50 protein-coding genes (1 of these 50 running past the window's edge) are annotated in these 57,671 nt (G+C 56.6%); 30 read left to right on the plus strand and 20 right to left on the minus strand.

Annotation, left to right across the window (positions count from 1 at the left end; all coding sequences use genetic code 11):
• On the plus strand, positions 1-963 hold a 963-nt coding region (locus ACXJJY_RS07075; protein ID WP_456386359.1), incomplete at its 5' end, for a nucleotidyltransferase family protein.
• Between the two features lie 17 nt (positions 964-980).
• On the opposite strand, the gene ACXJJY_RS07080 is transcribed toward ACXJJY_RS07075, so the two are convergent.
• Positions 981-2,504, minus strand: a complete 1,524-nt coding sequence (locus tag ACXJJY_RS07080; protein ID WP_456386361.1) for a methylenetetrahydrofolate reductase C-terminal domain-containing protein — start codon at positions 2,502-2,504, stop codon at positions 981-983.
• Positions 2,505-2,622: 118 nt separating this feature from the next.
• On the opposite strand from ACXJJY_RS07080, the gene ACXJJY_RS07085 reads away from it, so the two are divergent.
• The 4 genes from ACXJJY_RS07085 to ACXJJY_RS07100 all read left to right on the plus strand — a co-directional run bounded on the left by ACXJJY_RS07085 (position 2,623) and on the right by ACXJJY_RS07100 (position 7,145).
• Positions 2,623-3,681: an aminoglycoside phosphotransferase family protein gene (locus ACXJJY_RS07085; protein ID WP_456386363.1), complete on the plus strand. Its 1,059-nt coding sequence runs from the start codon at positions 2,623-2,625 to the stop codon at positions 3,679-3,681.
• Positions 3,671-5,017, plus strand: coding sequence for a ribosome biogenesis GTPase Der (gene der, locus ACXJJY_RS07090; RefSeq protein ID WP_456386365.1), 1,347 nt, complete (start codon positions 3,671-3,673; stop codon positions 5,015-5,017). Before ACXJJY_RS07085 ends, der begins: the two co-directional genes overlap by 11 nt.
• Positions 5,014-5,691, plus strand: a complete 678-nt coding sequence (locus ACXJJY_RS07095; protein ID WP_456386367.1) for a class I SAM-dependent methyltransferase — start codon at positions 5,014-5,016, stop codon at positions 5,689-5,691. Before der ends, ACXJJY_RS07095 begins: the two co-directional genes overlap by 4 nt.
• Positions 5,692-6,038: 347 nt before the next feature.
• Positions 6,039-7,145 (plus strand): cytochrome c3 family protein, encoded by a 1,107-nt coding sequence (locus tag ACXJJY_RS07100; RefSeq protein ID WP_456386369.1) that lies wholly within the window; start codon positions 6,039-6,041, stop codon positions 7,143-7,145.
• Positions 7,146-7,221: 76 nt separating this feature from the next.
• Here ACXJJY_RS07100 and ACXJJY_RS07105 read toward each other — a convergent pair whose 3' ends face one another.
• The 4 genes from ACXJJY_RS07105 to ACXJJY_RS07120 all read right to left on the minus strand — a co-directional run bounded on the left by ACXJJY_RS07105 (position 7,222) and on the right by ACXJJY_RS07120 (position 10,538).
• On the minus strand, positions 7,222-7,734 hold the full coding sequence (locus ACXJJY_RS07105) for a hypothetical protein (protein WP_456386371.1): 513 nt from the start codon (positions 7,732-7,734) through the stop codon (positions 7,222-7,224).
• A gap of 22 nt (positions 7,735-7,756) precedes the next feature.
• Positions 7,757-9,214 carry an inorganic phosphate transporter gene (locus tag ACXJJY_RS07110; RefSeq protein WP_456386373.1) on the minus strand — a complete coding sequence of 486 codons (1,458 nt, stop codon included), beginning with the start codon at positions 9,212-9,214 and terminating at the stop codon, positions 7,757-7,759.
• Between the two features lie 8 nt (positions 9,215-9,222).
• A complete protein-coding gene (locus tag ACXJJY_RS07115; protein WP_456386375.1) occupies positions 9,223-9,870 on the minus strand; it encodes a DUF47 domain-containing protein in 648 nt (215 codons plus the stop codon).
• Between the two features lie 191 nt (positions 9,871-10,061).
• Positions 10,062-10,538, minus strand: coding sequence for a CYTH domain-containing protein (locus ACXJJY_RS07120; RefSeq protein WP_456386377.1), 477 nt, complete (start codon positions 10,536-10,538; stop codon positions 10,062-10,064).
• 516 nt (positions 10,539-11,054) lie between these two features.
• Between ACXJJY_RS07120 and ACXJJY_RS07125 the strand changes: the two genes are divergently transcribed.
• The 13 genes from ACXJJY_RS07125 (at position 11,055) to ACXJJY_RS07185 (ending at position 23,784) form a co-directional block, all read left to right on the plus strand.
• Positions 11,055-11,732 carry a TIGR00153 family protein gene (locus ACXJJY_RS07125; protein ID WP_456386379.1) on the plus strand — a complete coding sequence of 226 codons (678 nt, stop codon included), beginning with the start codon at positions 11,055-11,057 and terminating at the stop codon, positions 11,730-11,732.
• Between the two features lie 63 nt (positions 11,733-11,795).
• Complete coding sequence (locus ACXJJY_RS07130; protein WP_456386381.1) at positions 11,796-13,103, plus strand: inorganic phosphate transporter; 1,308 nt, start codon at positions 11,796-11,798, stop codon at positions 13,101-13,103.
• Positions 13,104-13,223: 120 nt separating this feature from the next.
• Positions 13,224-13,823 (plus strand): hypothetical protein, encoded by a 600-nt coding sequence (locus ACXJJY_RS07135; protein ID WP_456386383.1) that lies wholly within the window; start codon positions 13,224-13,226, stop codon positions 13,821-13,823.
• A gap of 235 nt (positions 13,824-14,058) precedes the next feature.
• Positions 14,059-14,244: a hypothetical protein gene (locus tag ACXJJY_RS07140; protein WP_456386384.1), complete on the plus strand. Its 186-nt coding sequence runs from the start codon at positions 14,059-14,061 to the stop codon at positions 14,242-14,244.
• A complete protein-coding gene (gene mpl / locus ACXJJY_RS07145; RefSeq protein WP_456386385.1) occupies positions 14,241-15,689 on the plus strand; it encodes a UDP-N-acetylmuramate:L-alanyl-gamma-D-glutamyl-meso-diaminopimelate ligase in 1,449 nt (482 codons plus the stop codon). The genes ACXJJY_RS07140 and mpl overlap by 4 nt, the downstream gene beginning before the upstream one ends.
• 123 nt (positions 15,690-15,812) lie before the next feature.
• Positions 15,813-16,526, plus strand: a complete 714-nt coding sequence (locus tag ACXJJY_RS07150; RefSeq protein ID WP_456386387.1) for a 4Fe-4S dicluster domain-containing protein — start codon at positions 15,813-15,815, stop codon at positions 16,524-16,526.
• Between the two features lie 6 nt (positions 16,527-16,532).
• Entirely contained in the window at positions 16,533-17,057 is a 525-nt protein-coding gene (locus ACXJJY_RS07155) for a heterodisulfide reductase-related iron-sulfur binding cluster (protein ID WP_456386389.1), read from the plus strand.
• Complete coding sequence (locus tag ACXJJY_RS07160; RefSeq protein WP_456386391.1) at positions 17,054-20,068, plus strand: FAD-dependent oxidoreductase; 3,015 nt, start codon at positions 17,054-17,056, stop codon at positions 20,066-20,068. Before ACXJJY_RS07155 ends, ACXJJY_RS07160 begins: the two co-directional genes overlap by 4 nt.
• Positions 20,028-20,522, plus strand: coding sequence for a hydrogenase iron-sulfur subunit (locus ACXJJY_RS07165; RefSeq protein ID WP_456386477.1), 495 nt, complete (start codon positions 20,028-20,030; stop codon positions 20,520-20,522). Before ACXJJY_RS07160 ends, ACXJJY_RS07165 begins: the two co-directional genes overlap by 41 nt.
• Positions 20,519-21,511, plus strand: coding sequence for a 4Fe-4S dicluster domain-containing protein (locus ACXJJY_RS07170; RefSeq protein WP_456386393.1), 993 nt, complete (start codon positions 20,519-20,521; stop codon positions 21,509-21,511). The genes ACXJJY_RS07165 and ACXJJY_RS07170 overlap by 4 nt, the downstream gene beginning before the upstream one ends.
• Positions 21,512-21,630: 119 nt before the next feature.
• Positions 21,631-21,864 carry a hypothetical protein gene (locus ACXJJY_RS07175; protein WP_456386405.1) on the plus strand — a complete coding sequence of 78 codons (234 nt, stop codon included), beginning with the start codon at positions 21,631-21,633 and terminating at the stop codon, positions 21,862-21,864.
• Between the two features lie 2 nt (positions 21,865-21,866).
• Entirely contained in the window at positions 21,867-22,892 is a 1,026-nt protein-coding gene (locus tag ACXJJY_RS07180) for a 4Fe-4S dicluster domain-containing protein (protein WP_456386407.1), read from the plus strand.
• Positions 22,893-22,896: 4 nt separating this feature from the next.
• Positions 22,897-23,784, plus strand: coding sequence for an FAD/NAD(P)-binding protein (locus tag ACXJJY_RS07185; protein ID WP_456386409.1), 888 nt, complete (start codon positions 22,897-22,899; stop codon positions 23,782-23,784).
• A 44-nt stretch (positions 23,785-23,828) separates the two neighbouring features.
• Here ACXJJY_RS07185 and ACXJJY_RS07190 read toward each other — a convergent pair whose 3' ends face one another.
• Positions 23,829-24,170, minus strand: a complete 342-nt coding sequence (locus ACXJJY_RS07190) for an Hpt domain-containing protein (RefSeq protein ID WP_456386411.1) — start codon at positions 24,168-24,170, stop codon at positions 23,829-23,831.
• Positions 24,171-24,294: 124 nt separating this feature from the next.
• Between ACXJJY_RS07190 and tilS the strand changes: the two genes are divergently transcribed.
• Positions 24,295-25,329, plus strand: coding sequence for a tRNA lysidine(34) synthetase TilS (gene tilS, locus ACXJJY_RS07195; RefSeq protein ID WP_456386413.1), 1,035 nt, complete (start codon positions 24,295-24,297; stop codon positions 25,327-25,329).
• A gap of 42 nt (positions 25,330-25,371) precedes the next feature.
• On the opposite strand, the gene ACXJJY_RS07200 is transcribed toward tilS, so the two are convergent.
• The 7 genes from ACXJJY_RS07200 to ACXJJY_RS07230 form a co-directional block, all read right to left on the minus strand.
• A complete protein-coding gene (locus ACXJJY_RS07200) occupies positions 25,372-26,568 on the minus strand; it encodes a hypothetical protein (RefSeq protein ID WP_456386415.1) in 1,197 nt (398 codons plus the stop codon).
• 48 nt (positions 26,569-26,616) lie between these two features.
• Positions 26,617-29,316, minus strand: coding sequence for a cytochrome c3 family protein (locus tag ACXJJY_RS07205; protein WP_456386417.1), 2,700 nt, complete (start codon positions 29,314-29,316; stop codon positions 26,617-26,619).
• Complete coding sequence (locus ACXJJY_RS07210) at positions 29,313-30,299, minus strand: NHL repeat-containing protein (protein ID WP_456386479.1); 987 nt, start codon at positions 30,297-30,299, stop codon at positions 29,313-29,315. Before ACXJJY_RS07210 ends, ACXJJY_RS07205 begins: the two co-directional genes overlap by 4 nt.
• Positions 30,299-31,870, minus strand: coding sequence for a formate dehydrogenase subunit gamma (locus ACXJJY_RS07215; protein WP_456386418.1), 1,572 nt, complete (start codon positions 31,868-31,870; stop codon positions 30,299-30,301). Before ACXJJY_RS07215 ends, ACXJJY_RS07210 begins: the two co-directional genes overlap by 1 nt.
• A gap of 4 nt (positions 31,871-31,874) precedes the next feature.
• Positions 31,875-33,104, minus strand: a complete 1,230-nt coding sequence (locus tag ACXJJY_RS07220; protein WP_456386420.1) for a multiheme c-type cytochrome — start codon at positions 33,102-33,104, stop codon at positions 31,875-31,877.
• Between the two features lie 407 nt (positions 33,105-33,511).
• Positions 33,512-35,050 carry a putative porin gene (locus ACXJJY_RS07225; protein WP_456386422.1) on the minus strand — a complete coding sequence of 513 codons (1,539 nt, stop codon included), beginning with the start codon at positions 35,048-35,050 and terminating at the stop codon, positions 33,512-33,514.
• A 73-nt stretch (positions 35,051-35,123) separates the two neighbouring features.
• Positions 35,124-35,432, minus strand: a complete 309-nt coding sequence (locus ACXJJY_RS07230; RefSeq protein ID WP_456386424.1) for a c-type cytochrome — start codon at positions 35,430-35,432, stop codon at positions 35,124-35,126.
• A 452-nt stretch (positions 35,433-35,884) separates the two neighbouring features.
• Between ACXJJY_RS07230 and ACXJJY_RS07235 the strand changes: the two genes are divergently transcribed.
• Together ACXJJY_RS07235 and ACXJJY_RS07240 are read left to right on the plus strand one after the other, a co-directional pair.
• Positions 35,885-37,873, plus strand: coding sequence for a HAMP domain-containing methyl-accepting chemotaxis protein (locus tag ACXJJY_RS07235; protein ID WP_456386426.1), 1,989 nt, complete (start codon positions 35,885-35,887; stop codon positions 37,871-37,873).
• A 367-nt stretch (positions 37,874-38,240) separates the two neighbouring features.
• The gene (locus ACXJJY_RS07240; protein WP_456386428.1) at positions 38,241-38,624 is read left to right on the plus strand and encodes an EF-hand domain-containing protein; all 384 of its coding nucleotides are present in this window, start codon (positions 38,241-38,243) and stop codon (positions 38,622-38,624) included.
• Between the two features lie 120 nt (positions 38,625-38,744).
• On the opposite strand, the gene ACXJJY_RS07245 is transcribed toward ACXJJY_RS07240, so the two are convergent.
• From ACXJJY_RS07245 to ACXJJY_RS07260, 4 genes are read right to left on the minus strand one after another with little or no spacing between them, the layout of a single operon-like run.
• Positions 38,745-40,085, minus strand: coding sequence for a sigma-54-dependent transcriptional regulator (locus ACXJJY_RS07245; RefSeq protein WP_456386430.1), 1,341 nt, complete (start codon positions 40,083-40,085; stop codon positions 38,745-38,747).
• Positions 40,082-41,683 carry a sensor histidine kinase gene (locus ACXJJY_RS07250; RefSeq protein WP_456386432.1) on the minus strand — a complete coding sequence of 534 codons (1,602 nt, stop codon included), beginning with the start codon at positions 41,681-41,683 and terminating at the stop codon, positions 40,082-40,084. Before ACXJJY_RS07250 ends, ACXJJY_RS07245 begins: the two co-directional genes overlap by 4 nt.
• A complete protein-coding gene (locus ACXJJY_RS07255) occupies positions 41,680-42,057 on the minus strand; it encodes a hypothetical protein (RefSeq protein WP_456386434.1) in 378 nt (125 codons plus the stop codon). The genes ACXJJY_RS07250 and ACXJJY_RS07255 overlap by 4 nt, the downstream gene beginning before the upstream one ends.
• Position 42,058: 1 nt before the next feature.
• Positions 42,059-42,892 carry a DUF4405 domain-containing protein gene (locus ACXJJY_RS07260; protein ID WP_456386436.1) on the minus strand — a complete coding sequence of 278 codons (834 nt, stop codon included), beginning with the start codon at positions 42,890-42,892 and terminating at the stop codon, positions 42,059-42,061.
• A gap of 182 nt (positions 42,893-43,074) precedes the next feature.
• Here ACXJJY_RS07260 and ACXJJY_RS07265 point away from each other — a divergent pair, with 182 nt between their 5' ends.
• The 4 genes from ACXJJY_RS07265 (at position 43,075) to ACXJJY_RS07280 (ending at position 48,123) form a co-directional block, all read left to right on the plus strand.
• A complete protein-coding gene (locus tag ACXJJY_RS07265) occupies positions 43,075-43,368 on the plus strand; it encodes a rhodanese-like domain-containing protein (RefSeq protein ID WP_456386438.1) in 294 nt (97 codons plus the stop codon).
• An 87-nt stretch (positions 43,369-43,455) separates the two neighbouring features.
• Positions 43,456-43,992 carry a hypothetical protein gene (locus ACXJJY_RS07270; protein WP_456386440.1) on the plus strand — a complete coding sequence of 179 codons (537 nt, stop codon included), beginning with the start codon at positions 43,456-43,458 and terminating at the stop codon, positions 43,990-43,992.
• 87 nt (positions 43,993-44,079) lie between these two features.
• On the plus strand, positions 44,080-45,294 hold the full coding sequence (locus tag ACXJJY_RS07275) for an MFS transporter (protein ID WP_456386442.1): 1,215 nt from the start codon (positions 44,080-44,082) through the stop codon (positions 45,292-45,294).
• A 123-nt stretch (positions 45,295-45,417) separates the two neighbouring features.
• Complete coding sequence (locus tag ACXJJY_RS07280) at positions 45,418-48,123, plus strand: cation-transporting P-type ATPase (protein WP_456386444.1); 2,706 nt, start codon at positions 45,418-45,420, stop codon at positions 48,121-48,123.
• Positions 48,124-48,204: 81 nt separating this feature from the next.
• Here the strand turns inward: ACXJJY_RS07280 and selB are convergent, their stop codons facing one another.
• From selB to ACXJJY_RS07295, 3 genes are all read right to left on the minus strand, one after another.
• Positions 48,205-50,130, minus strand: coding sequence for a selenocysteine-specific translation elongation factor (gene selB, locus ACXJJY_RS07285; protein ID WP_456386446.1), 1,926 nt, complete (start codon positions 50,128-50,130; stop codon positions 48,205-48,207).
• 86 nt (positions 50,131-50,216) lie between these two features.
• Entirely contained in the window at positions 50,217-50,843 is a 627-nt protein-coding gene (locus ACXJJY_RS07290; RefSeq protein ID WP_456386447.1) for an MBL fold metallo-hydrolase, read from the minus strand.
• Between the two features lie 103 nt (positions 50,844-50,946).
• Positions 50,947-51,912, minus strand: a complete 966-nt coding sequence (locus ACXJJY_RS07295) for a P-loop NTPase (RefSeq protein ID WP_456386481.1) — start codon at positions 51,910-51,912, stop codon at positions 50,947-50,949.
• A gap of 306 nt (positions 51,913-52,218) precedes the next feature.
• Between ACXJJY_RS07295 and ACXJJY_RS07300 the strand changes: the two genes are divergently transcribed.
• From ACXJJY_RS07300 to ACXJJY_RS07320, 5 genes are all read left to right on the plus strand, one after another.
• Complete coding sequence (locus tag ACXJJY_RS07300) at positions 52,219-52,659, plus strand: Hsp20/alpha crystallin family protein (RefSeq protein ID WP_456386449.1); 441 nt, start codon at positions 52,219-52,221, stop codon at positions 52,657-52,659.
• Between the two features lie 4 nt (positions 52,660-52,663).
• Positions 52,664-55,039, plus strand: a complete 2,376-nt coding sequence (gene lon, locus ACXJJY_RS07305) for an endopeptidase La (RefSeq protein ID WP_456386451.1) — start codon at positions 52,664-52,666, stop codon at positions 55,037-55,039.
• The gene (gene ftsY, locus ACXJJY_RS07310; protein ID WP_456386453.1) at positions 55,039-56,307 is read left to right on the plus strand and encodes a signal recognition particle-docking protein FtsY; all 1,269 of its coding nucleotides are present in this window, start codon (positions 55,039-55,041) and stop codon (positions 56,305-56,307) included. The genes lon and ftsY overlap by 1 nt, the downstream gene beginning before the upstream one ends.
• 183 nt (positions 56,308-56,490) lie before the next feature.
• Positions 56,491-57,330, plus strand: a complete 840-nt coding sequence (locus ACXJJY_RS07315) for a DnaJ domain-containing protein (RefSeq protein ID WP_456386455.1) — start codon at positions 56,491-56,493, stop codon at positions 57,328-57,330.
• Positions 57,331-57,467: 137 nt separating this feature from the next.
• Positions 57,468-57,671 carry the 5' end (the start) of a pyridoxal phosphate-dependent aminotransferase gene (locus ACXJJY_RS07320; protein ID WP_456386457.1) on the plus strand. Its footprint extends 978 nt past the window's final position, so 204 of the gene's 1,182 nt are visible here — the first part of the coding sequence; its start codon is at positions 57,468-57,470; the stop codon falls past the right edge of the window.

Below are 57,671 nucleotides of genomic sequence, written 5' to 3' on the forward strand. Positions count from 1 at the left end.
TGTAACCCTAAAACCTTACGCCTGAAACTTCAAATCAATTTTGTCACCATGCAGGCCATGCTCCTGGCGGCCGGGTTCGGTACCCGGTTGCGTCCCTACACCCTGATCCGTCCCAAGCCGCTTTTTCCGGTCTGTACCCGGCCGCTTATCCTTATTCTCCTCGACATGATGCGCCGGGCGGGCTGCGACCGCATAGTGGTCAACACCCATCACCTGGGCGATCAGATCGAGACTGCCCTGCAGGACAGGGAGGATGTCATTCTCCAGCCTGAGCCGGAGATCCTCGGCACCGGCGGCAGTCTGCGCCGGGCCCTGGAATTGTTTGATCACCGGCCGGTGCTGGTGATGAACGGTGATATCTTTCATAACATCGATCTGGCAGCCGTGTACCGGTATCACCGCCTGAGCGGTAATCTGGTGACCATGGTCCTCCATGACTATCCCCGCTTCAACCGGGTCCGGGTCCGGGGAGACCGGGTGATGGGTTTTGGCCAACAGTTCCGGGCCCGGGAGGAACGGATGCTGGCCTTTACTGGTATCCATGTTCTTGAGCCTGGATTGATTGAAAGAATTCCTCGTCAGGGATTTTATCATATCATCGACCTCTACCAGGACCTGGCAGGGGGCGATGGCGGGATTGGCTGCCTGGTGGTGGATGATTGCTACTGGCGCGATATCGGTACACCTGATGATTATCTGGATCTCCATTGGGATCTGCTCCGGCGCCAGGTGCTGGCGGGGCTGCCCCGGGAGTTCTGTGCACGGTTTGTGGATGGCTGGTGCCTTGGTCAGGATGTGGAGCTGGAGCCCGGGGTGAGGCTGGAGGGGTGGGGATGTCTGGGAGACCGCGTCCGGATAGGGGCCGGAGCCAGGTTGTCTGGTTGCGTGGTATGGGACGGAGCGAGGGTCGAGCCTGGTTGCGGGTATCGGGGCCTGATCATCACTAAGCAAACTGATCGGTGATGCTCCTGCGTATTCTGTTAACCCTCCTGCCGCACTTTTTCTCTATCCCCGCTTCCAGCAAGCCGGTGGTGGTCGGCACCGGAGAAATAGTTGTACCACGAACTGCTTTGATCCAGGCGCCAGTCCTTGGGAGGCAGGATGGGACCCTTGCCAAGGCTGGCCGGAGTGGTCTTTGGTGGCAGACGTTGGTAGACCCGGATCCAGAAGCACCGTTTTTCAGGATGGACCTCGCAGAAGGTATCTCTGCTGCCTCCGCACGGACCATTGACCAGTTTTTTGGGACAGCCGGACTGGGGACAGAGAAAAGTTGTTTCGGTCAAGGTGCAGTCTCCGCACATTCGACAGTCGAAGAAGAGGGTCTTTATCAGCCATTCCAGCGCCCGGATTATCCTGTATCCCAGTTTGTGGCGGCCGATCCGGCGGCCTGTCCGGATAAATATCCGGCCGGAAAAGGTCTGGAGGGAAAACAGGTAATGGTGAAAGAACTGATGAAGCGCCAAGGATCCGGGCCTGCGGCCTGGTGAGAGCTGGACCGGCTGTTTTTTTTCATCATAGAGGTACCAGGTGGAGGGCACGGGAAAGTGGACTTCCTGCCAAAAGGTCTGCCACTTGTTTTGCATGGCCTCGGCCTGATCCAGGATGTAGCGGACATCTTCGAAATGAAGACCGTTGCCGCCGATATGGACCCCATTGTATCCCAGGCCCTGGAGGACACAGAGCATCTTGGCTGCCCGTACAAGCCGGGCCTTCGGGTCATCCGCCTCCTCTTCCATGCGCTGGATCAGAGCAGGGGGCAGGAGAACCCCGGGCACGCCGCCCCTGGCCATCAGACGGGCCACGCCAAGGGAGGGGATGAAGACATTGGCCAGTACTGGCTGGCGGATGCTGTTTTCCCGGAGAAAGAGAATCAGTTCCTCGAATTTGCGGATATCAAAGCCAAGCTGGGTGACAATGAAGTCGGCCCCGGCCCGAATTTTTCGTAGCAGCTTGCCATACTGCCAGACCTGTTCAGGTGCAGTGGTTTTGAACGGCGAAACCACACAGCCGCGGAAAAAAGAGATCGGCGCAAAGCCGGTGGTTCGCTGGCTGGCGTGGCGGCAGTATTCGCCGCTTTCCATGTCTCGCATCAGCTGCAGGGTCTGCATGGTATCGAGATCAAATACCGGCTTGGCCTGACCGTAGTAGCGGGGCCTGGGAAAGTCTCCCCCCATGACCAGCAGGGCGTGGAACCGCAGGCGGTGGTACAGAAAGAGGTGGCTTTCCACCTGGTTGCGGTTCTTGTCCTTGAGAGAAAAATGAATCAGGGGTTCGATGCCCAGGGCCTGGATTTCGGAGCCGATGGCCACCGGGGCCAGGGCTGGGTGGCCTCCGGCGTTGTCTGTTATGGACAGGGCCTTGATACGGCCGTCTTCAGCAGCCAGGCGGGCAAACTCCAGTATCCGGTCCACATGCTTGCCACTTGAGCCCTGGCCCGGGACCAGCTCAAATGTAATGGTGAACTCATCGGGATTTGTGAGGGAGCTGTGAAAACGATTTTCCATGGGCTGAGAATACCATATTATCAGGGCTGATGGCGAAAAATTCTGGTTTTCCCGGCGTGAAAAAAGCCCGGATCGAGAAGAAACAGGAGCCCGGCATCTGTTTGGGTCAGGAGTCTGAATGGAAAAAAAATATCTTGAGAAAACCTGCCAGCTGCTTCGTGCGGCCGGCTGGTCTTTGTCGTCAGGCGAGGTGGAGGTGGACGGTTTTGCACCGGACGGTTCACAGCGGAGATTCTTTCGTCTTCGCACAGCCGGGGGGCGGACAGCGGTCGCCATTCTGCCTCCACCGGATGACCCGTCTGGTATTCGAGAAACCCGGGCATCATGGCATATCGGTTGCCATCTTTACCGGTCCGGAGCGCCTGTGCCCTGTCTTTACGGCTATGATCCTTCAGGTGGGTTACTTGTATGTGAAGACCTTGGTTCCATGCGGCTGCACGACCTTGTCCGCTCTGAAGGTCTGTCGGCACAGGTCAGGTCGTTCTACCGCGAGAGCGTCGGGCTTCTGGTTCGGATGCAGATCCGGGCGGCCAGGGGATTTGATACCTCCTGGTGCTGGGATACTCCTTACTACGATCGCGATCTCATGCTGGACCGGGAATCCGGCTATTTTCTCACCGCCCTGTGTCGGGATTTTCTCCTGCTGGACTACGATCACGCCCGGGTCTGGGAAGAGTGCAGGCGGCTGGCCGACCGGGCGGCCGCCGTGGACCGGGGCTGGTTCCTGCACCGGGATTTCCAGAGCCGCAACATCATGGTGTGCGACAACAGGGTCCGGTTCATCGATTTTCAGGGTGGGCGCCTGGGACCGCTGGCCTATGATCTGGCCTCGCTCCTGATCGATCCATATGCCGGGTTGCCCGGATCCTTCCAGGAAGAGCTCCTCGATCACTACCTGGCAACCCTGGACGGATACGTACCCTGTGACCCGGCGACGTTTCGGGAGGAATATGTTATGCTGGCCATCCAGCGCAACCTGCAGATTCTCGGCGCCTTTGCCTTTTTAGGGCACCAGCGGGGCAAGGTCTTTTTCCGCCGGTTTATTTCCCCGGCCCTGGCCACGCTCAACACGCTGCTTGCCAAAGGAACAGCAGCCGGGTATCCTTGCCTGCGTCAGCTTGTACGTCAATGTATGGAAAAGGTCGAAGATCGACCAAAGGAAGTGTATGACCACTGAGTCACCGACCCTTGTTGCCCTCATCGGGCGGCCCAATGTGGGTAAATCAACCCTGTTCAACCGCATGACCCGGCGCCGGGACGCCATTGTCGATCCCACACCGGGCGTGACCCGGGACCGTCATTACGCGCGTATCACCTGGGAGGACCATTCTTTTGTCCTGGTGGACACTGGAGGGATCGACGACACGGACGATACCATGACCGGTCACATCCGTGAACAGGCCCGTCGCGCCATCAACGAGGCCGACCTGATTCTTTATCTTATGGACGGCCGCCAGGGTCTCACCCCCAGTGACTCCGAAATCGTCGATATGTTGCGGCGGACTGAAAAGAAGGTCTTTTTCGTGGTCAACAAGATCGATAGCCCGGAACTGGAACTGGAGCTGCTCTCTCCGTTCTGGGAGCTGGGTGTGGATAAGCTCTGGCCTCTGTCCGCTGATCACGGCTACGGATTCCGGAGCCTCATGGATGTGCTGGTCGAGCATTTGGAAAAGACCGAAGTGCCGCTCGATCTGCCGGAAGATACCATCAGACTGGCTTTCCTGGGACGGCCCAACGTGGGCAAGTCCTCGATGATCAACCGGATCATCGGCGAGGAGCGGATGGTGGTTTCGGATATCGCCGGTACCACCCGCGATGCGGTGGATACCCTGCTCACCCGCGACAAGTACAGCTACCTTCTCATCGACACCGCCGGCATCCGTCGAAAGGGTAAAACCCGGGACAAGCTTGAAAAATTTTCCATCTTAAAGGCGCTTGGCTCCCTGGCCCGCTGTGACATCGCCCTGGTGCTGATCGATGCCGAGGAGGGGATTACCGAGCAGGACACCAAGATCATCGGCTATACCCAGGAGCAGGGCCGGGCTATCATTATCCTGATCAACAAGTGGGACCTGATCAGGGACGACCTCAAGCGCCAGAAATGGCTGATGCAGGAGATCGAGCTGGCCACCAACTTCATTCCATTTGCGCCGGTGCTCAAGGTCTCGGCCAAAACCGGGTATGGCGTTAAGCGGCTCTTTCCCGAGATCGGCAGGGTCTACCGCCAGTTCCATGCCCGCTTCCCCACCGCGGCCCTCAACCAGTTGCTGGCCGATGCGGTGGTCCATCATTCGCCGCCCATGTACCGGGGGAGGCGGCTCAAGCTTTACTACACGGCCCAGATCAAGACCGGTCCGCCCACCTTTGCAGTGATTGCCAATGCACCCAGGGGGATTCATTTTTCCTACCAGCGCTACCTGACCAACAGGTTCCGGGAAGGGTTGGGTCTTGATCGGATTCCAGTGCGGGTGGTATTCAAAGAACGAAGCCGCAAGGGACAGAAGAAAAAATGAACCTTCTCGATCATCGTATCCCCGAGCCGGAGCTGATGGAGGATGAGGACCAGGCACGGGCCTATGCCGAGGCGGATTTTTCCGCTCCCAATGAGCAGTTTATTTCTCTGTTTGCCGACAAGTTTCCCGATTTCATCCCTCCGGCCCGGGTCCTTGATCTGGGTTGCGGCCCGGCCGACATCCTGATCCGCTTTGTTCGCCGTTTTCCAGGGGTCAGCTGTGTGGGGGTGGATGGTTCAATGGCCATGCTGCAGCCCGGGATCGAGGCGGTCCGGCGGGCCGGGCTTGCCGACACCATCGAACTGCGCTGCTGTTGCCTTCCCGAGCCGGAGCTGCAAAGGGAAGAGAAGTTCCAGGTCATACTTTCCAATTCGCTTCTCCATCACCTGCCCGATCCGCAGGTTCTCTGGCAGACCATCCGTCAGACCGCCGCGCCCGGCTGCCGGGTTCTGGTCATGGACCTGTTTAGGCCGGAAAGCGCGGCAGAGGCCCGGGATATCGTCGAGACCTACAGCGGTGGAGAACCGGATATTCTCAAACAGGATTTCTTCAATTCCCTGCTCGCCGCCTGGCGGCCGGAGGAGGTTCGTCAGCAGTTATCCCTGGCAGGGTTGGACTTTCACTGCGATTCTGTCAGTGACCGGCACCTGGCGGTTTGGGGCGTGCTCCGGTAAAAAACGCATCCCCCCTTCTCTCCTTTTCTGCGCAAAGCACGGCCGTGTGGTCTTGTTGATCGGTTTCCGCCTTGTACAACCGTCTCTCCCCATCTCCTGGAATCCGGCGGGATAATGGAAACCGGCGATTTTTTCCTTTGATACCTTCGTGACCTTGAGGTGCAACGGTTTTGAATACGGATTTTTTTTACATATGCCGGAGCTGACGCTATACTTGGTCCAAGGAGGAAACCGGGATACCTGTATGGTATCCCGAAGGCAACAATTGGATGCGAGGAAGAAAAATGGTCCAGGCATTACAGGTGAAAAGGGGAAGAGCGGTTTTTTTTTACGGAGTGGCTGTTTGTATGGTCAGCCTCATCTCGTTTCTCTGGAGCCGTCCCGTACAAGGGGCTATTCGTGGTATCTGTTCCGATTGCCATACCATGCATAACAGTCAGGGCAATACGTCCATGAATTTTGACGGCAACACAGAACCGAACGAAAATCTCACCAGGGGAACATGCTATGGCTGCCATGCGCAGGGCGGCAGCAGCCCGGTGGTGGCCCTGGGCACCTCGCGTATTCCCCAGGTTATGCACAGTGGGGCAACGGATCTGGCCGGCGGCAATTTCGGTTATATCACCGGTATGAAGGGTAGCGGTGCCGCGGACAGCAAAGGACATAACATCGGAGATCTCACCGGAATCGATGCAGTGCTCTATGCGCCGCCCGGGGGGATCGTCAATGTGGGTGGTCCCAGTCATGTCACCGGCCGCAACGTGAATACGGAAAATCTTTCCTGTGCCGGCGTCAACGGTTGCCATGGCTACAGACATTTTGGTTCCGGGGGGGCCTACCCCAAGGGAATTTCCGGGGCCCATCACAGGAATGTGGACGGTCAGGTTGATCAGGCTACGGAGCCGGCGAACAGCTATCGTTTTCTCATGGCGGTGAAGGGTTTTGAAAGTTCGGACTGGGAAGAGAATCCCAGTCCGGCCAATCATAATGAATATTTTGCTCTATCCCAGCCGGTTCAGCTTGGATGTTCGGGCAGCGCGGTGAAATGCCACAGTGGCCCTGGAGGCCTGACCCAGCCGCCCGACGGCACCATGAGCCAGTTCTGCGCAACCTGTCATGGGAATTTCCACACCGTCGCCACCAGCGAGTCGGATGGAATAGGCAGCAGTGCCAACTCTCCCTTTATCCGTCATCCCACAGATCTATCTCTGCCGGCAAGTGGAGAATATGCGGCCTACACGGTTTACAATCTGAGTGCCCCTGTGGCCAGGCTCACGGTGCCTGCCTCATCAAGCTCCACGGTGACGCCAGGCAGTGATGCGGTCATGTGCCTTTCCTGCCATGTGGCCCATGCCAGTGATTACCCTGACATGTTGCGCTGGGATTATACATCCATGGTTGCCGGATCCAGCGCCGGTAACGGCTGCTTCGTCTGCCATTCAACCAAGAATTAACACTCCGGCCGTCTTCTCCGGCGGTCACAAAGCTGTATCTCTCCCGGTCTGTCCCTTTCCGGGCCGGGAGAGCCCCTCAGGGCTCTCGGCCAAACTTTCTCAGGACATCCAATCGGTTGACTTCCTGTTTTCCGGCCATTCCCTGGACCTGGACCAGCCAGTAGCGCTCCGGCTGCCGGGCTATCCGTTCCCGCAGCTGCCAAGATACCTGGTGGGAATCCTCTATCAGGTTGTAAAACAGCGAATCGACACCGAAGAACCCATCCATCAGGTGGACAATAGTGTGCAGGAGCTTTGTGATATAGCCCTGCTCAAGTTTGGGCCATTGATCCGGGTCGGCCCCGCCTTCCTCGCGAAGCCTGGCGGTGAGTCTGGTGATTGTGTCCCGCTGAGCGGCCAGTCTCCGGTCCAACAGAACCAGGAAGTCTTGGTCCGTTGCCCGGACGATGGAGGAGTCCGGAATATGGATACGGTCATAACGCACCAGAAAGGTCTTGTCGAAAAACGAGCGGATATGGTCAATGCACGCCTGTTGATTTGTGGCTTTCAGCAGAAGTTCGTGATGGCCGACAGGGGTCTGATGTTCCATGGGCAGGGTTCGGGGCGGAAATCTATTGCCTGAATTTGACATAGAGAAATTGAAGCAGTGATTCGATCCGGGCATTGTGGGCAGGATCACCGGGCCGGGGACGGAACTCCGGAGATTTTCTGGCCAGGGTCTCTTCAAATTGCCAGCGATGGGAAAAGATGCGTCCTTCAAGTGAGCGGAGAGCTTCCAACTGTCCTGGCGTCAGGGACGCACCGGTGAGTCTGTCAAGTTTGTCTTTTGTTATTTTCAGGTTGTCCAGCGATGCGGCCTTGATTACCTGGGAAATGGCTCTTTGGTTGAGCCGGGTTACCGATTCCACAGCCTTTTTAAAGGCCACCGCATTAGGGTATTCCTGCCACAGAAGTTTTTTTAGATGTTCCGTTGGAATACCCTGTTCATCCAGGTGGGTCAGGGTCTCCTGGTCCAGTGAGTAGTGGATCGGATGGTATGTTTCCTGTTGAAAGACGTTCTGTAGAAAAAAGAGCGAGATCAGGCTTACTAGGGCCGCGATCACTGGTGTGACAATCCAGCCTGAGGTGATGCCGGCAACGGTCCGCCAGCGGATGGCGCGGCCGCCCTTGAGGAGGCCTATGCCAATGACCGCGCCGACAATGGCCTGGGAGCTTGAGACCGGAACCAGGGGCAGTGACGGCAGGCCGTGGGCCTGGAGCCAGCCTTCGATCGTCTGGGAGGAAAAGATAAAGAGCACCAGTGAATGGGACCAGACCACCACGCAGGCCGCCACCGGAGTGAGGTCAAAGATGCCTCGGCCAACGGTCTCCATGACATGGCGCGAATAGGTGAAAACACCGACGGCAATGGCGATGCCTCCGAGGAGAAAGAGTTGCTGAGCCGATGAGAAGGTAAAGCCCAGGAAGGAGATCGCCTCAAACGGGGCCACAGGGACAAAGACCCCCATGACATTGGCGATGTTATTGGCCCCAAGAGAGTAGGATCCGAAAATACCGGCCAGCAGTAGGGACCACCGGGTCAGGGCATCGAGCTTGAACATGTGGATTTTCAGGGTCCGGATGACCCAGGCCGATAGCAGGTACAGGAGAATGGAAAAGATTCCTGCCAGAACCGGGCAGAAGATCCATGTGGAGACGATTTTGGTAAGTGAGGTCAGGTCGGTCACCGAGCCGCTGAACATGTTCCAGCCAATGATGGCGCCGACAATGGCCTGGGAGGTGGAGACCGGAAAGCGGGCCCGGGTCATCAGATAGACGCTGAAACCGGCGGCAAAGGCGACGATGAAAGCGCCGGCAATGGCATTGACCGAGCCCAGTTTGCCCAGGGTATGGGATGCACCGGCCCCGCTGATCACGGCCCCGAGGATGACAAAGATGGAGCAGTAGATGGCCGCGGTGCGGAACCGGATCATCCGGGAACCGACCGCGGTCCCGAATACGTTGGAGGCATCGTTGGCCCCGAGCGACCAGCCCAGAAACAGGCCACTGGAAAGATAGGCGGCGAACATGGCTCTTCCTACAGGGACCGTTTGATGACATAGATGTTGAGCCGATCGGCCACATCTTCTGCCTTGTCGGCTATTTTATCAATATGGCGGGCAAAATCGCGCATCTGCATCCGGTGGCTCAACCGCAGTTCCTCGGTCCTGAAGATGGCGCTCTGCAGCCTGGTGGCCACCTTGTCCGATTCTGATTCCCAGTAGGATACCTTGTCCAGGTGGTTTGCCACCGAGTCGATGTCCTTGAAAAAGGCCCGGGAGGAGCGGACAATGGCCTCCGAGGCCTCCACCGAGCAATTGACCAGCTGGAGAAAATCGTGCTGGAAGGCCTGGTTGATCTCCGGCCGTTCGATTTCAAAACGCCACAGGGCGCCCTTGAACCGGTCCAGCAGCGAGGCATCCAGGTTCTCCAGCAGCTCCAGCACGTCGCCACGCGATTCCGGGATCAGGGTCTTGGAGTAGAGATAGATCTCGATGTTGCGCCGCAGTTCGTCACCCCGGTGTTCAACCGTGGCGATTTCCTCCAGTCTGCGCTGGAAGTCATCCTGATCCTGCTTCAGATAGGATTCGGCCCCCTGTTTGAAAATAAGCGAAGAGCGGCTCACCTGATCGAGGAAATCATCTATCTGTTTTTCTATCCCGATCTTGTTTTTCAGGATCCTCATAGCGTTACCCCTGATTGTCCGTTGCCACCAATGAGAAATGAAAGCCCGGTCCGCTTCCAGCTTCCCGGGCCAAGTCACTTTGACCGCCAATATCCGGATGGAAAATACCATACACGATATGGTGTTATTGTTTAAAGAAAATAGCAGAAAGGCTGGTCTGTTCCATGCTGCCCGGCGGGAACGAGCCAGTGCTATGGTTTTTTCCAGGTCGCATAGGGCGCTCTGATCAGAGAGGAGTTGAAATACCGTGGATCACCGGTGACCTCTTCGCCAACCCAGTCGGGCTTGGAGAATTCCTGATCCTCACTGGTCAGCTCGATCTCGGCAATGATCAGCCCCTGGTTTTCACCGAAAAACTCATCTACCTCCCATGTGTGGCCGTTGTCCATGATGGTATAACGTTTTTTTTCTATGAGTGGCTTTTCGCACAGGTTGTCAAGCATGGTGAGGGCATCCTGAACCGGAATGGAGTATTCAAACTCCATTCTGGTGACTCCTGCGCTGGCGCCCTTGATGGTGACAAACCCCTGTTGTTCGTCAATGGTTCGAACCCGCACAGTCCTTTCCCTGTCGAGGCAGAGGTATCCCTGACGATAGGGTATGCCGTCAGACTCGTTTCTCCAGGTGTCCCCTCTGACCAGAAATTTTCGTTCTATTTCCAGACCCATTGTGCCTGCCTCCTTACTCTATGCTTTACTGTGGACTTGTGAAAAAAAGTATCTTCATCCAGGTCCATGTCCGGAAGGCGGGAACTGGTCTCGCCATGCTCCCCGGGAAAGCTGATTGTGGTACGATTGCCGCGCGCCCCTGGTCGCCCGGGCTTATTTTTTCAGGGGATCTTGTGGTGATGATGATTTTTTTTGATAACGTATTGTAGATGGGGGAATTTCTCCATGGTTTTTCAGCACCGCGGCTGCCGGGACGATATTTTTTTCATGGTTGCCGGTTGTAACGGGCCAGGGGACCACGTTTGGGGCAGAAAGGGATTCCCAGGGCGTCACCGGGCGATGATTGATAGTTGACTTTTTTTTTACTCTTGGATAGCGTCGCTGAAAAAATATCCTTTTATCCTTTGTCTGTTTTTATTTCGGATGCGGGCGCAAAGTCTTTCTTGTTGTTGCGTTACCGGATAAAATATCCACAGGTCGAGAAACGATTCTGCAACAAAACCCAGGGAGGGTCACGTGAAAAGCCTGATCGGTGATCTTTTTGGCAAGTCGCCTTTTGGACCCATTGTCGAACACAGCAAGAAGGTGCATGAGTGCGTGGAACTGCTGTGGCCCCTGCTCGAGGCCCTTATCCAGGAGGACTTTGACACCATCCACAACCTCCATTCGAAGATGTCGCGCCTGGAACACGAGGCGGATCTCATCAAGCATGATATCCGCAGCTTCATCTCCCAGCGCTATTTTCTGCCTGTGGATCGCTCCGATCTGGTCAACTTCCTTGCCCGACAGGAGCAGATCGCCGATCTGGCCGAGGACTTTGCTGTAGTACTCACCTTGCGTCGGACTATTGTTCATCCGGAAATTCAGGATCTTTTTCTCTGTTATCTTAACCAGGTATTCCAGGTCAGCGGGACCCTGCTGACCGCGGCGGTGGAGTTTAAAAACCTTGCCGAAACAGCCTTTGGCGGGGCCGAGGCCCGTGACGTCCTCAAGCTCATCGAAAACCTGGGCGAGGAGGAGTGGAAGACCGACAAGATGTCGCGCAAGTTGTCGCGGGCCATCTATTCCCTGGAGGGCAGGGAGGATATTCTCAATATTCTTTTTTATGAAAAGATGGTAATCATGCTTGGCTCCATTGCCAACCAGGCGGAAAATGCCGGTGATTACCTGCGGGTGATGATTGAAAAACGATAGCTGAAAGCTTCGGACCTTGTGGTTCGGAGCTTTTTTTTATTTATTTTCCAGGAACCGGGATAAATGGATATCTTGATTATCTGTCTGACAGCTCTCCTTGGTCTCTACATGGCCTGGAATATCGGTGCCAACGATGTGGCTAATTCCATGGCCGATGCGGTTGGCTCCGGATCCATCTCCATCCGTAACGCTGTCATTGCCGCTGGAATCTGCGAGTTCGCCGGCGCAGTTCTGGTCGGATCCCATGTTACCAACACGGTGCGCAAGGGGATTGTCGATCCGGCCATGCTCGCCTCCATCCCCGGTATGGCTCCGGAGGATGCGGCGGTGATCCTGGTTATCGGCATGTCGGCGGCCCTGCTCTCGGCCGCTTTCTGGCTCAACCTTTCCACCATGTACGGTATGCCCGTCTCCACCACTCATTCCATCGTCGGGGCGGTGGCCGGTTTCGGAGTCGTGGCTGCTGGCTGGCAGGCCGTCAACTGGACCAAGATGGGACAGATAGTCGCTTCATGGTTTATCTCGCCCCTGGCCGGCGGCATCATGGCATTTTTAATATTTAATTATATTTCCAGGTCCATTCTCGGCAAGGAACAGCCGGCCAGGGCGGCGATCCGCCATATGCCCTATATTGTCTTTCTGATGACCGTCGTCGTTCTGCTGGCCACCATTTATAAAGGACTTAAGCATGTCATCAAAAATATTCACTGGCTTACCGATACTCGGGCCCTGGCCCTGTCTCTTGGGGTTTCGCTGGTAGCGTCCGTGGTTTCCTATTTCCTGATTCGCGCCAGGCTCCAGGGCCTGGAAGAGGAGTCTCTGGGCAACCAGCTTGAAGCGGTGGAGCGGGTTTTTGTCCCCCTGGTCATCATCAGCTCCTGCTCGGTCGCCTTTGCCCACGGTGCCAACGACGTGGCTAACTCCGTTGGCCCGCTGGCAGCAATTGTCCATGTCCTCAAAACCGGTACCATTGATATGAAGGTTCCGGTGCCTCTCTGGATCCTTGCCCTGGGCGGCATGGGGATCGTGCTTGGCCTGGCCACCTATGGTTACCGGGTTATGATGACTGTTGGAACCAAGATCACCGAGATAACTCCGTCCCGTGGTGTGGCCGCCGATATTGCCGCCACGACCACTGTCCTGGTCTGCACCCGTCTTTCCCTGCCGGTTTCCACCACCCATACCCTGGTAGGAGCGATCCTTGGTATAGGGCTTGCCCGTGGTCTTGGTGGTATCAATCGGCGCATCGTGACTTCCATTTTCGGGTCCTGGCTGTTCACGGTGCCTGCGGCCGCTCTCATGTCGATATTCTTTTTCATGGTGGGTAAGGCCCTCTTTTTCGATTCCCTTCGTGCTGCCATAACAGGATAGATCCTTTACTCAGAAGCCTCAGGCCTCCCTGCTTGACACGCGATGCTGGCTTTGGTATCCCTTCTGTTGTGGTGGCTGTTCTAAAGTTTTCGTTCATGCCAAGGTTTTAAGGAGATCAAGATGAAAAGAGTTTTTGCTGCATTTCTTTGCCTCTGGTTTGGAACCTTCCCGTTTGCCGACAATGCGGCCGCTTCCGGTGATGAAGTGGTGTCTATCATCAAACAGGCGGTCCACCAGTATGAACAGGGAGATTATGCCGGGGCTGCTTCCAACCTTGATTACGCCGCACAGATGATCCGCCAGAAGAAGGGCCGGAAGATCCAGGAGGCCCTTCCTGAACCCATGGCTGGCTGGCAGGCCGAGCAAGCCTCGGCCCAGGCGGTCGGATCGGCAATGTTCGGGGGAGGTGTGACCGTGAGTCGGACATACACCAGGGGAGACGCGGAGGTGGTTGTCAGTATCGTTACCGATTCTCCCCTGATGCAGTCGATGATGATGATGGTCAACAATCCCATGTTTGCCGGAGCAGACGGTGGATCCCTGCAGATAATCAAGGGGCACAAAGCCATCGTGAAATATGATGGAGGAGATCAGACAGGAGAGGTAAGCATGGTCGTTGGCAACAAGTTTATGGTTACGGTAGTCGGAGATGGCGTCAAGCGTGAAGATCTGTTGACCTATGCCGGTGCCATTGATTTTGGTCTGCTGGAAAAGTATTGATTGATGTCCTTTGAAGGTGAAAGCCCCCATGCGGAATGGGAGCGAGGTTCAGGTTCTGTTCATCGCGGCCTGGCCGGATTTCAGGCTTTGCCATGACCGATACTGGTTCTCCCGGGGAGTGCTGCATAAGTTTTTCCCGTGAGAGAATAAAGACCCCTGTCACACCTGGTATAGAATTGGCCTTCTTCCCTCGTGGCAGGGGTTTTTTATTATTTGTATCCTTAAGAGAGAACAGATGACAGACATGAAGAAGGGACAGCCTTGCATGGCCAACCGGCCGGTGACCGATGAGGCTGTGTTCAAGGTCACAAAAGAGATCGTGGTCAAGTTTATCGAGGTCGGAAGGTTGACGCCGGCCAACTTCGAGGAGACCTATGAGCGGGTCTTTGAGACGGTCAAGCGCTCGGCCAGGAACCTGTGAAAGAGGCCAGGCTCGATCCGGCCCTCAATCAAGTGCCGGATCATGTGGAGCATATTCATATCATGGGGATCTGTGGCACCGGCATGGCTGCGCTGGCAGGCATGCTCCAGGAACGCGGCTTCCGGGTTACAGGTTCGGACCAGAATGTGTATCCTCCCATGTCCGATTTTCTGGCCTCCAGGGCGATTCCGGTCATGGAAGGGTATGGACGTGAAAACCTGGAGATGCGCCCGGACCTGGTGGTGGTCGGCAACGTGATCCGGGCAGTTTTCGAAGAGGCCCTGGCCCTCGCCGAGCTGGGGATTCCCTATGTCTCCATGCCCCAGGCCCTTGGCCATTTCTTTCTCGGTCATGCGAAGCCGCTGGTGGTCGCCGGGACCCACGGCAAGACCACCACATCTTCCCTGCTGGCCACGACCCTGTTCCGGTCCGGATCAGATCCGGGATTCATGATCGGCGGCATTGTCGAGGCCTTTGGCAGCAACTTCCATCTGGGTCAGGGCGAGTATTTCGTGGTTGAGGGAGACGAGTACGACACCGCCTTCTTTGACAAGGGATCGAAGTTTCTCCATTACCGTCCCCGGGGCGCCATCCTTACCTCCATCGAGTTCGATCACGCCGATATCTTTACCGATCTGGCGGCTATCAGGAACTCCTTTGTCCGCTTTGTATCCCTGATACCTGAAGACGGCGTGCTGGTGGTTCATGGAGACGATCCGGTGGCCCGGGAAGTCGCCGGTCAGTGCCGGGGGACTGTGATAACCTATGGCTTCGGACCTGATAATGACTGGAGGGTCGAGCAGTTCAGGGCCGATGGACTGACAAGTCATTTTCAGCTTTTCGGAAAGGGAAATAGTTCAGATTATGCTCTCTCCATGCCCGGCCGGCATAACGTCCTCAATGCTTCAGCCGTGATCGCGCTCATGGATCATCTTGGTTTCGAATATCTGGAGATTCGCAGCGGTCTGGCCTCGTTTGAAGGTGTGCGGCGTCGGCAACAGGTCCGGGGCGAGGTCGACGGTATTACGGTGATCGACGATTTTGCCCATCATCCCACCGCGGTGCGTGAAACTGTGGATGCTCTGGCCAGGGCCTGGCCGGACAGACGGCTGGTGGTTGTCTTTGAGCCGCGGACCAATTCCAGTCGACGGACAGTGTTTCAAAAAGACTATGCCACCTCCTTTGCATCCGCCGACCTGGTGTTTGTCCGGGAGCATGTTCCGCTGCAGGGGGTGCTGCCGGAGGATCAGTTTTCTTCTGTCCGACTGGTCAAGGATCTTTGTCAACAGGGTCTGCAGGCCCGCTGTTTTCCGGATACCGGGGCGATCATCGAAGCCCTGGTCCGGGACTGTCGATCCGGTGATGTGGTGGCCATTTTATCCAATGGCGGTTTTGACGGAATCCATCAGCGATTGCTGAAAGCGCTGCAAAAGGAACGCACTTAACGGGGTGTGAGATGTGTCATTCCAATTTTCTTGACACTACGGTACGTTGTGGGTAATACCCGTCGATAGGTTGATGTTCGTACTGCAGCTTTTCATTCAAAATTTTTCAGCCCGGGAAGGGTCATGAGCACCGTTGTTGATCTCCAGCAGATACGGGCCAGGGTCAGGGAGCAGGTCCGCCAGGCAGTACCTGACATCCGTATCGATTACTGTCTTACCTGTGGTCTCTGTGCCAGCGGCTGCCCGGCAACCGGGCTGGAGGGGCTGGATCCGCGGAAATTCCTGCGTCTGCTGGTTCTTGGTCAGGATGAGGAAATTCTTTCCACCAACTGGATCTATGCCTGCACCAACTGCATGCGGTGCCGGTATGTCTGTCCCATGGGTATTGATGTGGGGCGTATTGTTTACCAGGTCCGGGGCATGCGCCCCAGGGACCAGCGGCCCCGCAACCTCCAGCGCTCCTGCGATCTCCAGAAACAGTCCAATTCCACCGGAATCCCGGACGACGATTTTGTCTGGGTGGTGGGCGATGTCCTGGAAGAGGTTCGGGAGCAGGAACCGGAATGGGCCGATCTCCAGGCGCCGATCGATAAAAAGGGTGCCCGTTTCTACCTCAACCAGAATGCCAAGGAACCCACGGTGGAACCCGAGGAAATGGTACCGCTGTGGAAGATTCTCCATGAGGTGGGGATCGACTGGACCTACTCGTCAAGGTGGTGGGACGGGGCCAACTACTGCCTGTTCACCGGTGACCCGGAAGACTGGGAATACACGGTCCGCAAACAGGCCGAGACCGTCGACGCCCTGGGGTGCGCCACCTACATAAACACCGAGTGAGGCCACATGTACTTTGCGACCCTGGAGGGGTTGCGCCGTTTCAACATTCCCCACAATTTCGAGTTTGTCTCCATTATCTCCCTCTATGCCCGCTGGATCCGGGAGGGACGGCTGGTGGTGGATTCTTCCTGGAATACCAGGGGGCTCAAGTTCACGGTCCAGGATCCGTGCAAGCTGGTCCGCCAGGGGCTGGGCGATCCGGTGGCCGAGGATTTGCGCTTTGTCGTCCGGGCGGTGGCCGGGGAGGACAACTACGTCGAACCCTGGCCGACAAAATCAAATAATTACTGCTGTGGTGGCGGAGGCGGCGCCTTGCAGGCTGGTTTTGTCGCCAACCGACGGGCCTATGGCCGCTACAAATTCGATCAGCTCAAGGCCACCGGTGCCGATGTGGTGATCACTCCCTGCCACAACTGCCATGGGCAGATCATGGACATCTGCGAGCATTACGGCGGAACGTGGCAGACCACCCATCTCTGGAACTGGATCGTCAAGGCCATGAAACGAAAAAACCGGGGGCAGAAAGGATGAGCAGACTGTCCGGTTCAGTCCTCATTGTCGGCGGTGGCATCGCCGGGGTACAGGCGGCCCTGGATCTTGCTGATTCCGGTTTCCTGGTTCACCTGGTGGAGCGTTCGCCCGCCATTGGCGGAATCATGTCTCAGCTGGACAAGACCTTTCCCACCAATGACTGCTCGGCCTGTATCCTTTCCCCGAAGCTGGTGGAGTGCGGTCGCCATCTCAATATCAATCTGCTGATTCTTTCCGAGTTGACCGGACTTGTCGGCGAGCCTGGACATTTCACGGCCACCGTAGTTCAGCAGCCGCGCTACGTGGATCCGGACCGCTGCATAGCCTGTGGCCAATGTGCCGAGGTCTGTCCTAAAAAGGTCGAGTCCGGCTTCAACCTGGGTCTGAACCGGCGCAAAGCCGTCTACCTGCAGTACCCGCAGGCCGTACCGCTCAAGTATGTCCTGGATCCCGAGGCCTGTATTTATCTGAAAAAACCCGGCCGCTGCGGGTTCTGCGCCCGGGAGTGCCCGGCCGACGCCATTAACTTCGACGACCATCCCAGGACCTACCATCTGGAGGTGGGCTCGGTGATCCTGAGCCCCGGTTTCAAACCCTTTGATCCCGGGGTGCTGGACTACACCGGCTATGGTCGGCTGGACAACGTGGTCACCTCCATGGAGTTCGAGCGGCTTCTCAGCCCCTCCGGCCCCACCATGGGGCAGCTCAAACGGCCCTCGGACGGGAGCGAACCCCGCCGGATCGCCTGGTTGCAATGTGTGGGTTCCCGGGATATCAACCGGGCCTGCCACGGGTACTGTTCGTCGGTCTGCTGCATGTACGCCATCAAACAGGCGATCATTGCCCGGGAGCACGCGGCCGGGAGGTTGGAGAGCGCCATTTTCTTCATGGACATGCGGACCCATGGCAAGGAGTTTGAAGACTATTATCAGCGGGCCAGCTCCAGCGGCGCAGAATTTTACCGGGCGCGGATCCACACCGTGCATCCGGCTGGAAACGGTAATCTCCGGTTGCACTGGGCCGATGAACAGGGGAAGCTCCATGACCGGGAGTTTGAGCTGGTGATCCTGTCGGTAGGCCTGGAAATGGATCCGCAGGTGGTGGCCCTGGCCGGTGATCTCGGGGTCGAACTTGACCGCGATAATTTCATCGCCACCACGGATTTTTCCCCGCTGGCCACCAGCAGGCCCGGGGTGTATGTCTGCGGTGCGGCCGCCGAACCAAAGGATATTCCCCAGTCGGTCATGGAAGCCAGCGGCGCCGCCCTTGAGGTACAGCTCGATTTGAGCGCTGCCCGCTGGACCGAAACCAGGCATCCGCAGTATCCCGGGGAACGCGACGTCTTTGCTGAACCGCCGCGGATCGGGGTCTTTGTCTGTTCCTGCGGGATCAACATCGCCTCGGTGGTGGATGTGACCGCGGTGACCGAGTATGCCGCCACCCTGCCCGGGGTGGTCTACAGTCACAACAATCTTTTTTCCTGTTCCCAGGACACCATCGACCAGATGGCCTCCACCATCCGCGACCAGCGCCTCAACCGGGTGGTGGTGGCCTCCTGTTCGCCCCGGACCCATGAGGGTTTGTTCCAGGAAACCCTGCGGGAGGCCGGTATCAACCGGTACCTCTTCGAGATGGCCAATATCCGCGACCAGGATTCCTGGGTCCATCAGAACCAGCCCGGGGCGGCGACCGAGAAGGCCAAGGATCTGGTACGCATGGCCGTGGCCCGGGTTCGGTACCGGCAGCCGCTGCCGGAAAACCGGGTGGCGGTGAACAAGTCCGTTCTGGTGGTCGGGGCCGGAGTCGCCGGCCTCACAGCGGCTCTTTCCCTGGCCGATCAGGGCTACCCGGTGACCCTGGTGGAGCGGGACTCGCGACCCGGAGGTCAGGCATGGTCGCTGTTTCGGACCAGGCAGGGCAGCCGGGTCCAGCCCTGGCTGGAATCTCTCTGCGCCCGGGCGGAGAACCACCCGGACATCACCCTGAAAACCGGGACAGAGGTGGTGGAGGCCTCCGGCAGTGTGGGCCGGTTCAAGACCATGCTCGCCGATGGCCAGGTTCTGGAACACGGGGTTACCGTGCTGGCTACCGGTGGCAAACCGTATCAGCCCGCCGAGTATCTCTATGGCCGCCATCCCTGTGTCCATACCCTGCTGGAAATGGACCGGAAAATCATGGATGAGCCGGAACAGATCGTCGGCGCCGGCCAGGCGGTGTTCATCCACTGTGTTGGTTCCCGGATTGCGGAGCGGCCCTGGTGCAGCCGGGTCTGCTGTACCCATGCCATCGACCAGGCGCTCAAGCTCAGGGAACTCCGGCCGGAGATGGATATCATCATGCTGTACCGCGATATCCGAACCTATGGCCAGCGGGAGCATCTCTACCAGGAGGCCCGGGCGGCGGGCATTGTCTTTGTCCGCTATGACCTTGATCACCTGCCCCGGGTGGATGAGAGTGAGGGAACTCTGCAGGTGGTGGTTCGTGACCCGATCCTGGGTCGGGAAATCCTCCTTCATCCCGATCTACTGATCCTGGCCACGGCGGTGGTTCCCCGGGAACAGACCGGTGCGGTGGCGAAACTGTATAAGTGCGCGGTCAATGAGGACGGGTTCCTCCTTGAGGCCCACATGAAGCTCCGGCCGGTGGATTTTGCCACCGACGGTGTTTTTCTGGCCGGACTCTGTCATTATCCCAAACCGGTGGATGAGACCATTGTCCAGGCCAAGGCCGCCGCGGCCAGGGCCGGGCGGATTCTGGCCCACGACGCGGTGCCGGCCGAATCTTTGACCGCCGAGGTCCAGGCTGGTAAATGCGTGGGGTGCGGGCTCTGTGTTCAGGTTTGTCCCTATGCGGCGGTTATTCTGGAGGATGAGTCGGGGCGGGTCGTGGTCAATGCCAGCCTGTGCAAGGGCTGCGGAGCCTGTGTGGCCGGTTGCCGTTCCGGGGCCATTTCGCTCAAAAACGGCAATGATGAGCAGCTCATGGCCGCGGTGGAGGCGGCCCTGTCATAAGAACTGTGTGGATGAAACCTTGAGCTTCGAACCAAAAATAATAGCCTTTCTCTGTACCTGGTGCAGTTATGCCGGCGCCGACCTCGCCGGAATAAGCCGCTTGCAGTATCCGCCAAGTATTCGTATCATCAAGGTGCCCTGTTCGGGTCGGATCAGCGCCAACCTGATCCTTGCTGCCATCCGCAGCGGGGCGGACGGTGTGCTTGTCTCTGGCTGTCATCCCGGTGACTGCCATTACCAGTCCGGCAATTACCACGCCCGGCGGCGGTTTGTGCTGCTAAAAAAACTGCTTGAGTTTGTCGGTCTGGAGTCGGATCGACTGCATTTCACCTGGATATCAGCTTCGGAAGGTGAGCAGTTCGCTGCTGTCGTCCGCGAGGTTACCGATCGGGTCCGTGGCCTGGGGCCGGCCACCCGTTTTGTCAAACACCTACCGGATGGATCTGGAGAGTGAGTCAGCTAAACGAAACTATTACCCGGGCTCTCAGGGAGCGGGCCGGGGATCTGCTGGCAGCGGGTACGGTGGATGCCTTTGTCGGCTTTACCACCGGCACAGTGCCCATGGTCATGCGGCTCCTGGTCGCCCGCACTCCCGAAGAAGCCAGGCAGCTTGTCTGGAACTCATTCTGTGTTCTCAATCCGGCCAACTTTCTGCCCGAACTGGTTCAGACCCTGTCCAGGGAAGGCAAGGTGCGGGTCGGAGTTGTGGCCACGGGCTGCTGGTCCCGGAACATAGTGCTCCAGATCCAGGAAAACCAGCTCAGCCGGGAGCAGCTTCATATCGTCGGCATCGCCAGCCGCGGCATGGTTCTTCCCCGCAGGGTACGGGCTCTTTTTTCTGGCCGGGAGATTACCCGGGTGGAGGAAAAGGAGCACGAGTTCGTGGTCAGTGGGCCAGGTTTTTCCGAAACAGTCAGCCGCTGGAGTGTGGTGCGGGACAACTGCCGGACCTGTTCTCACCCGGATCCGGTTCTCTTTGACGAGATGCTCACACCGCATTCCTCCAGGAAACCGGTGGCCGACAGGTTTGACCAGATCGAGAAGGTAGAGCGCATGACAGCGGAGGAGCGTTACCATTGGTTTCAGGGCGAAATCGCAAATTGTATCCGCTGTTACGCCTGCCGCAACGCCTGTCCGCTGTGCTACTGCCCCACCTGTTTTGTCGATGAGTCCCGGCCTCAATGGGTGGGAAAAAGCCTGGATCCGGTGGATGTTTCGCTGTTTCATATCCTGCGCGCTTACCATTGTGCGGGTCGCTGTACTGATTGTGGAGCCTGCGAGGCGGCCTGCCCCATGGGAATCCGCATGCGGCTTTTTACCCGCAAACTGGAAAAGGATGTACTGGCCCTGTTTGGTACCGAGGCGGGAATGGATCCCGGCCAGGCCCAGCCTCTGGCCACCTATGGCCTGGATGATCCGCAGGATTTCATGTTGAGAGGGTGAGTCGGGGCCGGGAATGCTCTGCCGGGGCTGTGGACCGGCAGGAAATATATTGTTTTGCGTACGGCTGGCATCGGGCAGGCAATGATTCGGTCATGCCGGCCGCAGGAAGGAAAGGAGCTATGAGTCGCTATAAGAAATACGATGTGCCTTGGTGGTGGCTTGCCATTGGCCTGATCGGCTTTATCATCAATATTCGGGTTGCCGCCGAAATCGCCACTCCTTTTGAACGGGCCATCGACGGCCTGGCTGCCGGAGGAGTACTGCTGACCTCCATCTATTACGGCTGCCTTTTTTTCGGGTTGTTTGACAAGATCCGGACGAGGCGCAATGTGGACTCCGGGGAGGAGCACTGAAGGTGTCTTTGTACCGGGTAAGTCAGGCGGACCTGGATGATCTGGTCCGACGGTGGCGACGGAATTTTGATCTCTTTGCCCCCCTGGACGGGAACCATGGAGTGGTTCCGGACTGGACCCTGCTGACCCGGAAGAGGTTTCCGGAGCTGGCTCCGGGACTGCCGGCGAACAGTGTCAAACGGTTCTTTTTTCCCCAACCTGAGGTGCTGGCGCTGTTTTCCACCGCGGACAGGGAGGGGCCGTACTGCCAGATACCGGCGGATGGGGGGCGAGGCCGTATCCTGCTCGGGGTCCGGCCCTGTGATGGCCGCAGCGTGGAGTTGAACAACATGGTGTACCGGGAGGATCCCTATTACCAGGCCGCCCGCGCCAGGACGATCCTCGTGGGCCTCGGCTGCCGCACCAGGAGCACCACCTGTTTCTGCACCTGGACCGGGGGCTCCCCCCTGGGTACCGATGGGCTCGATATCCTCCTGACCGAACTGGATCATGGCATTGTTCTGGAAACTCTGACCCGGAGGGGCGAGGAACTGCTGGCCGGGGCCGGCTTGCCGGCAGCCGGTGATGACGAGCAGGAAATGCTTGACAAGCTGCGCAGGCAGGAGGCCGACCTTGGCGGTTCGGTGCAGGATCCGGCGACAGTACTTGCGGAAAAACCGCTCATGGACCTCTACGAGGCCCCGTTCTGGGACCAGGTTGCCCAGCCGTGCCTGAACTGTGGTATCTGCACCTTTCTCTGTCCCACCTGCTACTGTTTTGATATCCAGGACGAGGTGGTACACGGAAGTGGACAGCGTATCCGGTACTGGGATTCCTGCATGTTTCCGCTCTTCACTCTCCATGCTTCAGGTCATAATCCGCGCGGACAGAAAGTGCAGCGGGTGCGCAACCGGTTTCTGCATAAACTTAAGTATTTCCCGGATCGGTACGGGCCGCTTTCCTGTGTTGGATGTGGACGGTGTATCCGCGAGTGTCCGGTCAATATCGATATCCGCGGGGTCCTGCGAGACCTCCTGGCAGTGGAGTAGAACAATGGGCACAGGTGCTGTACACGGTCCTGGCACAGAGGAACTTGCCGGAACCGGTCTGGTCAACCCCTATATCCCCTGTCCGGTCCGGATCACCGAGGTGATTGTCGAGAGTGAGGACGGAAATCTGAAGAGTTACCGGCTGGCCTTTGAAAGAGACGAAGACGCCAGGGCCTGGTCCCATGTGCCGGGTCAGTTTGCCATGCTCTCTCTGGCCGGCCAGGGTGAGATTCCCATCGGTATCGCCTCCCCGCCCGGGGAAAAGGAGCTGCTTTTTACGGTTAATCGGGCCGGTAAGGTGACAACGGCCCTGCACATGCTGGACGTGGGAGCCCGCATCGGCCTTCGGGGTCCACTGGGCAACGGTTTTCCCGTGGATGGTGCTCTCCGGGGGAAAAACATCGTTATTATTGGTGGAGGGTTCGCCTTCACAGCCCTGCGTTCCACCCTGCTTCATATGCTGGAACACCGCAAGGATTATGGCAATATCACGGTCATCTACGGCGCCAGAAGCCCGGGGATGCTCCTGTATCGGAAAGAGCTGGATGCCTGGGGTGCGCGGGACGACGTGGAAATGCATGTTACCATCGACCGGGAAGCACCGGGCTGGGACGGGCTGGTGGGGTTTGTTCCTGCCATTGTTGGCCAGGTGGCGCCTTCTCCGGAAAATGCGGTTGCCCTCATCTGCGGGCCACCTGTCATGATCAGGTACACCATGGGACCGCTGGAGGAGCTTGGGTGGCAGAACGATCAGGTCTATCTGTCGTTTGAAAACCGGATGAAATGCGGCCTGGGGGTTTGTGGTCACTGCAACGTCGGTCCGGTCTATGTCTGCAAGGATGGACCGGTCTTCACCAGGGCAGAGGTCCTGCAGTTGCCGGTGGAGTATTGAGATACCGCTCCAGGCTTGATCATCCCGGACTGTCCGGAATTCTGTTATCCTGGTTCGCCGGTGATTTTCCTGATCTCGGTGCCGATTTCCCGGACAATTTTTCTGTAATCCTTTTCTCTGTCGCCCTGGCTGCACCCCCATTCGATCTGAAAGGCCAAGTCGGCCAGATCCCTCAGCCCGAGGTTGAGCAGGGCGCCCTTTATGGTATGTCCCGCCTTACCGAGAGTTTTCAGGTCATCGCTTTTGGCAGCCTCTTCCAATCGCTGGAGATGGGAGGTCAGGGTGGTGACAAAGGTGGGCATGACCGAGGCGATTTTTTTCTCGGACAGCAGGTAGGATGTGCGGAGATGGGCGTGGATGGTCTGCAGGTAGTCGTCGCTTTCCATGGTGTGCTCCGGTAAATTATAAGGTAGGATCAGGCAAGCGACCGAAAGGAGACTCCGGGCCTGGACACGATCGATTCCAGGATATATTGTTTCCAGCTTCTGTTCAACTGTGAGTCCATGAATTATGCATCCTCTGGAACAGAAAATATACCGGATCATCGTTGATCAGAAGCTGTTCGATCGGGATGACCGCCTGGTGGTTGGTGTTTCCGGTGGACCTGATTCCATGGCCCTGCTTTATCTCCTGGATGCTTTGCGTCGCTTTTTTCCCTGTTTTCCCGTCGCTGTATATGTGGACCACGGATTGCGGCCCGGGGAGACCCCGGCTGAATCTCAGGTCGTGGAACAGGCGGCCGGTATCCTCGACCTTCCTTTTGAGGCAGTTTGTGTGGACACGGAGAAATGTGCGAGAGAACGGGGACTTTCCCTGGAACATGCGGCCCGTGAGTTGCGCTACGAGTCCCTGGCTGAGGTGGCTGACCGGTACAGGGCTTCCTGTCTTGTCGTGGCCCATACCGCGGACGACCAGGTGGAGGAGGTTCTGATTCGTTTGTTGAGGGGCAGTGGACGCTGCGGGCTTTCCGGCATGCGGATGCGGCGCGGCAGAATTATCCGTCCCCTGCTGATGACACCCAAAGCAGAGTTGCTTCACTATCTCCAGGACAGGAATATATCCTTCTGTCAGGATTCCAGCAATCTGGACCGCCGTTTTCTTCGCAACCGGATCCGTCTCGACCTTTTGCCTTTGCTCGAACGGGAGTATGATCCCGGGGTTCGTAAGGCCCTGCTCAAGACGGCTGAAAATCTGGCCGAGGATGAGGCATTTCTTGATGGCCAGACAGAAAGCGTCTGGCAACAGCTGGTCCGGCGGGCCGATCCGGTCCAGGACGACGGTGAACCGGGATATCTTCTTGAGCGCAGCGGTTTCTGTCTCCTCCATTCGGCTCTCCAGCGGAGGCTGGCAGAGAGACTGCTCTGGGAACTTGGCGCCAGGCCCCGCTATGAACATATCATCATGGTACTTACAGCGGCCCGTCAGGGTGTGACCGGCAGTGAACTGCATCTAAGTCAGGGGTTGCGGGTCGAGGTAAAGCGTGACCTCCTTGTTTTTTCCTACCCCCGTGGTCGAGGTAGCTGGCGCGGCCGGCTGTCTTCCTGAGCCTGCCCTCTGAGCAAGATTTTTCGGCCAGGATGTTTCAGATCATTTTTTGTTCCAGTGGCAGCCGATGCACTGCATGTTGCCTGGCATCAGGCGCAGTTTGTTTGGCCGCTCCGCTCCTGCGGCCGAGGCCCTGATCTTGAGCACTCCTTCCTGGTGCGGATTGTGGCAGGTGGCGCAGATGATCCGGCCCCGGTACAGTGGCAGCTCGACACCGAGTCTTTTGACCGAGGTCTGAATTGCGCGAAGTATCTTTCTGGAGGGGCGGCGCAGGTGATCGACCCCGGCCGGATGGGCACGGGTATATCCGTGATGACATCCGATACAGTATTCATCCGGGTTCCTGGTGATAAAGCGGACATGCCGCAGTCCCATGATGGTTACGTCCGGCCTGGTGGTGTGGCAGAACAGGCATGTGCCCTGGATGATGTTTCCCTGTTCATCAAGCTGGATATGGGGATTCATGCGCTGATAGGCCTCGCGCAGGTGACAGAGAAAACAGAAACTGTTTCTGGACAGGTTCTCTCTGCGCAGAAAGTCGGGGTTCCTCTTGCGGAGCATTTTCGATGCCGGAGCACCCATCTGCAGCCGGACATCGTGGCACGTACTGCAGGAGAGGCTGCCATTTTGCAGGGGCATGTCTTTGGGGATCTGGACCATGGAAGAGGGCTTGACATTGACCGGGTGGATGTCTGATCGGGCATGGCGGGTACCGTGGCACCGGTTGCACAGCAGGTTATGGTCCCCTTTTTCTTTCAGCCGGGGCGTATTCCTGGCCGGGGTGGTTTCGTGGCAGCAGAGGCAGAGATATTCTTTCCAGTGAGGGTTGATACTGCGGCTGCGGCCGGCTCTTTCCATATATATTCCTGAAAGGAGAAATTTTTTCTCGGCACTGTCATGAATGGCATGGCAGTCGAGACAGAAAAGGAACGGGCGCTTGCTGGCAGCCCTGGAGAATTGTTTGCCGCGCGCAGCGGTATCCAGAAAAGGGTTGAGTCCCCTGTAGTGCAGTCTGCTTACCTTGGGGTGGCATTGGCGGCAGAGCGTTTCACTGGAGTCATCTGGCCGGAGAGCGGCCGGAGGTTTGTTTTGTTCATTACGGTGACATTTTTCGCAGCCCAGACGCCCGTGCGGTTCCTCGGTCTCCGGCTGAGATACGGCCGGAACCGGGACTCCGGTCAGAACTACCAGCGAGAGAAGAAACAGCCTCCATATCCAACCCATGTCCGCCCCTTTCATCTTCCCCCCTCCGGCAGCTCATGTTGCATATTTGTCCGTACAGACCGATTACCACTTAGGTTTTGTCGAAAAACCAGGGGAGTAGTTTCCTTTGATCTTCTGACGCTCCTTGATTACATGATAATACCTGTAAAGGAAAAGTGTACCCATTCCGTGGCATTCATAGCAAAGTTTTTTTCTCACTTCCCTGCGCAGAAAGCTGTTTACCGGGCTGCCCTCAATATTGCGGCCATTACCCGGGCTGCTTTGACCCGCTTTCCAGACATGGGGATCGTGGCAGGTGGGGCAGCTTATCTCTCCAGTGACCGCGGTTCTGCCGTCAGCGGTGAACAGAGGAATACCATCGGGAGAGGAAGGATCATCGAACCGGGTCGAGGAATAGGGCAGCCGGTAGCCGAAGTAGATCCGTCTTGGATGGGAACCCACCTGGACAAGCTTCTCCTTCCCGGCCCCTCTTGGATTATGGCACCCGTAGCAGGCCTTTTCCATGAAGTCTTCTCCTTTTCTGCCTTTCATGAGCGGAGAGTTCCATAGCACCATCTTGTATGCGGCATTATGGATCCCGTGACAAGGTGCGCAGGCCGAGCCGTCCGCCGCTTTCCGGCCTCCCATGTTTTTGGCGTCCGGGGCGGTATAGCGCAGGTCATGATCCGTACCTGTGACCATATATTCCCGGCTGTGACACTCCCGGCACAGCAGCGGATTTTGCAGATTGGGAATGCGCAGGAAACTGGTTGCCTCATTTCCTTCCACCTTTCTTCCCGGCCCGGCAGTTGGCCGGTCACCGCGCCATTGATGGGGATTATGGCAGGTTTCGCACTCCATGTTCTTGCTGCTTTTTCCTTTGCCATAAAGGGGCAGGCTGGTCTTGTTTTGCATCTGGACTGTGACCGGATGGCTGTTCCTGCCAGTGGTTTTTGTCCCGGCCACCCCATCGGTCCGGTGACAGCTGCGGCAGAGATCCGAGCGAGATGGTGATTTTGGCAGGGTGCGGGCCCAGAGCCCTGGTCCTGTTCCGTTGTGGACAACGTGGCAGGGTGAGCAGATTCCGTCCTGAATCACAGTTCGACCAGCAATGTTTTTTGCCTTTGGTGCGGTGAGATGCAGGTCATGATCTGTGTTGACGACAAGCAGCTCTTTTTCATGACAGGTCTGGCACAGGGAAGGGGAGTTCCCCGAGGCTTTGCGGAGAAAGCTGCTTGAGGTGTTTCCCTCCTCGTTGCGGCCCGGGCCAATTGTCGGATCGCCGGGCCGCCACTGGTGAGGATCATGACAGGTGTGGCACTGGATTTGTCTTTTGTTGTTTTTTCCCCTGGGCAGGGGCAAATCCACCTTGCGCGTGAATTCCACATTGACCGGATGGGTGAATTTGCCGATGGTTTTTTTGCCCGCTTCCCGTTTTGCCCGATGACAGTCCAGGCAGAGAGCCGAAGCAGGTCCCGGCTTCGCGGTTGTGCGGGCCCAGAGGTAGCGGTCACCCCCGTTGTGGGGAACATGGCAGGGAGAGCAGACTCCGGCCTGCCCCGGAGTCTGTTTGAACAGGTTTTGGCTTTTCGGGGCCGTTATTCGCAGATCATGGTCTGTCGCGGCCACCATGGCTTTGTCTGTGTGACAGGAGGTGCAGACTTTGCTCAGAGGCAGGACCAGTGTCCGGCTTCCGGCCGCGGCCTGGTGTGGCCTGTGACAGGTTCGGCACTGGAGAGTGTGGGCCGGTCCTTCGTAGTAATGGATGGTGCCCGGCGGCTGTTTAAAGGACTTTTGGATTGGATGATTGCTGCCTGACCGTGATACAGTACTCCTGGCACCATTCTTTTCCCGGTGACAGAGAAGGCAGAGCCGAGAGTCGCTTTCAGGCTCAACAAGTATGTAATCGTAACGGCTGGGACCAGTTTGGGGTGGCGGAGGCTGGTTGATTTTGTTTTTCCGGTGAATCAGGTGGCAGGAGAGGCATTGCACGGAGTTGTTCCGGCCGGTGAAGAGAGCCGAGTCCGGGGAAAGCCGGCCCTCCTTCATGCTGATCCCGACAGGATGGTTTGTGCGGCTGGTCCGGGGCGTATTCTCCCGGTCCATCCGGTTTTCGTGGCAGGTAACGCAAAGGGTCGAATCGCTCGCCGCAAGAACCAGGTTCTTTTCTTTACCTCCGTGGGCTGTATGACAACTTTCGCAGATTATCTGTTTTGGATCCCTGGCCGCGGGAACCGCGCCTGCCTTGAAAAGGACCTCGGGCAGGATGGTTTTTCCTTTGTGCATGGGATGATTCCTGCTCGCGTCTGTCTTGTTGACGTGACACATTTCACACATGATGGAGTCTTTATTTGAGATGCGGAGGAAAATAGTTCGTTCAATGGATGTATCAGTGGGTACACTGTGGGCCGAATGACAGGTGGCGCAGACAATTTTTCCATCATGGGACAGGGGAAAGAGCTTGGGGATTTTGACTCTGCTTGAGGGGATTATACCTGTTTTGTGCCGATCGAGCATCCAGACTTTTTTTCTTGAATCGTCTGTAGACCCGTCATGACAGCTGAGACACATCAGTTCAGTTCCGGCCACGTCTTCGGTTTCCAGAGGGGTCAGCACTGTGCCACGTCCTTCGACAAACTGATCGATCCAGCGAAAATGACAGATGGCGCATTCCCGGGCTGAATTCCGGGTCAGGTTGCCGGCGGGGTAAGCCGGGGAAACATTCAGACACAGAATTGCGAGAAGCAAAAATCCTGTTGAGGTGAGTGAATTGGCGATATTCATCGCATCTTTTCAAGAATGACGACCTGTCCGCTATACATCTCCACCACGTAGAGTTTTTTTCGTGTGGCCGCCAGACCGACCGGTGTCGTGAATTTTATGATTTTTCCCGAAGCGTCGCTGACGATTCCCTGCAGTTCCCCGTCAAGGTTGAAGACCTGGACAACTCCCAGATAACTGTCGGAAACAAAGATTTCTCCGTCGGGATTGATCGCGATACCCTTGGGGCGGAAGAACTGGCCCGGTTCAATACCCCACCCGCCAATAAAGTGGTGAAAGGAGCCGTCCGGGTTCAGGACCTGTACCCTGGTGTTGATGACCTCAACCACATAGCTCTTCCCATCTCTGTCCGTGCTCAGCATAAAAGGATAGCGGAACTCCCCGGGGTTGCGGCCCATGACCCCCTTGATCCAGACGGGAATACCCATTCTGTCCAGCCTGAGGACACGATGGTTGTCGTTGTCCACCACCACAAAACCGCCATCCGGTGCAAAGGACACATCCGAACAATCGGCCGCCTCCCCGTTTTCAGCAGGCGGAAGAGGGAAGATGCGGGGAGGCTTGTTCGTGGCCGAAAAGAAAATCAGTCGATGGTTACCGGAATCTGCGACCACCACATCTCCTGATGAAGAGACGTCCAGTCCCAGCGGCTGGTTGAGCAAATTGGAGAATCCCAGATCCTTGATATGGGAGCCGTTACGGTCATAAATTCTGATCTGATCACTGGTTCCGTCCAGGACAAAGACACGTCCCTCTCTGTCAACACCCACATCGCTTGGCAGGTGGAAAGCGTCAGAAATCCGGTAAACTTCACGGTACCTGATTGCCTGAAATTCTTGCTCTGTGGCGGCAAGAAGGGCAGAGGGCAGCAGCAGCCAGGCCAGAAACAGGAAGGGGACGATGTTTCTGAGTTCATGTTGCCCGGTCAGCGCCAGGAAAGTTCTGAGCTGTTTATGCCGCTGTCGCCCTCTGGTAGCATTCTTCATCACTGGGTTGAACGGTCTTCTTTAAGCAGTTGCCGCAGCTTTTGTTGCCTGATCAGGTCCGGATCAAACATGGTCGGCAGGTAGAATTTCATATACCGGTCGATCATGTCCGCCACTTCGGTCCTGTAGAGGCTTTCGGCTCTGGCCCTGGAGTAGCCCACTGCGACAAAGTCGATGTAGGGGCGTCGGCTGTGGCACTCCGTGCACTGGATCGGTTTCTTGGAGATATTCTTATGCAGGACAGCCTTGGCCTTGGCCTGTTCTTCCGGCGAAAGGGTGTTCACCTTGGCGATATATTCTCTGGTCAGCTTTTCATCAAGCTGGTGATCGAGACGGTGGGCCTTGCCACCGGGTTCCACCACCACCGGCACCAGCCGGGCGCCGAAAATCCCGTCCTCACCACGCAGTTTTCCTACCCTCTGTTTGTCGCTTTTGTTGTCAAACCAGGCAAAGTGGTGGTTAGGATCATTGGGGTCAAGACGGATATGGCAGGTCTCGCAGGCCATGAAGTAGTTATGCATATTGAGAAAAGACCTGATGTCCGGCGATTTGGAATGGGGATAGGTCCCATGACAGGTAATACATACCGGCGGTTTTCCAAGCTTCATCTTGATGTTGTCATCCAGAGCGTGAAAATGGCCGGCCATGTCTTTGCTGCTTATGAGCCAGAAACTTTTTTCCATTACTCCTGTGGCATTGGCAGTTGAGTACTGAGTTGGAAAATAGAGCAGTTTGACCAGCCAGCCGGCAAAAACCAGGCAGATTATCATGGAAAACGCGGTGAAGGCTTTGGTGAGCGTGTGACCGGTGCTGTGATGTTCATGTTCGACATTTTCGGCAGCGCGCGGGTCGATCAGGCCTTCTTCCACCATTTTCGTGAATTGAAGGGGGTGTTCTTCCTTGAGTTCGTGCAGGGGCATTTTGCCGTCGATCCAGACCCGGGAGCCGGGAAATTTTCCCGGCTTGTAATGAACCGTGTAAAAATGCCAGACAATGATAGCCAGGGTGGCAAGTATCGCCTCCATGCCATGGATCAGTATGGAAAGGTCGAGCACAAAGGTTGACCAGTATTCCTCGGTCCAGAGCAGCACGCCGGTGGTGGAGATGATAATGGTCCCTGCAACCAGGGCCCAGTACTCCATCTTCTCTCTGTAGTCGAACCGGTCGAACTCGGGAGGTTCTTTCCGCATGCCGAGGTAATAGGCCAGGTTCTGGACCATGTCCTTTGCGTCCTTGAAGCAGGGGATCATGTCGCGAAGAAAGGATCGACCATCCGGATTGGTTATGATGTACCAGACATGGGCCAGGGACGCGATGATCATCACTGCTCCGGAAATTCTGTGCAGCAGGCCCCGGTACTCGAAGATTACCTTGCCGGTTTCGCCTAATTTAAGAATCCATGTCTCTGGAATCTTGAGCATGAAACCGGTAATAACCAGAATAAAGAAGGTCGCAAAGGTCAGCAGATGCTGCAGTCTCTCCTGGCTGTTGAGACGAATGATATAGTCAGTATACGGTGCCTGGCTTTCCATGCTTCCACCTGTCGTGCTGTTGTCGGTATCTGTTTTCATGTCTCTACTCCCCGTGATTCTTCCTGTTTTTCACCGTCCTGTAGAAGTCCATGATCTGGTGGGCCAGCATGCCGCCAATAACCACAGTGATCAACAGAGTGTAGACGTATTTGACCAGGCTGTATATTTTTCGCTGGAACAGTTCCTGCTTGCTGAGTTTGGAGAGATCTTTTTTGGCGAGCAGGGTGCGGAATCGACGTTCTTTCTTTAGAGCGTTAATGTCTTCGGCGATTTTTTCTCCCCGGACGAAGGCTGCGACAGTTTCTTCAAAGCCCAGACCGGTCCGGTGTATTTTTCCGGAGACAAATTTTTCCGTGGCATTAGGGTGACATTGCTGGGTGCCGTTCCCGCCGGCACAAGTGCGGCGCAGGTTTTTCCTGTTGACAGGAGAGTTGGGGCTGTCAGAGGGGACCATGGAATGAACGGTGTAGCCGATTGGAGCGTGACAGTTGAGACAGTCTGGAGCGTTCGGATCTCCATAGAGCACTGCTTTCCAGTGGTATGTGTCCTGGTAATTGGCCGTAGGCGTAAGGCCGTGGCGGGCCATCATCTCCCCGTTCTGATGGCAGTTGAGACAGAGTTTCACGGTTTCCAGAGAGGTTTTGGAACGATGCATGCGGTGGCTGAAGTGGTTGTAAAACCGGTTGGTCCATTGTTTGTCTTCGTGACAGCCAAGGCAGCGGCGCAGGGCGTTCAGTGATATACCTGATTTCAGTGTGGTAAGATCGCTTACCGGCTGATAGATTTCATTGACGTGACAATCGGTACAGCCGGGCATGTCTTCGGGATATTTTTTCGGCTTGTCTTCTGTATACTTCCCGTGGACACTGTTGATCAGCTTGGCGTTTATCTTGTCATGGGAGAATTCCTTGCCTGTGGAAGGCTCTTTGATATGGCACTTGGTGGTGCAGTTTACCTTCTGGGCGTCGTTGTGAGGGATGACATCCAGGTTGAGGTGGCAGTTTCGGCAGAGAACCTGGCTGTGAACCGAGTTGAGAAACTTGGAGCCGGCGACATAGAAAATTCGCAGCCGCCCGGTCTTTTTGTCGATTCGTCCAAGTCCGGGATACTTGTGGCAGATCAGGCAGTCTTCCTCATCGGCTCCGGCCGCGTACCCGGTGGATCCTGTCCACATGATCAGCATTATGATCATAACAAAGAGCCGGATGACCCAGGGAAGATTGTTCTTTCGCACTGTTTCCCTGCCTGTGATGTCCAGGTACGCAACGTTCATGGTTTTCTCCTGTTCTTCCTGGTTGGTATCCTGATCAAATAATACTCATCTGTCATGGAATAATAAGTGGGGAATGGCTAAAAGAACGCGTTGAAAAATCTAAAATTCGCCATTCCTAAACCTGTGCCCCTTTGTGGTCAAGATTTCGAAATTGCGTGGGGAGGGTCACAATGTGTCTCTTGTGGCAGGTTGGGAAGGTTCAGGGGGAACAGGTGCGCCGGGCAGGGTCTGGAAGGTAAAAAAACCGGCTCCTCTGCGAAAGGGGAGCCGGTTTCCGGGCAGCCGGACATGATGGCGTTCAGAAGTCCGGGCTACTGCGTTGTAGAGGCAGGCACGGTCAACTCTTGACGTACTGTATGTGGATTCAATTTCAGGGTGTGACGGACATCCATCTGGATGTGTACACGTTAGAAGTGGACATCCATCAACAGGTAATAGTTGTCCAGGCTGGCATCCGTGGGCATGGGCTGGCCCATGTGCTGTCCGCTGCCTGTATAATCGTAGTTTACCCGCATATAGCCTGTGCGGAAGAAGAGGTACTTGTTGACCGGTTGAATGTAGTAAAAATCATAGACCGATCCCCTGGTTGCCAGCTTGTTGAACAGGTCCGGAGTACCCATGGTCATGCTGAACCAGTACTGGGAGCCATAATTGTATTCAAAACCGAATTTTGCTCCGCGCAGCCAGTCTGAAGGCAGAGTGTAGCGGAAGCCGGTATACAAGGAGTAACCGGTGTGACTTTCCTGGCCGTCCCACGATAGCAGGCCGTAAAGCCCCATCGGTGCTTTGCCGCTCGGGTCTGATGAGTTGCCGGCATAGGAGGTGAAAAAGTCAAGGCCAGTGCCGCGGATATTCTTTGCCTGGAAATGGACACCCCAGAGGTCCAGGTCGCCCAGGTCGGTGTTTGCTATGCCTGTATCGGCCAGCTCCGGACCGGTGAGGTAGAAGGGCAGATCCCAGACATGAGCATAGCTGAGCACCAGCAGGCTGTCTTTGAGGCCAGGAACCTGGGTCTCGAAAAAGGTGGCGAATATGGTGGAGTCTCCAGCTTCGTCGTCGTCGAAAAACGGGAACGGGCTGCCGGTATTGTTGTCATCGTCGCTGTGATAGGCTTTGCCAAACGCAAAGCGCAGCCCGTTTTCCTTCAGACCGGTATAACGGTCCAGGCCGATGGTGGCGACGATCCCATCCGCCTCGCCATCGAAGATGAGTGATGGATAGGTGGACTGACGCAGTCGGTTTTCCTTGAATTCAAATGGCGGCCCTTCGGTGGAAGGATGACGACCGACGGTAATGGCAAGGGGAAACGGCAAGCCCTGTGGTATCCAATCCACATAGGCGCGATCCACCCACAGGTTGCTGCTGTTTGGCCGCTGAACCCGGTTTGAGTCGTTGAAGAGACCGCTGTCCGTGCCGTCGTCGCTGTCGGCCCAGTTTTTGAACATGGCGAGACGGCCGTGGAAAGAGAGTCCGTCGGTGATTTTTGCATCCATGTTGATCCTGAACCTGTTGGTCCAGTTGTTGGAATCTGTGGTTTTGTCCACCTGCTCGATGGCACCGGCCAGGGCCTGCTGTGGTGTGAGTCCTGTACCCAGTCCGTTTTGGAAAGTGGTCATGTTGACCCTGGTGTAGTCTTTTGCCTTGTAACCGTCCACTCTTGTCCGCAACTCGGCACCGAAGTTGAGCTTGTTTTTGATCTGCTTGGTCTCAAGCTCGTCCATGGTATCGTAAATGTTGTCTATATCTCTGGCCAGTTTGTCATATTTGGCATTGGTCGGGGCCTTATTGCCTGATTCCAGGGATTCGACCCGTTTCTGGAGCGCATTGAGCCGTTCCAGAATCGCTTTATAGTCTTCGGCCGGAATTGTGACTGTATCCCCTCCGCCGGCATGGGCTCCAGCAGTCATGGCCAGCATCATGGCCATACTGAGCACGGTTTTTTTCATGTTTGCCTCCTCTATCCGTTTCGATGGGACAGCGAACTGGCTGGGCTGTCCTGGTTTATGGTCCTGGTGCTGTTTATTTTGGAATTGCCGCTGCCACGGGGTGGTCGCTGTCTGCCGCATGGTCCTGGAGGTAGGAGAGGATGGAAGCCATGTCGGCATCAGTTATCGTGGCAGTCAGGTCCACGGGATGACGGCCCCGTTTGAAATACTTTTTCCATACCAGTCCGGCCTTGTCTGCTGGATTTACCGGCGCAGCCTGCCCTCCTTTTTGATGACAACTGCCACATTTCTGGACAAAGATCGCCTCGTTGTCTCCTGCCCAGGCTGGTAGAGTAAGGGCAAGAGCCAGCAGGATGACTGTCCAGAGAGTACACAATCTCATACCTGATCCCCCGGTTAAGTTCTTGTTTGGTATTTGGTTATGACTTGATCCGGAACCATTTCCGGATCACTGCAAAAACAGTATCAAAACAGCCGAGAAAAAGTCAAAAAAATTCTTTGTCGGACAAAGGGGCGGAAAGAAGGGGCAGGTGCCGGAGCCCCGGTCCCAGGCTCCGTTAGAACCATTGTCAATCAGGTAAAAAAAACGTTCCGAACTTTGTCATGGGAGACAACTGTGGTATAACCTTCTTCAGGATCCTGTCCTACATCAGGGTATGTATCATCAGGCCCAAGGTCATTTTACCAGAATAGCCGGCCCGCACTGGCCGTAACAGCCATCGACACTGTGTGTACGGGAAGATCTCGTCTATTTTTTCGTGCGCAGAGGGGCGGGTCGGGCGCCATCCGTTTCTTCGCCTGGATGGAAACTGATAGTCAAGAGGTTGAGTCACTGTGAAAAAAATAAGTTCGTTGCGTGATGTCATGTGTTTGAAAGTCAGGGGTAAGATTCTTGCCGGATATGTTGTTGTGGCCTTGTTTATTGCCACCATTGGCGGTATTGCCCTGTATCAGTTTTCATCTTTGTCGGAGCGGGTCTATTATCTTGTCGATGTGGTCGCCAACGAGGTGCGAAGCGCTGGTGATATCAGCCAGGCTGTGCTTTCCATGCGGACTTCTGTGGAAAAATTTATTTATCTTCAGGATCCTCGGGCAAAGAAACAGGCCCTGGCCTACAGTGAGGAGGTGAACAGGCTGCTCTCCCGGGCCGGACGTCAGATCCAGAGCCGGGATCAGAAGGAACGTCTCCGGAAGATAACCGAGGTATCCAGAGAATATATCGATAAGTTCAAGAACGTGATTATCCGTATCGAGGCCATGTCCAGCAATACCCGGAAACTGATGGAGTCCACGTATGTTGTCCAGGCCGACCTGCTCACCCTGCTGGAGAAAAACCGGACCGACTCCCATCGGGCAGATGTACTCTATCGGGTGATGGATGGGTTTAATCACGTGGTGCTTCTGGTTAATAAATATCTGCAGAATCAGGATGAAGCAGCCGGTGATGAGGCTGGCCGCATTCTGCTTGAGATCGGAGAGTTACTGGGACAGATCAAGGATAAGGATTTCGAGAACCAGATGTGGAACATCGAGGATTTCGGGGATAACTTTCTCGGCCTCAGGTCCATCCGGAAAAAGATGAGGGACGAAATCGAAGGGACCATTCTGCCGCTGGCCCCTGAAATTGTTGCCTTGTCCAGGCAGGTCTCAGATTCCGGGTGGGATTCCATGGACACGACGAGAAAAGACGTTGCCGGTCAGGTGACTCGTGCCAAGTCAATGATCGTTTCTATTTCTGTGGTGGCCGTATTGGCTGGGCTGCTTATCGGTTATGCTGTGGCCCAGGCGTTGGTGCTGAAGATATCCCGGGTATCGAAACAGCTCCAGGATATTGCCAGTGGAGGCGCCGACCTGACCAACCGGTTGCCGGTCCGGGGATCTGATGAGATTTGCGAGCTGGCTTCCTGGTTCAATACTTTTGTTGAAAAACTGCAGCTTATCATCCGGGACGTCATATCGGGCGCGGACACGGTCAACAGCACTTCGGCCCGTTTCGGCGATCTGTCCAGGTCCATGTCCAGTCAGACTGAAGAGATATCAGGAAAATCCACTGTTGTCGCCCGGGCTGCCCAGTCTCTGAACGAGAATATGGGTACGGTTTCCCAGGCAATGGAGGAAACGACCGCCAACGTCAACCTGGTTGCCACCGCCACCGAGGAGATGAGCAGCACTGTGGCCGAGATTGCCGACAATACGTCCACGGCCCGCTCCATTACCGGCCAGGCCGTGGAACATGCCAGTATCACATCGGAGAAAATAGAAAACCTGAACAGTAAGGCACAGGAAATTGGGATGGTGACCGAAGTGATCACCGAAATATCAGAGCAGACAAATCTTCTGGCCCTGAACGCTACCATCGAGGCCGCCCGGGCTGGTGAGGCGGGCAAGGGCTTTGCAGTTGTGGCCAATGAGATCAAGGAACTGGCCAAGCAGACCGCTGAGGCGACCCAGCGCATAAAAGAGCAGATTGCCGAAATTCAACAAACCACCCAGGAGACTTCCGACGAGATCGGGCAGAGTGCCAGGGTTATCGACCAGGTAGAGGAAATTGTGGTCAAGATTGCCACTGCTGTGGAGGAACAGGCTGCCACAACCCGCGAGATCGCCGACAATGTAAACCAGGCTTCTGCAGGCATTGCCGATACTTCGGAACGGGTCGCGGAAAGCTCCCAGGTAACCGCAGAAATATCCGGAGAAATCGGCGAAGTATCAGAGGCGGCACTGGCCCTTGCCGGTAACAGTGAACAGGTGCGAAACAGTTCGGAGGAGCTCGCCGGGCTGGCCCGCAGTCTCAGGGACCTGGTTGGACAATTCAAGGTCTGAGCTTGATATATGAGGCCCACTTACCTTGTTTCACCTGTTGCGGTCGTCGAAATGTCAATCCCGCAGCCCTCTGGTTATGAACCCGGGGCTCTGTCCTGCGGGACATTTTTCCAGCCGGCGGGTTTGTGTTCCTGGGCTCTGGAAAGGACATTTCGACGGATTGAGCCTTGTCTTCGACATGATTGTCGATTTTGACGAACAATAGAGGGAGTCTCTTCTTTCCCGTAACTATTTGATATTATATTGAATTGGTTGTTTTCTGCCAGTTGGCACTGGTGTTGCTTTAGAAAGGGTGAAGATTGAAACAGTACCGACCATAAAGGTCAGTCAAAGGCAGAAGTTATTTTTTCACCAAGGAGGTAATGCCATGAAAGCAACCAGTTCACTCATCGCAGCAGCAATTTTTTCGTTCCTGGCCCTGGGGACCGCAACAGCTCAGGTTCAGGGTAATGACCTGCCCTTGCGCGGGCCTCTCTCGTTTTCAGATTATGATCTGAACCAGGATGGTGTGATTACCGAGGATGAACTCAACACTGTCCGCGAACAGCGATTGGCCGCCATCAGGCAGACCGGTCGGCCCGGATTGGGAATGGCCAAGGCGCCGAGTTTTTCCGATCTTGACGGAAATGGAGACGGCCAGATAACCCGGGAAGAGTTGATGGCCGCCAGGCAGTCCATGTGGCAGCAGCGTGGTGGTCGAGGCATGGGCCGTGGCAAGGGCCGAGGTATGGGGCCAGGTATGGGGCAGTAACCTTTGTTTCCATAGGCAGGCCGCCAGTTTTGCGGGGCGGGTGGACGAGATTGTCCGCCCGCCCTTTTTCGCTCATTTTTCCTTGTCTCATCTGCGCTCGTTACGTTTTTCAACAGCCTTTTATTTCCGGCCTGGATTTTTGATTCCCAGTTTGTCCATTCGGTAGCGCAGCACCCGCTCGCTGATGCCCAGGGATTCGGCCGCCCGGGTCTGAACCCAATTGTGTTCTTCCAGGGCCTCGAGGATTATTTCCCGTTCCATTTCGGCGAGACGCTCTCCCAGGTTTGAACCACTGCTGTTCTGGCCTCGAAAGTTGCGGATTTCGGGTGGCAGGTCCCGCACGGTGATGATGCTTGAGCGGGCCAGGGTGATGGTTCGCTGGATGATATGTTCCAGTTCCCGGACATTGCCGGGAAAGTTGTACTTGGTCAGCTGGGCCAGGGCCTGGTTGTCAAACCGGCATCTGGAGTTGTATTTTTTGAGAAAGAAATCGATCAGCTCGGGGATATCGTCTTTACGCTGGCGCAGGGGCGGAATTTCTATCTCAATGACATTGAGCCGATAATAGAGATCCTCGCGGAACATGTTCTTCTCCACCATTTCCTTCAGGTTCCGGTTGGTGGCGGCGACGATGCGCACGTCCACCGGTACGGGCTGCTCGCTGCCCACCCTGGTGATGGTGTTTTCCTGCAGGGCCCGGAGCAGTTTGGCCTGCATGGGTTGGGGCAGCTCGCCTATTTCATCGAGAAACAGGGTTCCGCCGTCTGCCAGCTCAAAGACCCCTTTTCGCCGTCGGTCCGCACCGGTGAAGGCTCCTTTCTCATGCCCGAACAGCTCGGATTCAAAGAGATTCTCCGGTACGGCAGCGCAGTTGAGCTCGATGAATGGTCCGTTTTTCCGTGGGCTGAGCAAGTGGATGAGACGGGCCACCAGTTCCTTGCCGGTGCCGGTTTCGCCCCGGACAAGTACGGTCCATGGGGTCGGGGCCGCCCGCTGAATCACAGAAAGCAGATTCTGGACCGGCCGGCTCGAGCCCACCAGGCGTACCGGCAGGTCCTCACCGGCGATGACCTTTTCGACCCTCTCCACGTCCCCGGCCACCAGCACCTCGTCCTCTATCTTTTGTATTTTTTCGAGGAGTTGTTCCAGGTCCACCGGTTTTTCCAGGAAATCGTCGGCTCCCAGGCGCATGACCCTGACAGCTGTGTCCACCGCGCCGTAGGCCGTGATCATTATGGCCCGGACAGAGGGGCAGGCTTCCTGTATCTTTTCCAGCAGTTCGTCACCGTTCATATCCGGCATGCGATGATCGAGCAGGATCAGTTCAATGGGTTGCTCCATGAAAATTCGGAGCGCCTGGGCAGCGTCTGCGGCGATGAAGGTCCGGTAGCCCTGTTTTTCAAGAAACCCTTGCAGCATTGTGCGCTGCATTTCTTCGTCGTCGACAATGAGGATATTCATGATGCTCTGTCCTTTTCATTTTTTCCTGGCTGTTCGGGAATCAGAACCAGGACTGTGAGAAGAAGCCTGTCCTTGTCATGGGAAATTTCAAGATTACCGCCATGGGCCTTTGCGATGCGACGGCAGAGGGGCAGGCCAAGGCCGGTGCCCCTGGTTTTGGTCGTGAAATAGGGCTCGAGAAATCGTTGCAGGTCATCGGCGTCGAGGACGCATGGTCTGTTTGTTACCCATAGCTGCAGAGTGTTGTCCCTCACCCGGAGACGGATGCCGAGATGACCTCCCTCCATCTGGGCCTCCAGACCATTCTTGATCAGGTTGTCGAAGAGTTCCGCCAGCAGGTCCTGGTCACCGCGGAACCCGCCGGATACCTGGAGATCGGTGGTCACTTCGATGCCATTGGCCTTGCAGTCACCACCATACAGGGAGAGGATCCGTTTGATCATTCCTGCCGGATCCATCTCCCGCGGTCTGGGATGCAGAGGACGGGCAAAGCGCTGGAGTTCGGTGACAATGTTCGCGGTGCGCTGCACGGCCTCGCGCATGGCCCGGATCAGTTCTTCCTGCTCCCTGGTCAGGTTGTCTGATTCCAGGGAGAGCCGTTGCAATCCCATGTTGATGGCGTTGAGCGGATTACGTATCTCGTGGGCGATGGTTCCAGTGGTTCGGCCCAGGGCCGCGTCTTCACGTTCCCGGGCCAGCTCGCGCTCAAAAAGTTTGGTCCGGTTCAGGTTGTCTTGCTGGTAGCGGTAGAGTATCCAGCCAAACAGCAGTCCCAGGGAAAGCATCAGGGTTCCGAACATGATGAACTGGCGGCGCATGCTCTCAAGCCGGTGGACAAATCTCCGGGCGTCCAGGCCGATGACAAGCACTCCGTCCCGGGTGGCAATCCAGGTTTCAGCGGTAACCTGGTCGCCATTGCGCAGGAGGGTGACGGCAGGATCGACGCCGGGGATGGATCTGTCAGGATTCAGGCGGATGTAATTGATCCCGGGCAGGGCCGAGAGACTGGCAATCAGGGCCTGGCGGCTGGTTTTTTCCCTCAGGTCGAGGACCTTCCGGGCATCCCAGCCGACGATAATGCAGGACAGATTTTCCTGGTCCGGAACAGGCTGGATGAAATAGGCGGTTTTCGACGATTCTTCGTACCTGAGTTGTCCCTTTTCGGGTCCACCGGTGCAGGATGGGCTGTCATCGAACCATCTTTCCGGTCCGGAAACGTGCTGGCCGTCCGGACGCAGGATTGTAATGCCGCGCAGACCCATTTCCTTGGCCAGGGCACTCAGTTCGTCACTGTGCAGGGGCTCGATTGTTTCAAGATACTTGATGAAACGAATGTTATCGGCCAGAAAGGCGGTCAGGATGGTATCAATGGTCTGATGGGCCGCGCTCGAAAGGTGCAGGTTTTCCTCGATGATTTTGGCGATCATGGTCGCTCGTTCGGTGGCGTTGTGCTGGAGGTTGGCCCGTACCCGGTTCATCTGCCAGAAGTAGACCGACTGGATCACCGTGATCAGCAATCCGAAAACCAGAAAATAGACCAGCCAGGCCGGCAGCGGTCTTTTCAGCCACTTTTTCAAAGAGTTCTGCAGCAGACTCAACGACCGCCACCTCCCCTGTGGCCACCCCGGCCAAAGCCCCATCCCAGGCCTCGCTCCAGGCGGGAGCGTACCCCGGTGGGATCGTTACGGAATCTACCACGCATTCCCCGGATATCGCTGGCCTCAAACCGGGTTCCATCGGCGGTGAAAGCGCCCCATATCCGGATTGTCTCCCCTGGTGTTACACAGCCGGGCAGAGCGCTGTCAGCCCGGACCGTGACCGTCTCACCGTCGCTGGATTCCGGCTTGAGGGTAAAAGCGTGATGGTCCCTGTCCACATGGACAACTGTTCCAATCAACATTTCGGCCAGGCAGGGGAGAGGCGGGATCAGGATTACGCCGGCTGTCAGGCTGGCCACAAAAAGGATAACCATGTTATTTTTTCGTAGCCACTCCATGCAAAACCTCGAAGAGCGCGTGGGGATCCATATCGTTATCAGCGGCAATTTCCTTGATGGTCTTTTCCGGATCGGCATTGAGTCCCTGTTTTTTCAGCTCCCGCAGGATGGTCGGTATGTTGAGTCCATACCGGGTGCAGATGTCTGCCAGGGACTGGCGCCCAAACCCGGCCGGCGGCGCGTCCGGCAAACCACCAATGGTTTCGGTCTCTTTTTGTGCCGGCAGCATGATCTCGTAAAGTCTCTTGGGTGAGACGTTGTTTTTCTTGGCAATGTCGATCAGTTTGTCCTGCTCGCCATCAAACTTGATCCCGGCCTGGGTCAGCAGGTCCATGGCCTGTTTCAGATCCAGGTTGGTCTGCCGGGCGAAGAGCCTGAGCGAGGAGAGTTCGGCATGGCCATAGGGCGGTTCACCATATTTTTCCGCAGCCGCATCCTTAATGGCCTCACTTATGTTTATGATCGTACTCATGGGCGGAACCTGGAAATAGGTTCCCAGGGCTACGACCAGGGTCAGGAGCAGGGCCACGTTGAAACTGGCGGTAAATATCTTGAGCTGTCTGCTCTTATCCTTGAGATAGGCGACAATGGCTTTCCAGTTATAGACAATATGGAGAAACCCGGCCAGCAGAAAGAGAAAGCCCAGGTTGATATGCAGGTCACCCCATTGGCTCTTGGTCAGGCCCCACAGTGTCCAGTCGGCCCAGTAGGCGACTCGTCCCTGGGGGACAATGTAGAGGATGATGCTGGTGACGACCAGCAATACAAAGGATATGAGCATGGTCAGCGAGGTGATTTTTCGCAGGTTCATGGGATATTCCTCCTTGAGATAAAAATGATTTCTGCGTTTAATTGATAACTGGCTATAGATTATTGGATAAAAGCACAGAGTGTGCCACAGTTGTTTTTGCCTGTCATAAAATCTTCTGATCCGGGACTGCGGGCATGTTGTGGAGGGAAGGGTCCGGGGTTCCTGGATGGAAATCGGATCTGGTGTTCGACAATATTGTCGAACAGGTCCGGGGAATGTCGAGCCGGACCCGGGGATCGGGTGCACAGAAAGAGGAGAGGATCATGATCATGGAGCAGCAGTATATAAATTTAAGCAGTGAGCAGCTTCGGGCCTACCTGGACAGCCATGATGAGGAGGAGTACGTATTGGTGGATGTGCGCCAGCCAGAGGAGTATCGGCGTGGTCATATTCCCGGCGCCCGGCTCCTGCCCCTGGCCGAGCTGGGTGCCCGGCTGCCGGAACTGCCAACCGATCGGGATATCATCTTCTACTGACGTTCGGGCAAACGGTCGCAGGCTGCGGCCCTGTTTACTTCGGCCAGCGATTTTATCGGTAAAACCATATACAACCTCCAGGGTGGCATGCTCAGCTGGAACGGCGAAGTACTGCCCGACTTTCCAGCCCTGCGGGTTTTCGATCTGGAGACAGATCCAAGCAGTCTTCTTTACACGGCCATGGATCTGGAGCGGGGTGCACAGCGTTTCTACACCATGGTACTCGAAAAATATCCGGATCAGTCCTTTTCCGGGGCTATCGATCTCCTGGCCCGGGCCGAGGAGGGTCATGCCCGGCTGGTTTATGACTACTGGTCAGGCTACCAGGAGGGCAGTGTACCCCCTTTTTCGGCTCTGTATGAGGATCTGCCCGGTGATATCCTTGAGTCCGGCCAGGATGTGGAGGAGCTGGTGGCCCGTTTCGACCGAATCAGGGGGCCGGTCTGTGTCAATGTGGTGGAAATGGCACTTTCCATCGAGATGACGGCCTATGATCTGTACCGCAACATGGCGCATCGCTATTCAGGTACGGAAATGGAGACGCCCTTTCTTGCTCTTGCTCAGGCCGAGAAGGAACATATGCGGATTGCAGCTGATGCTCTCCTTGGCTGCGCGAGCAGGTGATACAGGTTCAGCGCCGTGTCCATGAATGATGCCGGGCGTCCATTGGCTGGCGGACAAACCGCAGAAAGGGGAAGCCGGTTGACGGCCATGGCTGTCACCTATTTCTTTGGTGTTTTCAACGATAATTTTTTCAAGCAGGCCGCCCTGATGCTGGCAGTGGCCGCGGGCATGAGTCAACTCCAGGGCCGGGCCACCGAACTCTTTACCCTGCCTTTCATTCTCTTTTCCGCCTGGGGTGGCTGGCTGACGGATCGTTTTGCAAAAAGACAGGTTTTGGTCCTGGCCAAGTTCCTGGAGCTGGTGGCCATGGCCATCGGCAGCTGGGCCGTGATCACCCTGAACTGGTTCTGGATCCTGGCCATGATCTTTGTCATGGGGCTGCAGTCCACTCTCTTTGGTCCGGCAATCAACGGTACCATTCCCGAGCTTTACCCTGCCGACCGGGTGCCCTGGGTCAATTCCATGCTCAAGATGGTCACCACCGCTGCCATTCTCCTTGGTATGGCCCTGGCCGGCTTTGCCCTGGACCAGGAATGGCTGTCCACTTCTGTGCCCTTTGGCCGGCTGCTGGTTGCCTCTACGGTTCTTGTCTGCTCCCTGGCCGGGCTGTCTGCCGTTTTTCATATTCCCGTGCATCCTGCGGCCGGAAGTCGAGCTGTGTTTCCCTGGTCTGGTCCCCTGGCTTCACTCAGGGAGGCAATGGAGCTGTGCCGGGACCCCTTTCTTCTGCTAGCGGTCGGCTGTGATGTGTTTTTCTATTTCATCAGTCTCCTGGCCGTACTGGTGATCAATACCCTGGGTCTTGTGGAGTTGGGGGTTGGCAAGTCGGCCACTTCCCTTCTCTCTGTATCCCTGATGGTCGGAGTCTGTGGCGGAGCGCTGATGGCCGGGCGCTGGACCACTGTTTGGCGCTGGACCCATGTTCTGGCTCCCGGAGCGCTGGGCATGGGGATGTGCATGGCCGGGGCGGGTTTGTTGGTCCACTGGGGCGGTTCTGCGATCTATCCTGCATTGCTGGCAATTCTTGGCTGTGCCGGGTGGTGTGGCGGGTTGTTTCTCATTCCGGTGTCCTCTGCCATCCAGATCAGGCCGGATGCCTCGCGTCGGGGCCGGATTATCGCGGCTGCCAATTTTTTATCCTTTTCCGGCATGTGGTGCTCCGGCCGAATATACTCTCTGCTCGACCGTGCGCTGGCCCCGTCGTCGGCCATGGTGATTCTCGGCCTTGGGGCCGTTGTTGTCGCGGGGGTGATTGCGGTGATTGTCTGGCGGCCCGGTGGTCTGAGGCAGTGGGAATGCTGAAATCGTCGTTGGCCTGTTAAGGTGCATAATGAACTGCAATGTTCTATAATATTCCTGTATTCATCCGGATTGCACATATCATCAGAAACAGGGAGGCTGCTGGTTTTCGCTGGCGGTGAGAGTATGAAAAGAGTGTTAGCCAGACCATGGCATGCCATGGCTGCCGACGAGGTCGTTGCCCTGCTGCAGACAGATTCCGTAAGGGGGCTTGACCAGGATGAGGTGGAGCGCCGGTTGCGCCGCTTTGGGCCCAACGTTCTGACTGCGAAAAAGAGACGGCCGGCCTGGCATCGTTTTCTTCTCCAGTTCCACCAGCCGCTCATATATATCTTGATAGTATCCGGCCTGATAACAGCAGGGCTCAGAGAATGGGTCGATTCCGGGGTTATTTTCGGGGTCGTGCTGGCCAATGCCATTGCTGGATTTATCCAGGAATCCAAGGCTGAAAACGCCCTCGCTTCCCTGGCCAGGACCATGGTGTCACGCACTCTGGTCCGCCGCAGCGGGGAAAAAAGGGAGGTGGATTCGGCGAACCTGGTGGTGGGCGACATCGTTCTCCTCCAGGCCGGCGACAAGGTGCCCGCTGATCTGCGGCTTGTGCAGGCCAGGGATCTGCAGGTGAATGAATCCGCCCTGACAGGTGAATCGGTTCCTGTGGCAAAATCCGTGGATCCTGTCCCCGAGGATACCATGCTTGCCGAGCGGGTAGACATGGTCTATGGCTCGTCCATGGTGACCCATGGGCAGGGAACGGGTGTGGTCGTTGCCACCGGTGATGATACCGAAGTGGGGAGGATTTCCGAGCTCATATCCTCGGCCGAAGACCTGGAAACACCGCTGACCCGCAAGATTGCCCACTTCAGCCGAATGCTGCTCTACGCCATTTTGTTCCTGGCTGCGGTGACAGTGGTGGTGGGACTGCTGCGCGGCAAGTCGCTGCTCGACATGTTTATGGCTGCTGTGGCTTTGGCGGTGGGCGCGATCCCGGAAGGACTGCCGGCTGCAGTGACCATCACTCTGGCTATCGGCGTGTCGCGCATGGCCAGACGAAGGGCTATTATCCGGAAGTTACCGGCTGTGGAGACTCTGGGAAGCGTGACCGTGATCTGTTCGGACAAGACCGGCACCCTGACCGAAAACCAGATGACCGTCCAGGCCATTGTCGCCGGAGGTGAGCATTACGAGGTCAGCGGTTCAGGGTACGCGCCCCTTGGGCGGATCGTCCGCATGGACGGCCAGGAGGGTGACGGTTCCGGTGCCCTGGCTGAATGTTTGCGGGCCGGGCTGCTCTGCAATGACAGCGAGCTGGTGGAAAAAGACGGTCAATGGCAGGTACAGGGAGATCCCACCGAGGGGGCGTTGCTGGTGGTGGCCGCCAAGGCAGGTCTGAACCGATCTGAACAGCAGGCCCGGTTTCCCAGGCTTGATGTGATTCCCTTCGAGTCCCGTTACCAGTACATGGCCACTCTGCACGCGGATGAACAGGACGGTAACCGGCTGGTTTACATCAAGGGAGCGGTCGAGCGTATTATCGAACGTTGCGATCAGGCTCTTGATGGTTCCGGTCTGGTCGTGCCCATCGACCGGGAGCGGATTTTTGCAACTGTCGACCATCTGGCGGCCCGGGGCATGCGGGTTCTGGCCTTTGCCCGCCGGGATATGGCGCCCGGAACAGAGCGAATCAGCCATGATGACCTGGCTTCGGGCCTGGTTTTTCTCGGTTTGCAGGGTATGATCGATCCACCCCGGGCCGAGGCGGTGACGGCGGTCAGGATCTGCCAGGAGGCAGGGATCCAGGTCAAGATGATCACCGGTGATCATCCTGCTACCGCAGTCGCCATTGCCGAGCAGATAGGCCTTGTGCGCAGCCTGCAGGGAGGTGGCCTGCCGGTGGTGACCGGGCAGGATCTGGCTGGTTTATCGGCCGAGGAATTGTTGAATACGGCTGAGCAGGTCAATGTTTTTGCCCGGGCCACGCCCGAACAAAAGATTCGTCTTGTCCAGGCGTTGCAGGCAAACGGCCATGTGGTGGCCATGACCGGTGACGGGGTCAACGACGCACCAGCCCTGAAACAGGCCGATATCGGTGTGGCCATGGGGCGGGCCGGGACCGATGTGGCCCGGGAAGCGGCTGACATGGTACTTACAGATGATAACTTCAGCTCCATCCAGGCGGCCATCGAGGAAGGGCGGGGGGTGTTTGACAACCTGACCAAGTTCATCGTCTGGACCCTGCCGACCAATCTTGGCGAGGGGCTGGTGATTCTGGTGGCTATCTTTCTCGGCACCACCCTGCCTATTCTTCCTGTGCAGATTCTGTGGATCAACATGACCACGGCCGGGTTTCTTGGCCTGATGCTGGCCTTTGAACCCAGGGAGCCGGGTATCATGCAGCGCAGACCACGTGATCCCAAGACCCCTATTCTCACCTCTGAACTGATAATCAGAATTTTTCTGGTGGGAACCCTGCTCCTCATCGGGGCCTTTGGCCTGTTCCGCTGGGAACTGGCCGGGGGAGCCTCCCTTGACGAGGCCCGCACCGTGGCGGTGAACGTTTTTGTCATCATGGAGCTTTGTTATCTTTTCAATTGCCGTTCACTGAGCAGGTCTGTTTTTCAGCTGGGTATTTTTTCAAACCTGTGGGTCCTGGGCGGGGTTGGCGCCATGCTGGCAATGCAGGCCATCTACACCTATGCACCGTTCATGAACGAGCTTTTCCAGACCAGCAGCATAGGTGCTGCGTCCTGGATACGTATCGTGGTCGCCGGCTTGATCTGTTACGTGGTGGTCGAGTTGGAGAAAAAATTTCGCCGCCGGGCTCTGGCCTGAAACCAGAGCCGGTCAGCTGTTCTGGAGGGATGGGTGTTGCGACGCCATCTGGTTACTGAGTTTTGACTTTTTACGAGACTATCATTTTTTGCGCAGCACCCTTTTGTCGCCTATTCGGATGGTGAGCTTGATCCGGTCGAAATATTCAAGCAGCGGAATGGAAAACTTGCGGGTAAGGCCGGTGAGTTCCTTGAACCGGGGAGCGTCAATCTCTCCCTCTTTTCTGATGTGGTCGGTGAGTCTTTCCGCCAGGGTATCGAGTTCCCGGCTGTGGAAATAAAGGGATTCTGTCACCTTGACCAGGATTCTCTCCTGCAGAAGCAGATCAATAACCTGGCGGATCTGTTTTTCGGGAAATTCCTCGAAAGTGACCAGTACGTCTTTCAGGTTGGGTGGCCGAAGACCTGCATCGAGGTAGAGACCGGCGATCTTTTCCTGCATTTCTTTCTCGTCCACCTGGAGTGTGACCTCGTGGCCAGAGAGCCTCACTTCGGCTCCATCGATCACAACCTCTCCTTTTCTGGTCAGGGTCGAAAGTATATGAGAGAACAGCTTTGAGTCGAGTGGTGGACGCAGACGAGACCTGAGCTCCTCTTTGGCCAGTCCGCTTTTGAGCGGGTTTTTTTCATGATATTCAGCCAGCAGATCCAGGACCTTCCCTTTGATGTTCTCCACCACTGATGCCGCCACATAACGCTGCTTCTCCGAGTCCACCACCATGATTTTGCCGGTGGAGACCGGCTGCTGGAGCTGTTTTTTGAGTTTCTTGCCAAAAATGCCCAGGCGGGTTGACAGTTGCTCGGCGGTGAGGCCGTGGTAACCGCTTTCTTCCAGGAACAGCAGCAATCGTTCATCTGCGTTTCCGTCCCTGTAAACGGCAAATATTTCCCGGTTGCGGTTCCTGTCCCTGACGACGGTCCGTTTTCGCTTGGGCGGTGCACTGTTTAACACAGTACCGCCGCCAATGGTGGTAACCGGTGAGTAGGAGCGCAGGACATAACGATCTCCCGGCCATACAGCCGCAGGCTCCTGAAGGATCAGTTGTACGGCCGCATCCTCTCCTGGTGCCAGGGCGTCGGTTTCAAGCAGGACGACCCTGCCGATGATTTCCCTGGTGCCCACATGGACCCGGACCTGGGTTCGGTTCTTGAGCTCCCGTTCGTTTTCCGCCAGGTAGTGGAAATCGACGTCCAGCAGGGTTGAGGGAGTCAGGCAGCCCGGTGTGGCAGCCACATCGCCCCGGTTGATTTCCTCTTTCTCGATTCCCTGCAGGTTGATAGCAGTCCGGTGTCCGGCCTCCACCAGCTCCACATCCCGGCCATGGACCTGGATGCCGCGGATTTTGGCCTGCAGCTCGCCAGGATAGAACATCAGGTCGCTTCCCACGCCGATGCGGCCGGAAAGAGAGGTTCCGGTGATGACCGTTCCGAATCCCTTCATGGAGAAAACCCGGTCCACCGCCAGACGAAAAGGGCCAAATTCCTCGCTGAAGTCCAGGGCCGCGATTTTTTCGTCCAGCACCCTGATGACCTCGTCGATACCCTCACCTGTAACCGACGATACGGTCAGAAGAGGCGCCTCTTCAAGAAAACTGCCGGTGAAGAACTCCTGCACTTCCTCCTGGACCATCTCAAGCCATTCATCGTCCACCATGTCCTTCTTGGTCAAAATGATGATGCCGTCCTTGACGCCCAGCAGTCGGCAGATGTCAAAATGTTCTTTTGTCTGGGGCATGATTCCTTCATCGGCGGCAATGATAAAGGCCACCAGGTCCATGCCGGCGGCGCCGGCGACCATGTTGCGGACGAATTTTTCATGGCCGGGCACATCGACGATTCCGATCCGGTGGCCGCAGGGCAGGTCAAGATGGGCAAAACCGAGCTCGATGGTGATCCCGCGTTCCTTTTCCTCCTTGAGCCGGTCTGTTTCGATACCGGTCAGGGCCCGGATGAGGGAAGTTTTTCCGTGATCGACATGTCCTGCTGTGCCAAGAATAATTTCACGCATGGGTCGTGGTGGAGAGTGAGAGTTTGAGTGGTTTTCCTTTTTTCGGGCAGCAGCATCGATACAGGATCACTGCCCTTTTCAGGCCATCAGATATAGGGGTTGTTTCCCGTCTCCTCGTTGATGGTGGATCTTAAGCCTCCATACCCGTGTCCTGGCCACACTATGGTTTCCGGCGGCAGGGTCAGAAGCCTGGTGCGAATGGAATTGAGCAGTTCGCTGGTCGAACCTCCGGGAAAATCGGTCCGGCCGACACCACCGACAAACAGGGTGTCACCGGTGAAGCAGTCGGGCGCCTCGTAGAGGCAGATGGAGCCCGGTGTATGACCGGGAGTATGCAGGACCTTGAGGGACTGGTTGCCAAAGGTGATGACGTCCTGGTCTTCCACCAGGATATCCGGGGAAGGTGATTCGGCCAGGCCCAGCATGGAGAAGTACTGGCGCACTTCGTCGCGGGCAAAGAATTCGCCGTCAGCCCGGTGCATGATGATCTTTGCCCCGGTGGCCTGCTGGATGGGGCCGTTGCCACAGACGTGATCCGGATGGCCGTGGGTGGCGATAATGTATTCCACATCCAGTCCAGCGGTCCGGCAGGCCGCAAGGATTCGGTCTTCGTCTCCGCCCGGATCGATGATTGCCGCCTTGCCGGTCTCTTCACAGGATACGATGTAGCAGCATACGCTCATCATACCCACAGTAAGCTGTTGAATCTTCATGGGATGAAACTCTGGATTGTTCGGGTTCTGGGTGAGGTGGTTCGGACCGGACCGTAAGGCAGGGGGTACCTTTCTTAGGGCCCGGTTTCGATCCTGATGTCGATCAGCAGTCGCACTTGTTTGGATCGCATCCGCCGGAGCCGCAGCCACAGCCGCCACCGGCCGGGGAGATGGTGTCCAGGGTCGGGGCTTTCTTCCCGGGGGGCAGCCGCTGTTCCACGCCATCGACCACGGCAGCGAAGGCCCTGGTAGCCGGGGTTTCCTCATCCGAAGAGAGGTAAGGTTTGCCCGTATCACCGGCAACAACCACCCGCGGGTCCATGGGGACCCGGCCAAGGAACGGCAGGTCAAAGTCGCGGGCGGTTTTTTCGCCGCCACCGGTGGAGAAGATATCCACACCCTCACCGCAATGGGGGCAGACAAAGCCGGACATGTTCTCAACCACACCGACCACGGGCATTTCCACGGTCCGACAGAAGTTGATAGACTTGCGCACATCGGCCAGGGCAACGGCCTGGGGTGTGGTCACAATCAGGGCCTGAACGCCGGGAATGGTCTGGGCCACCGACAGGGGTTCGTCACCTGTGCCGGGGGGCGCATCAACGATCAGGTAGTCAAGTTCGCCCCAGTCCATGTCGGCCACAAACTGGCGGATGGCCTGTATCTTAAGCGGTCCGCGCCAGATAATGGCGTCGTCCCGGTCCCTCATCATATATTCGAGCGAAACAACCTTGAGCTTGTCGTTATAGATAAGAGGCGGGACCAGGTCGTCGGGGTTTTCCGGGGGCTCCAGACTGCCGGTCAGGTTGAGCATCCGGCAGATATCGGGTCCGTGCAGGTCCACGTCCATGAGTCCGACCCGATGGCCGCGATTGGCAAGGCCCATGGCCAGGTTGACAGCCACCGTGGACTTGCCCACGCCGCCCTTGCCGCTCATGACCAGAATTTTATGTTTGATTTTGCCCAGGGACCTGGTGATGGCGATGTCCTGCTGGGCCAGCTGGGCATCGGCCCCGTGGCAGCTGCTCTGGGTGTCGGATCCACAGGATCCTCCGCATGAATGTCCCATGATCTTGTACTCCTTGTCTATTTTGTCTGTACTGTTCTGGATGACAGTCTTCTGGTTCACCGCCGACCGGATGACCAGGGACTGTGGATCGCAGAGATTCGCGCTGGAAAACTCCAATTACTCTAATGCCGCTTATCTGAAAAGCAATGAAAAAACACTGGTGCCTCTGCCCTCTGTGCCGTTTCAGGGGTATGGCTGCACCGGCCTTTGTGTTGATTTTTCATTGTCATGGACGGTATAGTGATTACTTCTATCTCTGGTGGTGTGTGTTTCCTGATGCCTTATGTTGAACTCGGGAGGATGTAGATGGACTTGCTGAGCAAAAAAATTCTGGCAGAGCTCGAGCATATGCAGCAGGCGGGACGTCTGCTGCGCAATATGTCGCTGGCCCGTATGGTTCCGATGGATTCAGGAGGCTGGCAGCCCCCGCTCGATGTCTATGAAGGGGAGGATGAATTTTATATCTACTGTGACCTGGCCGGGGCCGACCGGGACAGTTTGTCGGTGATCGCCGAGGAACACCGGGTCCGTATCAGTGGCCGCCGCCAGCTGCCGCCTCGTCATGCCATTGTCTGTGTCCATCAGCTCGAGATCGAGCTGGGGCCGTTCAACCGGGTCGTCTCCCTGCCCGCGGCCATCGATGTGGATCGGGTGACCTCTGTCTACCAGCAGGGGATGCTCATCATCACTATGCCGAAAAAACAACGGAAAAGCAAGGTTAACATCAGGATAACCCCTGGAGAATAGAGCCATGACTTCGGAACAGCAAAAACAGGATAAACGGATTGATCCCCAGAGCCTGGAAGTGCCCGAGGTTCTGCCTGTCCTGCCTCTGCACGGTTTTGTCTTTTTTCCGGGCATGGGGTTTCCTTTGCAGGTATCAAGCGAATCTTCACGGCACCTGATCGACGAGGCCCTGCTGGGGAATCGAATGATCGGTCTTCTGCCCCATTCCGGGGAAGACTCCAGCAGCCGGGAGGATGTGGACACCGATGATCTCTATCAGGTGGGGGTGGTGGGCTATATCCACAAAATGACCAAGTCCGAGGATGGCGTGTACCAGGTGCTGGTCAGCGGGACAAAGAAGTTCCGTGTTCTCGAATACGTGCAGCGGAAGCCCTTTCTCAAGGCCCGGGTGGAAGAGATTCCCATGGAGGTCAGGGAGGACAAGAAAATAGAGGCCCTGCTTCTGGGAATTCGCAACCAGTTTCAGAAACTGGTCAAGATAGCTCCGCTGCCCCAGGAAATAGGCATGACTGTTTCGGCCCTGACCAACCCGTTTCATATAGCCTACCTGATTACCTCGCAGCTCAACCTGAAGATAAGCGAGGAGCAGGAGATACTGGAGCTCGAGGACCTGGAGGAGTTGTTGCTCCGGGTGGCCCGGGAACTCAGCGACCGGATCGAGACCGTGGAAATGTCCAACAAGCTCCAGGAGTCCATCAAGAAGGATATGGATGAGCGGCAGCGGGAATTTTACCTGCGTCAGCAGCTCCAGGCCATACGCAAGGAGCTTGGAGAGGGAGAGGACGACAAGGTCGAAATCCGCGAGCTGCGGGAGCGGGCGGAGAAGAAGGGCTTGACCGAGGAGGCCCGGGAAGCGGTGGAAAAGGAGCTCGAGAGGCTGGAGCGGATTCCGCCCTCGTCTCCGGAATACTCCGTGTCCCGCAACTATATCGATTGGATCCTGGAGTTGCCGTGGACCGAATCGAGTAAGGATACCATTGATCTTGACAAGGCCGAAAAGGATCTGGAACATGACCATTACGGGCTGTCCAGGATCAAGAAGCGGATTCTCGAGTTTCTGGCGGTGCGTAAACTCAAGCCCGATATCCATGGTCCCATCCTCTGCTTTGTCGGTCCGCCGGGAGTGGGCAAGACCTCTCTTGGTCAGTCCATCGCCCGGACCATGAACCGCAAGTTTGTCCGGGTGGCCCTGGGTGGTGTGCGGGACGAGGCCGAGATCCGTGGCCACCGGCGGACCTATATCGGTGCCCTGCCGGGCCGGATCATCCAGAGCCTGAAAAAGGCCGGGACCAACAACCCGGTCTTTCTTCTCGACGAAATTGACAAACTGGGCAATGATTTCCGCGGCGATCCCTCCTCGGCCCTGCTCGAGGTTCTGGATCCTGAACAGAACTCGACCTTTACCGATCATTACCTGGATATTGAGTTCGATCTCTCCAGGGTGATGTTCATCGCCACCGCCAATGTGCTGGACGCTATTCCCGGCCCTCTGCGGGACCGGATGGAGGTGGTGGAGCTATCCGGCTATACAGATCATGAAAAATCCATTATTGCCCGCCGCCACCTGCTGCCCAGGCAGCTTGAGGAACATGCCCTTGATGAAGATGATCTGGATATTACCGATGAAGCGCTGCGGGTCATCATCCGCTCTTACACCCGCGAGGCCGGGGTGCGGAACCTGGAGCGACAGATTGCCGCCATCTGCCGGGGAGTGGCCACCGGGATTGCCCGGGGTAAAAGTGGAAAAACCGTCGTGACCGAGGAAAATCTCTATGATTTTCTTGGCCCGATCAAGTATTTTCCAGAGATCAAGGCCCGGACCTGGGGACCTGGACTGGCCACGGGACTGGCCTGGACCCCGGTGGGCGGGGAGATTCTTTTTATCGAATCGGCGAGCATGAAGGGAAAGGGATCCCTGACCCTGACCGGCAAGCTCGGCGATGTGATGAAGGAGTCCGCCACCGCGGCGCTGACCTACATTCGGTCCCATGCTGAAGATCTGGGCATTGACGAAGACATGTTTTCAAGGATTGATCTGCATGTGCATGTGCCCGAAGGGGCTATTCCCAAGGATGGACCGTCGGCCGGGGTGGCCATGGTCTCGGCGCTTGTTTCGGTGCTCAGCGGAAGAACCGTCCGTCAGGATGTGGCCATGACCGGAGAGATTACCCTGCGCGGAGATGTCCTGCCGGTGGGCGGAATCAACGAGAAGGTTCTGGCAGCGCTGAGAGCCGATATCAGGGAGATAATCCTGCCGGTGTTGAACGAAAAGGATGTCATGGAAATCCCGGAGGATGTACGGGGGGGTGTGATTTTTCACTATCCGCACACCATTGCCGAGGTGCTGGACATTGTATTTGAAAAAGAGGCGGAAGCGTAATGCTTGGATGGTTTAAGAAGAAGTTTGGCAGAAAACAGGAAGAACAGAAAGCCCCGGTTCAGGCTGAAGAGGGCGTAGCTGCAACAGCGGGGTCCGAGGTGGAGAGCGAGAGGCCGGAATCCCGGCTGCAGAGGCCGCCGGACCCGGTGCATGTCTCGTCAACTCCTGCCTCCACCGGGGAGCCCCTGCCTGAAAAGGAATCCGTTTCGACAGAGTCGGCAGGTCCTGCAAAGGGACAGGAAGAAACCATAGAAGAAGCGGCGGCTAACCCTGAATCATCTGCTGCCCGACCGGACACCGGTGAACAGGAAAAACCGGTCCGTAAATCCATGTTCCAGCGGCTGCAGGAGCGTCTCAGCAAGACCCGCGAAACCCTGGCCAGTCGGCTGGATACCCTGTTTCTTGGCAAAAAACAGATCGATGAAGATCTGTTGGACGAGCTTGAAGAGATACTGATTACCGCCGATCTCGGGGTGCGGACCACCCAGGAGCTGCTCGATGCGGCCAGGGCCAGGGTCAAGCGGGACCAGCTCAGCGATCCCCAGGCCCTCAAGGAGGTGCTGCAGGAGAAGATTTACGAGTATCTCCAGGCCTCGGATCAGCCGGCCGAGCTGGTCATGCCGGAAAAAGGACCTTTTGTCATTATGGTGGTTGGTGTCAACGGTGTCGGCAAGACCACCAGCATTGGCAAGATCGCGGCCAAATTTGTTCGTTCCGGCCAGTCGGTTCTGCTGGTGGCCGGAGATACCTTCCGAGCCGCGGCCATTGACCAGCTGAAGATCTGGGGTGACCGGGTCGGAGTGGAAGTCGTGGCCCGTGATCCGGGATCAGATCCTTCCTCGGTGGTCTATGAGGGCCTGGAATACGGGGTGGCCAACAATATCGACGTGATCATCATCGACACGGCCGGTCGCTTGCACACCAGTGTCAACCTCATGGAAGAGCTGAAAAAGATCCGGCGGGTGATCGGCAAAAAAATGGAGGGAGCGCCCCATGAAGTGATGCTTGTTCTCGATGCCACCACCGGTCAAAACAGTATCTCCCAGGCCAGGATGTTCAGCGAAGCCGTCGGGGTAACCGGCCTGACCCTGACCAAGCTTGACGGTACCGCCAAAGGTGGTATCGTAGCCAACATATGCCGGGAGCTCGGAATTCCGGTCCGGTTTATAGGCATAGGTGAGCAGATCGACGATCTGCGTGATTTTGACCCCAGGGAATTTGTTGACGCGCTGTTCAACAGGGAGCCCGACGAAACCAGACAGAGCTGAAAAAGAACACCACTGCCATGGCGCCGCCTTTCCATTTATCCTTTTCACAGCCCAGTCATACGTCCCGTTACGGCTTGGATCGGCTGTTGCCCGCCGGCCCCGGGCGGGCAGACACGAACGGCCTGGAAGGGTTTGTTCTCCCTGCTTCTGTAACTCCTTAAATCTGTTTTTTCTCCCCCTTATATGGAATATCGACGACATAACCAGCCAGGATGTGGGGGTTGCCTCCTGATCACGGCCCTGATTCTCCTTGCCACCGGCGGTCTGCCCGCAGTGGCCAATTTTTTCGGCTTTCTTTTTCTTTCCGGCCTGATCATCGTTTTGCTGATCATCGCCTCTTTTTTGGGCTTTTCCTGGTACATACAGCGCCGGGTCTCCATATACGAGGCCTCCCAGACCGAGACCCATAAACGTTTTGTCCATCTGCTGGTCCATATTCTGGTCAAGATGGCCCAGGCCGATGGCCATTTTACCAAGGCCGAGCTTAAGACCATTCTGAATTTTTTCCAGTACTCCCTGCGTTACAACCAGGACCAGATGTACTGGGTCAAGCAGCTGATCAAGGATGCCCGTGATGCGGATGCGGATATGAACGAACTGCTCACCGCATTCCGCAACTCCTTTGCGTATGAACCCCGATTGATCCTCCTGGAGCTGATCTACCAGCTCATCTACACCAAGCAGCCACCTGACCCGGCCGAGCTTGCCCAGGCCAGGAATATTGCGCAGTTTCTGCAGATTTCCGTTTATGACCAGCGGACCATTGAGGCGAAATACCAGTATCGTCAGCGTCAGAAAACAGCCACTGCCGCTTCCAGCGAAGAGCATTACTACGCGGTCCTTGGCCTGGAGGTCGGAGCAGATTTCGCCGCCATTAAAAAGGCGTACCGTAAGCTGTCCATGCAGTATCATCCAGACAAGGTCAGTCACCTTGGCGAGGAGTTCAAGAGGGTCGCCGAGGAGAAGATGAAGGAGATCAATGCTGCCTACGATTATTTCAAGCGCAGGCATAATGGTACATGACCGCCGGTGGCCATTGACCGGTGCGGATTTTTTTGTCCCGGCCCTGGAGTGGGTGAAAAATATCCGGTTATTTAGTACGCTTCGGTTTTTGATCCTCAACCGTCAATCTTACTCAATTGTCAAAGCAGGAAGGTTCTATGTCAGTTTCCAGAAAGATGCAGATGTTTGCGGAGAAATCGTCCTGGATCCGCAAGATGTTTGAAGAGGGCGCCCGGATGAAGGCGGAGTTCGGCGATGAGAAAGTGTTTGATTTTTCCCTGGGCAATCCCGATGTTCCGCCGCCGCCCAGGTTCAACGAGGTCCTGAGAGAGCTGGTGGAGGAAGACAGGCCCGGAGTGCAC

The sequence above is a fragment of the Desulfolithobacter sp. genome (assembly GCF_054025815.1).

What these genes read in the sequence shown, in the direction of transcription:
- ACXJJY_RS07205 (WP_456386417.1), bottom strand. Translation starts at nt 29,316, where the DNA reads ATGAATATCGCCAATTCACTCACCTCAACAGGATTTTTGCTTCTCGCA.
- ACXJJY_RS07100 (WP_456386369.1), top strand. Translation starts at nt 6,039, where the DNA reads ATGGTCAGCCTCATCTCGTTTCTCTGGAGCCGTCCCGTACAAGGGGCT.
- ACXJJY_RS07175 (WP_456386405.1), top strand. Translation starts at nt 21,631, where the DNA reads ATGAGTCGCTATAAGAAATACGATGTGCCTTGGTGGTGGCTTGCCATT.
- ACXJJY_RS07200 (WP_456386415.1), bottom strand. Translation starts at nt 26,568, where the DNA reads ATGAAAGGGGCGGACATGGGTTGGATATGGAGGCTGTTTCTTCTCTCG.
- ACXJJY_RS07095 (WP_456386367.1), top strand. Translation starts at nt 5,014, where the DNA reads ATGAACCTTCTCGATCATCGTATCCCCGAGCCGGAGCTGATGGAGGAT.
- ACXJJY_RS07185 (WP_456386409.1), top strand. Translation starts at nt 22,897, where the DNA reads ATGGGCACAGGTGCTGTACACGGTCCTGGCACAGAGGAACTTGCCGGA.
- ACXJJY_RS07140 (WP_456386384.1), top strand. Translation starts at nt 14,059, where the DNA reads ATGACAGACATGAAGAAGGGACAGCCTTGCATGGCCAACCGGCCGGTG.
- ACXJJY_RS07165 (WP_456386477.1), top strand. Translation starts at nt 20,028, where the DNA reads ATGAGCAGCTCATGGCCGCGGTGGAGGCGGCCCTGTCATAAGAACTGT.
- ACXJJY_RS07135 (WP_456386383.1), top strand. Translation starts at nt 13,224, where the DNA reads ATGAAAAGAGTTTTTGCTGCATTTCTTTGCCTCTGGTTTGGAACCTTC.
- der (WP_456386365.1), top strand. Translation starts at nt 3,671, where the DNA reads ATGACCACTGAGTCACCGACCCTTGTTGCCCTCATCGGGCGGCCCAAT.
- ACXJJY_RS07300 (WP_456386449.1), top strand. Translation starts at nt 52,219, where the DNA reads ATGGACTTGCTGAGCAAAAAAATTCTGGCAGAGCTCGAGCATATGCAG.
- ACXJJY_RS07225 (WP_456386422.1), bottom strand. Translation starts at nt 35,050, where the DNA reads ATGAAAAAAACCGTGCTCAGTATGGCCATGATGCTGGCCATGACTGCT.
- ACXJJY_RS07240 (WP_456386428.1), top strand. Translation starts at nt 38,241, where the DNA reads ATGAAAGCAACCAGTTCACTCATCGCAGCAGCAATTTTTTCGTTCCTG.
- lon (WP_456386451.1), top strand. Translation starts at nt 52,664, where the DNA reads ATGACTTCGGAACAGCAAAAACAGGATAAACGGATTGATCCCCAGAGC.
- ACXJJY_RS07115 (WP_456386375.1), bottom strand. Translation starts at nt 9,870, where the DNA reads ATGAGGATCCTGAAAAACAAGATCGGGATAGAAAAACAGATAGATGAT.
- ACXJJY_RS07280 (WP_456386444.1), top strand. Translation starts at nt 45,418, where the DNA reads ATGAAAAGAGTGTTAGCCAGACCATGGCATGCCATGGCTGCCGACGAG.
- ACXJJY_RS07085 (WP_456386363.1), top strand. Translation starts at nt 2,623, where the DNA reads ATGGAAAAAAAATATCTTGAGAAAACCTGCCAGCTGCTTCGTGCGGCC.
- ACXJJY_RS07255 (WP_456386434.1), bottom strand. Translation starts at nt 42,057, where the DNA reads ATGGTTATCCTTTTTGTGGCCAGCCTGACAGCCGGCGTAATCCTGATC.
- ACXJJY_RS07230 (WP_456386424.1), bottom strand. Translation starts at nt 35,432, where the DNA reads ATGAGATTGTGTACTCTCTGGACAGTCATCCTGCTGGCTCTTGCCCTT.
- ACXJJY_RS07270 (WP_456386440.1), top strand. Translation starts at nt 43,456, where the DNA reads ATGCTCAGCTGGAACGGCGAAGTACTGCCCGACTTTCCAGCCCTGCGG.
- ftsY (WP_456386453.1), top strand. Translation starts at nt 55,039, where the DNA reads ATGCTTGGATGGTTTAAGAAGAAGTTTGGCAGAAAACAGGAAGAACAG.
- tilS (WP_456386413.1), top strand. Translation starts at nt 24,295, where the DNA reads ATGCATCCTCTGGAACAGAAAATATACCGGATCATCGTTGATCAGAAG.
- ACXJJY_RS07150 (WP_456386387.1), top strand. Translation starts at nt 15,813, where the DNA reads ATGAGCACCGTTGTTGATCTCCAGCAGATACGGGCCAGGGTCAGGGAG.
- ACXJJY_RS07120 (WP_456386377.1), bottom strand. Translation starts at nt 10,538, where the DNA reads ATGGGTCTGGAAATAGAACGAAAATTTCTGGTCAGAGGGGACACCTGG.
- ACXJJY_RS07210 (WP_456386479.1), bottom strand. Translation starts at nt 30,299, where the DNA reads ATGAAGAATGCTACCAGAGGGCGACAGCGGCATAAACAGCTCAGAACT.
- ACXJJY_RS07215 (WP_456386418.1), bottom strand. Translation starts at nt 31,870, where the DNA reads ATGAAAACAGATACCGACAACAGCACGACAGGTGGAAGCATGGAAAGC.
- ACXJJY_RS07190 (WP_456386411.1), bottom strand. Translation starts at nt 24,170, where the DNA reads ATGGAAAGCGACGACTACCTGCAGACCATCCACGCCCATCTCCGCACA.
- ACXJJY_RS07105 (WP_456386371.1), bottom strand. Translation starts at nt 7,734, where the DNA reads ATGGAACATCAGACCCCTGTCGGCCATCACGAACTTCTGCTGAAAGCC.
- ACXJJY_RS07295 (WP_456386481.1), bottom strand. Translation starts at nt 51,912, where the DNA reads ATGGGACATTCATGCGGAGGATCCTGTGGATCCGACACCCAGAGCAGC.
- ACXJJY_RS07245 (WP_456386430.1), bottom strand. Translation starts at nt 40,085, where the DNA reads ATGAATATCCTCATTGTCGACGACGAAGAAATGCAGCGCACAATGCTG.
- ACXJJY_RS07290 (WP_456386447.1), bottom strand. Translation starts at nt 50,843, where the DNA reads ATGAAGATTCAACAGCTTACTGTGGGTATGATGAGCGTATGCTGCTAC.
- ACXJJY_RS07275 (WP_456386442.1), top strand. Translation starts at nt 44,080, where the DNA reads ATGGCTGTCACCTATTTCTTTGGTGTTTTCAACGATAATTTTTTCAAG.
- ACXJJY_RS07110 (WP_456386373.1), bottom strand. Translation starts at nt 9,214, where the DNA reads ATGTTCGCCGCCTATCTTTCCAGTGGCCTGTTTCTGGGCTGGTCGCTC.
- ACXJJY_RS07260 (WP_456386436.1), bottom strand. Translation starts at nt 42,892, where the DNA reads ATGAACCTGCGAAAAATCACCTCGCTGACCATGCTCATATCCTTTGTA.
- ACXJJY_RS07160 (WP_456386391.1), top strand. Translation starts at nt 17,054, where the DNA reads ATGAGCAGACTGTCCGGTTCAGTCCTCATTGTCGGCGGTGGCATCGCC.
- ACXJJY_RS07155 (WP_456386389.1), top strand. Translation starts at nt 16,533, where the DNA reads ATGTACTTTGCGACCCTGGAGGGGTTGCGCCGTTTCAACATTCCCCAC.
- selB (WP_456386446.1), bottom strand. Translation starts at nt 50,130, where the DNA reads ATGCGTGAAATTATTCTTGGCACAGCAGGACATGTCGATCACGGAAAA.
- ACXJJY_RS07080 (WP_456386361.1), bottom strand. Translation starts at nt 2,504, where the DNA reads ATGGAAAATCGTTTTCACAGCTCCCTCACAAATCCCGATGAGTTCACC.
- ACXJJY_RS07315 (WP_456386455.1), top strand. Translation starts at nt 56,491, where the DNA reads ATGGAATATCGACGACATAACCAGCCAGGATGTGGGGGTTGCCTCCTG.
- ACXJJY_RS07220 (WP_456386420.1), bottom strand. Translation starts at nt 33,104, where the DNA reads ATGAACGTTGCGTACCTGGACATCACAGGCAGGGAAACAGTGCGAAAG.
- ACXJJY_RS07130 (WP_456386381.1), top strand. Translation starts at nt 11,796, where the DNA reads ATGGATATCTTGATTATCTGTCTGACAGCTCTCCTTGGTCTCTACATG.